General features: G+C 27.0%; 51 protein-coding genes, 1 riboswitch and 1 other annotated feature. Of the genes, 39 read left to right on the top strand and 12 right to left on the bottom strand.

The window, feature by feature from the left end; all coding sequences use genetic code 11:
* Window positions 1-324: 324 nt before the first annotated feature.
* The 12 genes from ABCM86_RS12630 to ABCM86_RS12575 all read left to right on the top strand — a co-directional run bounded on the left by ABCM86_RS12630 (window position 325) and on the right by ABCM86_RS12575 (window position 9,585).
* Window positions 325-1,518, top strand: a complete 1,194-nt coding sequence (locus tag ABCM86_RS12630; protein ID WP_295733641.1) for a pentapeptide repeat-containing protein — start codon at window positions 325-327, stop codon at window positions 1,516-1,518.
* Between the two features lie 157 nt (window positions 1,519-1,675).
* Window positions 1,676-2,362 (top strand): hypothetical protein, encoded by a 687-nt coding sequence (locus ABCM86_RS12625; protein WP_343004098.1) that lies wholly within the window; start codon window positions 1,676-1,678, stop codon window positions 2,360-2,362.
* A gap of 33 nt (window positions 2,363-2,395) precedes the next feature.
* Window positions 2,396-3,214, top strand: coding sequence for a hypothetical protein (locus ABCM86_RS12620; RefSeq protein ID WP_295675800.1), 819 nt, complete (start codon window positions 2,396-2,398; stop codon window positions 3,212-3,214).
* Between the two features lie 103 nt (window positions 3,215-3,317).
* Entirely contained in the window at window positions 3,318-3,989 is a 672-nt protein-coding gene (locus tag ABCM86_RS12615; RefSeq protein ID WP_195931088.1) for a response regulator transcription factor, read from the top strand.
* Complete coding sequence (locus tag ABCM86_RS12610; RefSeq protein WP_295675824.1) at window positions 3,979-5,235, top strand: HAMP domain-containing sensor histidine kinase; 1,257 nt, start codon at window positions 3,979-3,981, stop codon at window positions 5,233-5,235. Before ABCM86_RS12615 ends, ABCM86_RS12610 begins: the two co-directional genes overlap by 11 nt.
* Before the next feature lie 89 nt (window positions 5,236-5,324).
* Window positions 5,325-5,633 (top strand): thioredoxin, encoded by a 309-nt coding sequence (trxA, locus tag ABCM86_RS12605; RefSeq protein ID WP_195931087.1) that lies wholly within the window; start codon window positions 5,325-5,327, stop codon window positions 5,631-5,633.
* Between the two features lie 12 nt (window positions 5,634-5,645).
* Entirely contained in the window at window positions 5,646-6,515 is an 870-nt protein-coding gene (locus tag ABCM86_RS12600) for an NAD(P)/FAD-dependent oxidoreductase (RefSeq protein ID WP_295733638.1), read from the top strand.
* 307 nt (window positions 6,516-6,822) lie between these two features.
* Complete coding sequence (locus ABCM86_RS12595) at window positions 6,823-7,389, top strand: TetR/AcrR family transcriptional regulator (protein WP_343004097.1); 567 nt, start codon at window positions 6,823-6,825, stop codon at window positions 7,387-7,389.
* The gene (locus ABCM86_RS12590) at window positions 7,389-7,541 is read left to right on the top strand and encodes a flavodoxin family protein (protein ID WP_195931084.1); all 153 of its coding nucleotides are present in this window, start codon (window positions 7,389-7,391) and stop codon (window positions 7,539-7,541) included. Before ABCM86_RS12595 ends, ABCM86_RS12590 begins: the two co-directional genes overlap by 1 nt.
* 148 nt (window positions 7,542-7,689) lie before the next feature.
* Entirely contained in the window at window positions 7,690-8,058 is a 369-nt protein-coding gene (locus ABCM86_RS12585) for a metalloregulator ArsR/SmtB family transcription factor (protein ID WP_195931083.1), read from the top strand.
* Between the two features lie 2 nt (window positions 8,059-8,060).
* On the top strand, window positions 8,061-8,465 hold the full coding sequence (locus tag ABCM86_RS12580) for a NifB/NifX family molybdenum-iron cluster-binding protein (RefSeq protein WP_195931082.1): 405 nt from the start codon (window positions 8,061-8,063) through the stop codon (window positions 8,463-8,465).
* Window positions 8,466-8,721: 256 nt separating this feature from the next.
* On the top strand, window positions 8,722-9,585 hold the full coding sequence (locus ABCM86_RS12575) for a cation diffusion facilitator family transporter (protein WP_195931176.1): 864 nt from the start codon (window positions 8,722-8,724) through the stop codon (window positions 9,583-9,585).
* Window positions 9,586-9,692: 107 nt separating this feature from the next.
* Here ABCM86_RS12575 and ABCM86_RS12570 read toward each other — a convergent pair whose 3' ends face one another.
* Both ABCM86_RS12570 and ABCM86_RS12565 read right to left on the bottom strand, forming a co-directional pair.
* Window positions 9,693-10,175 (bottom strand): hypothetical protein, encoded by a 483-nt coding sequence (locus ABCM86_RS12570; protein ID WP_195931174.1) that lies wholly within the window; start codon window positions 10,173-10,175, stop codon window positions 9,693-9,695.
* 107 nt (window positions 10,176-10,282) lie between these two features.
* The gene (locus ABCM86_RS12565; protein ID WP_295733632.1) at window positions 10,283-11,554 is read right to left on the bottom strand and encodes an ArsB/NhaD family transporter; all 1,272 of its coding nucleotides are present in this window, start codon (window positions 11,552-11,554) and stop codon (window positions 10,283-10,285) included.
* A gap of 291 nt (window positions 11,555-11,845) precedes the next feature.
* On the opposite strand from ABCM86_RS12565, the gene ABCM86_RS12560 reads away from it, so the two are divergent.
* The 4 genes from ABCM86_RS12560 (at window position 11,846) to ABCM86_RS12545 (ending at window position 16,909) form a co-directional block, all read left to right on the top strand.
* Entirely contained in the window at window positions 11,846-12,088 is a 243-nt protein-coding gene (locus tag ABCM86_RS12560; RefSeq protein ID WP_195931170.1) for a hypothetical protein, read from the top strand.
* A 125-nt stretch (window positions 12,089-12,213) separates the two neighbouring features.
* A complete protein-coding gene (locus ABCM86_RS12555; RefSeq protein ID WP_343004096.1) occupies window positions 12,214-13,158 on the top strand; it encodes a radical SAM protein in 945 nt (314 codons plus the stop codon).
* Between the two features lie 110 nt (window positions 13,159-13,268).
* The gene (locus ABCM86_RS12550) at window positions 13,269-15,371 is read left to right on the top strand and encodes an SNF2-related protein (RefSeq protein WP_343004095.1); all 2,103 of its coding nucleotides are present in this window, start codon (window positions 13,269-13,271) and stop codon (window positions 15,369-15,371) included.
* Between the two features lie 152 nt (window positions 15,372-15,523).
* Complete coding sequence (locus tag ABCM86_RS12545; protein ID WP_295675783.1) at window positions 15,524-16,909, top strand: MATE family efflux transporter; 1,386 nt, start codon at window positions 15,524-15,526, stop codon at window positions 16,907-16,909.
* Between the two features lie 66 nt (window positions 16,910-16,975).
* On the opposite strand, the gene ABCM86_RS12540 is transcribed toward ABCM86_RS12545, so the two are convergent.
* Window positions 16,976-17,167, bottom strand: coding sequence for a hypothetical protein (locus ABCM86_RS12540; RefSeq protein WP_195931162.1), 192 nt, complete (start codon window positions 17,165-17,167; stop codon window positions 16,976-16,978).
* An 89-nt stretch (window positions 17,168-17,256) separates the two neighbouring features.
* Entirely contained in the window at window positions 17,257-17,508 is a 252-nt protein-coding gene (locus ABCM86_RS12535) for a hypothetical protein (protein WP_295777600.1), read from the bottom strand.
* Window positions 17,509-17,652: 144 nt separating this feature from the next.
* On the opposite strand from ABCM86_RS12535, the gene ABCM86_RS12530 reads away from it, so the two are divergent.
* Window positions 17,653-18,423, top strand: coding sequence for a lysophospholipid acyltransferase family protein (locus tag ABCM86_RS12530; RefSeq protein ID WP_195931160.1), 771 nt, complete (start codon window positions 17,653-17,655; stop codon window positions 18,421-18,423).
* A gap of 33 nt (window positions 18,424-18,456) precedes the next feature.
* On the opposite strand, the gene ABCM86_RS12525 is transcribed toward ABCM86_RS12530, so the two are convergent.
* The gene (locus tag ABCM86_RS12525; RefSeq protein ID WP_243269605.1) at window positions 18,457-18,765 is read right to left on the bottom strand and encodes a DUF1540 domain-containing protein; all 309 of its coding nucleotides are present in this window, start codon (window positions 18,763-18,765) and stop codon (window positions 18,457-18,459) included.
* Between the two features lie 182 nt (window positions 18,766-18,947).
* Window positions 18,948-20,159, bottom strand: coding sequence for a sodium/glutamate symporter (locus ABCM86_RS12520; protein WP_343004094.1), 1,212 nt, complete (start codon window positions 20,157-20,159; stop codon window positions 18,948-18,950).
* A 90-nt stretch (window positions 20,160-20,249) separates the two neighbouring features.
* Between ABCM86_RS12520 and ABCM86_RS12515 the strand changes: the two genes are divergently transcribed.
* The 17 genes from ABCM86_RS12515 to ABCM86_RS12435 all read left to right on the top strand — a co-directional run bounded on the left by ABCM86_RS12515 (window position 20,250) and on the right by ABCM86_RS12435 (window position 34,965).
* Entirely contained in the window at window positions 20,250-22,247 is a 1,998-nt protein-coding gene (locus tag ABCM86_RS12515) for a translation factor GTPase family protein (RefSeq protein ID WP_343004093.1), read from the top strand.
* 29 nt (window positions 22,248-22,276) lie between these two features.
* Window positions 22,277-23,209 carry a DMT family transporter gene (locus ABCM86_RS12510; protein WP_343004092.1) on the top strand — a complete coding sequence of 311 codons (933 nt, stop codon included), beginning with the start codon at window positions 22,277-22,279 and terminating at the stop codon, window positions 23,207-23,209.
* The gene (locus ABCM86_RS12505; RefSeq protein WP_343004091.1) at window positions 23,210-24,211 is read left to right on the top strand and encodes a GIY-YIG nuclease family protein; all 1,002 of its coding nucleotides are present in this window, start codon (window positions 23,210-23,212) and stop codon (window positions 24,209-24,211) included.
* 27 nt (window positions 24,212-24,238) lie between these two features.
* Window positions 24,239-24,847, top strand: coding sequence for an NUDIX hydrolase (locus ABCM86_RS12500; RefSeq protein ID WP_330643955.1), 609 nt, complete (start codon window positions 24,239-24,241; stop codon window positions 24,845-24,847).
* Between the two features lie 89 nt (window positions 24,848-24,936).
* The gene (locus tag ABCM86_RS12495) at window positions 24,937-25,446 is read left to right on the top strand and encodes a flavodoxin domain-containing protein (protein WP_195931403.1); all 510 of its coding nucleotides are present in this window, start codon (window positions 24,937-24,939) and stop codon (window positions 25,444-25,446) included.
* Between the two features lie 187 nt (window positions 25,447-25,633).
* Window positions 25,634-26,530: a cysteine synthase A gene (cysK, locus tag ABCM86_RS12490; RefSeq protein WP_195931404.1), complete on the top strand. Its 897-nt coding sequence runs from the start codon at window positions 25,634-25,636 to the stop codon at window positions 26,528-26,530.
* A gap of 27 nt (window positions 26,531-26,557) precedes the next feature.
* On the top strand, window positions 26,558-27,127 hold the full coding sequence (epsC, locus tag ABCM86_RS12485) for a serine O-acetyltransferase EpsC (RefSeq protein WP_195931405.1): 570 nt from the start codon (window positions 26,558-26,560) through the stop codon (window positions 27,125-27,127).
* Window positions 27,128-27,211: 84 nt separating this feature from the next.
* Window positions 27,212-27,403 carry a ferredoxin gene (locus ABCM86_RS12480; protein ID WP_295572384.1) on the top strand — a complete coding sequence of 64 codons (192 nt, stop codon included), beginning with the start codon at window positions 27,212-27,214 and terminating at the stop codon, window positions 27,401-27,403.
* Between the two features lie 161 nt (window positions 27,404-27,564).
* Window positions 27,565-27,870, top strand: a complete 306-nt coding sequence (locus ABCM86_RS12475; protein WP_295677263.1) for a GIY-YIG nuclease family protein — start codon at window positions 27,565-27,567, stop codon at window positions 27,868-27,870.
* 115 nt (window positions 27,871-27,985) lie between these two features.
* Window positions 27,986-29,032 carry an IS1595-like element ISCpe8 family transposase gene (locus ABCM86_RS12470; RefSeq protein ID WP_022071787.1) on the top strand — a complete coding sequence of 349 codons (1,047 nt, stop codon included), beginning with the start codon at window positions 27,986-27,988 and terminating at the stop codon, window positions 29,030-29,032.
* 155 nt (window positions 29,033-29,187) lie between these two features.
* A complete protein-coding gene (gene lnu(P), locus ABCM86_RS12465; protein ID WP_022071788.1) occupies window positions 29,188-29,688 on the top strand; it encodes a lincosamide nucleotidyltransferase Lnu(P) in 501 nt (166 codons plus the stop codon).
* Between the two features lie 256 nt (window positions 29,689-29,944).
* A riboswitch (TPP riboswitch) is annotated at window positions 29,945-30,038 on the top strand.
* 239 nt (window positions 30,039-30,277) lie between these two features.
* Window positions 30,278-31,081, top strand: a complete 804-nt coding sequence (gene thiD, locus ABCM86_RS12460) for a bifunctional hydroxymethylpyrimidine kinase/phosphomethylpyrimidine kinase (protein WP_343004090.1) — start codon at window positions 30,278-30,280, stop codon at window positions 31,079-31,081.
* 69 nt (window positions 31,082-31,150) lie between these two features.
* A complete protein-coding gene (thiM, locus tag ABCM86_RS12455) occupies window positions 31,151-31,933 on the top strand; it encodes a hydroxyethylthiazole kinase (protein WP_295733612.1) in 783 nt (260 codons plus the stop codon).
* 68 nt (window positions 31,934-32,001) lie between these two features.
* Window positions 32,002-32,664 carry a thiaminase II gene (gene tenA / locus ABCM86_RS12450; RefSeq protein ID WP_295572372.1) on the top strand — a complete coding sequence of 221 codons (663 nt, stop codon included), beginning with the start codon at window positions 32,002-32,004 and terminating at the stop codon, window positions 32,662-32,664.
* A gap of 13 nt (window positions 32,665-32,677) precedes the next feature.
* The gene (gene thiT, locus ABCM86_RS12445; protein ID WP_295733609.1) at window positions 32,678-33,292 is read left to right on the top strand and encodes an energy-coupled thiamine transporter ThiT; all 615 of its coding nucleotides are present in this window, start codon (window positions 32,678-32,680) and stop codon (window positions 33,290-33,292) included.
* A gap of 92 nt (window positions 33,293-33,384) precedes the next feature.
* A complete protein-coding gene (thiE, locus tag ABCM86_RS12440; RefSeq protein WP_343004089.1) occupies window positions 33,385-34,011 on the top strand; it encodes a thiamine phosphate synthase in 627 nt (208 codons plus the stop codon).
* A gap of 243 nt (window positions 34,012-34,254) precedes the next feature.
* Entirely contained in the window at window positions 34,255-34,965 is a 711-nt protein-coding gene (locus tag ABCM86_RS12435) for a hypothetical protein (RefSeq protein WP_295734324.1), read from the top strand.
* Between the two features lie 249 nt (window positions 34,966-35,214).
* On the opposite strand, the gene ABCM86_RS12430 is transcribed toward ABCM86_RS12435, so the two are convergent.
* Entirely contained in the window at window positions 35,215-35,700 is a 486-nt protein-coding gene (locus ABCM86_RS12430; RefSeq protein WP_195930358.1) for a hypothetical protein, read from the bottom strand.
* Window positions 35,701-36,027: 327 nt separating this feature from the next.
* Between ABCM86_RS12430 and ABCM86_RS12425 the strand changes: the two genes are divergently transcribed.
* The 3 genes from ABCM86_RS12425 to ABCM86_RS12415 all read left to right on the top strand — a co-directional run bounded on the left by ABCM86_RS12425 (window position 36,028) and on the right by ABCM86_RS12415 (window position 37,673).
* The gene (locus tag ABCM86_RS12425; RefSeq protein ID WP_343004088.1) at window positions 36,028-36,777 is read left to right on the top strand and encodes a carboxymuconolactone decarboxylase family protein; all 750 of its coding nucleotides are present in this window, start codon (window positions 36,028-36,030) and stop codon (window positions 36,775-36,777) included.
* 79 nt (window positions 36,778-36,856) lie between these two features.
* Window positions 36,857-37,378, top strand: coding sequence for a flavodoxin (locus ABCM86_RS12420; protein ID WP_295779137.1), 522 nt, complete (start codon window positions 36,857-36,859; stop codon window positions 37,376-37,378).
* Window positions 37,379-37,526: 148 nt separating this feature from the next.
* Entirely contained in the window at window positions 37,527-37,673 is a 147-nt protein-coding gene (locus ABCM86_RS12415; RefSeq protein WP_195930364.1) for a hypothetical protein, read from the top strand.
* Window positions 37,674-37,764: 91 nt separating this feature from the next.
* Here the strand turns inward: ABCM86_RS12415 and ABCM86_RS12410 are convergent, their stop codons facing one another.
* A complete protein-coding gene (locus ABCM86_RS12410) occupies window positions 37,765-37,986 on the bottom strand; it encodes a hypothetical protein (protein WP_195930366.1) in 222 nt (73 codons plus the stop codon).
* A 155-nt stretch (window positions 37,987-38,141) separates the two neighbouring features.
* On the opposite strand from ABCM86_RS12410, the gene ABCM86_RS12405 reads away from it, so the two are divergent.
* Window positions 38,142-39,269: a DUF3810 domain-containing protein gene (locus ABCM86_RS12405; protein WP_330593246.1), complete on the top strand. Its 1,128-nt coding sequence runs from the start codon at window positions 38,142-38,144 to the stop codon at window positions 39,267-39,269.
* Window positions 39,270-39,398: 129 nt separating this feature from the next.
* Window positions 39,399-41,273 (top strand): tetratricopeptide repeat protein, encoded by a 1,875-nt coding sequence (locus ABCM86_RS12400; protein ID WP_295677241.1) that lies wholly within the window; start codon window positions 39,399-39,401, stop codon window positions 41,271-41,273.
* Window positions 41,274-41,311: 38 nt separating this feature from the next.
* Here the strand turns inward: ABCM86_RS12400 and ABCM86_RS12395 are convergent, their stop codons facing one another.
* From ABCM86_RS12395 to thrC, 4 genes are all read right to left on the bottom strand, one after another.
* Window positions 41,312-42,247, bottom strand: coding sequence for a magnesium transporter CorA family protein (locus ABCM86_RS12395; RefSeq protein ID WP_195930372.1), 936 nt, complete (start codon window positions 42,245-42,247; stop codon window positions 41,312-41,314).
* Between the two features lie 281 nt (window positions 42,248-42,528).
* Window positions 42,529-43,479 (bottom strand): DMT family transporter, encoded by a 951-nt coding sequence (locus ABCM86_RS12390; protein ID WP_295677239.1) that lies wholly within the window; start codon window positions 43,477-43,479, stop codon window positions 42,529-42,531.
* 146 nt (window positions 43,480-43,625) lie between these two features.
* The gene (gene thrB / locus ABCM86_RS12385; protein WP_295677236.1) at window positions 43,626-44,519 is read right to left on the bottom strand and encodes a homoserine kinase; all 894 of its coding nucleotides are present in this window, start codon (window positions 44,517-44,519) and stop codon (window positions 43,626-43,628) included.
* 8 nt (window positions 44,520-44,527) lie between these two features.
* On the bottom strand, window positions 44,528-46,009 hold the full coding sequence (thrC, locus tag ABCM86_RS12380; RefSeq protein WP_295677234.1) for a threonine synthase: 1,482 nt from the start codon (window positions 46,007-46,009) through the stop codon (window positions 44,528-44,530).
* A gap of 235 nt (window positions 46,010-46,244) precedes the next feature.
* Window positions 46,245-46,474, bottom strand: a binding site (T-box leader).
* Window positions 46,475-46,556: the final 82 nt, after the last annotated feature.

Below are 46,556 nucleotides of genomic sequence, written 5' to 3'. Positions count from 1 at the left end.
ACTGTAACATGAACATAAACTTATGAGCTATTTTTTTATCCATTTTTAAGTGTTGCACTTAATATGATAATTCATCAAATTAAAAATAAATTAAAACTGCTAAGTATAAAACCTTAGCAGTTTTTTTATTATAGACTTTATTATTGAGTATGTTTATATACTAAATAATAAACTACCATCTATATTGGAAGGAATAACCTTGCACAGAGTAATTTCAGTTAAGTATAAGGCTTTATAATAAAACAAATATACGTAGTATTAAAACAAATATTATGGTAATAATATTTAAAAATGATATATTTTATATATTAAAGGAGTATTTTTATGCCTTATGTAAACTTTAAAGAAGAAAATTACAAACTAGAAAAACAAATATCAAAAAGAAAAGAAAACAATAAAAAAATTAGGTCTCAAATAAAAAATGACAAGAGTTTAATAAGCGGATATAGCCTTACAGGAGAGTACAGTTTTAAAAATACAAAAAAACAGCTTATAGGAATTAGTGGAGTTTTAAAAGAAGAAGATTTCCAAATTATAAATGGAGAGGATTTTATATGTGCTAATTTTTTTAACTGTAAATTTCAAAATATTAAATTTATAGATTGTTTCTTTATTGGATGTAATTTTAAAAAGTGCAGCTTCGGTGGAGGAGGAATTATATTTGAAAATTGCACATTTATAAAGGAAGACTCGATAAAGACTCCATCTCTAAATATAAAAGATAATTTTTCGTGTTATTTTGAAGACTGTTATATATATTCACAGTTTAAAGGAAGTAATTTATCTTATGCTTTATTTGAAAAATGCACATTTGAAAATACAAATTTTGAACTTACAGATATGCAAGGTGTCATTATAAAAGATAGCGACTTATTTAAAATTTTAGTCTGCGATTGTGGTATGCAAAATTTAAAAACTAGAAAATGCTATATAAGTGATTTTGAATTTGACGATAAATATATGACAACTTTTGATACCAAGACCTTCTTTGATAAGCTCCTACATAGAAAAAACGACAGAGATGAATACGAAGGCTTTTATATGATATATCAAAATATCGCATTTCAATATGAACAAAACAACTTAAAAAGCAATTTTGGAGAGTACTACTACCTAGGAAAAAGAGAAGAACATAAAACTCTGGATTTTCTATCTAAAATTAAGTCCTACTTATATTGGTTTTCGTGTGGATATGGAGAACGACCAATTTACAGTATTTATTTTAGCTTTGCTATAATACTAATATTTACATTTTTATTTTTGATAGTAGGAGTAAATATAGACGGAAGAATAGTTAAATACAACAGTATAATCGCCATAGAAACTTTATCCTTTGGAAAATTCTTTGAAGAATTTTTAAATGCATTTTCACTTAGTACAGGTTTATTTACAGGAGTTGGCAATGAAATATGCGACCCTATATTTGAATCAGCTATATTGGCTGATATAGAGATGGTCTTAGGTGTTATTTGTATGGGAATAGGTATAGGTACACTAACTAGAAAAATTATAAGATAGATATAATAATTAAGGTTTAATAAAGGTAGATATGTTAATATAGCTAATCAAATAAAATATATAATTTTATCTGATTAGCTTCTTTTATATTAAAGAAAAGTGTAAAAATAATGGTTTTATGGTACAATTAATAAAAAGAAATAAATGGAGGAGAACAATGGCTTCTAATCAAAGAATAGACGAATTTTTAAGACTGCAAGACAAGGGCATTTCTTTGGATGAGATTGCTTCTACCTTGGGTGTAAAACCACAAACATTAAGAAGAAATTTAAATAAAAATGGATATAAAAGTGTAAATGGTAAATATATAAAAGATAATAAAGAATCTATAAATACATCTGTACAGGTATCTTTTGTAGATAATACATTAATTAAAAATGAACAAAACAAAAAAGAAAACAAACCAAAATCAGCAAAGAAATCTTCTATAGAGAAAAAACTTAAATCAAAAGAAGATAAAGTTGAAAAATCACCTGAGAAAATAAACAATAAAAAAAATAAAGCTAAAGAAGATACAAAAGATGTAACTAAAAATAAACAAAAATCTACAAAAGTTAAAAAAGATAGAAAAATAAATTTAACTCAAGAAGATTTAGATAAACTATGTGAAGTTTATGATTGGTACTTAGAGGTTAGAGATTGTAAATCTTTAAAACCAAAAAAACAAAAGAAATCCATAGCTATAGACTTTGAAGAAACTAGTGACAAAACAGTAAATTTAAAAGTAGATAAAGGAGTATGGGATGATTTCTTGCGTCTATGTAGCAATTCATCATACGATAGAAAAACATTAGTCACACAAGCGCTTTATGATTTTATGAAAAACCACAAAGATCTACTTTAAATGACAAAATGATTTTGATAGGGGAATTTATATATGAATAATAAAAAATTAATATTTACATCATTATTAACTGTAATTGCTATAGTAATATTAATTGTAGTTTTTAGACTTAATGAATCAGAAAAAGAAATAGGGTATGAAGTTGCAAAGAGCGAGGCAAAAGTATTAGAAATAGAAAATACTAAGATAACTGGTATTTCTCATAATACGACAAAAAATAATGTGAGTACAAAGATAAAAAATAAATCAAATAAAATACTTAAAAATATAAGTATAAATTATGTTGAATTAGATGAAAATCAAAATAAAATATCTACAAAACAAGTTCCTGTAGAAATTTCGCTTAAAAGAGATGAAAAAGCTCTTATAAAAATTATCCCTCAAAATTACACTTATACTATAGATATAATAGGATATAGTTATGAAACAGAAGATTATAATGTAAATGTAGATTTAAATGAGAATACAGCAAATATAGAAAAGCTATCTAATTTAGAAGAGAAACAAAAAGAATTAGAAGACATGCTTAAATACGATATTTTAGAAATATACGACTTTAAAGGGATTGATGATACTAGCTACAAAGTAAAAATTAAAAATAATTCACAAAAAAACTTAGGAAATATAATATTAAAAGTAGCTGAAAAAAATTCAGATGGTGAATATATAAGTGTCAGCAATATATCTAATAATTCAACATTAAAAGCAAAAGATTTTAGTGCATTAATGCTAAATAGTACTGATAAAGAAAATACTTTAGAGATTATAGGATATACTTATGATGATATAGAAAATAAATCAAATATAGATATCGATTTAAAGACTAATACTGCAAGTATTGTAAGAAATTAATACACAAACAAATCAAGCTTCTATAATATTTATAGAAGCTTAATTTAATATAAATACAAATTGATTATAAACAATTGATTAATGACATTGTTGGGAGGTATATATGAAAGTTTTAGTCGTTGAAGACAATATAAAATTATTAAAAAGCATTTTAGATGAATTAAATACTCATTTTGAAACAGAGTCATGCAGCGATGGTGAGGAAGCACTTTATATGATAGAGCAAAATATATATGATTTAATTGTTTTAGATCTTATGCTTCCTAATTTATCTGGAATAGAGATATTAAAGTCTATGAGAGAAAAGTTTATAGATACACCAGTATTAATATTAACAGCTAAAGAATCGCTAAATGATAAAGTAAAGGCTTTTGAGATAGGGGCAAATGATTATCTTACAAAACCATTTTATATGGAGGAGTTAGTTGCTAGAATATATGCTATTTTGAGGACTAATGGAAAGATGCAAGATAGAAACAGCATAGACTTTAGAGATTTACATTTAGACTTAAATAAAAGAAGGGTTTTTGTAAAAGATGAAGAAATAGAGCTTCAAAATAAACAATTTAATTTGCTTGAATACCTTCTTTTAAATAAAGGTTCTATATTATTAAAGGAGCAGATTTATGATAGAGTTTGGGGTATTGACTCTGATGTTACAATAGAAATTGTCGAAGTTTATATAAGTCATTTAAGAAAAAAACTTAGCAAATATGGATATGATAAATGTATAAAAACAAAAAGAAAAGTAGGTTATATGTTTGATGATAAATAAAGAAGTCATTACAAAAACTCAAAAAAGGCTTATCAGAATAAATATGCTTGTAGTTTCAGGTTTTTTAATTTTACTTTGTATGTTTACATATGTTTATTTTGGATATACAAATAACAACAATATAAATAAGCAAATGGAAAATGAACTAAACTCTATAATAAGTCAGCTAGAGAATTTAGATTCTAGATACGGGCTTATGTTAGGTTTAAAGGCTGAAGGTATAAAATTACAAAACCCTAAAGATATGGTGTATATGTACATAGACAACACCCTAATAAAAGTAAATACTAACCCGTATTTTGGAGATAATGAACCAAAGTTTAAAAATCAAGGTGATGGATTTTATACATATTCAACAAAAGAAGGATATCAACTAAGAGAGTGTAATTATACATATAAAAATTGCACAATAAGAATATTTAGAGAGATAAGCAGTGAGATAAGTTCTAGAAGACAACTATTGCTTACTATGATAAAAGTAGTAATAATATTTTGTATACTAACATACTTTATAGCTATTTATCTTACAAGAAATGCATTAAAACCAATAGAGGTAACTTGGAATAATCAAGCTAAGTTTATTCAAGATGCATCACATGAGCTTAGAACACCTATAACAATAGTATCATCTAAATTAGAGGGGCTTTTAAAGCACCCAAATAATACTATAAATGACGAGGTTGAAGGTATAGCTGATGCGATGAATGAAACTAGAAGACTTAAGAAAATGATAAATGACTTACTTACACTTACAAAAGAAGACTATGTGGATTTAGTTACAAAAGAAGAAGTCGATTTAGAAGCTTTAGTAAAAGATATATGCGATGATTTCTTTGATATAGCAATGATTCAAAATAAAACATTAAAGATTTCTTCACAATTAAAGCATAAAAATATATTAAGTGATAAAAATAAATTAAGACAGTTATTTATCATTTTTATAGACAACGCATTTAAATATACAGAAGAAGAGGACTATATAAAAATTTCTCTAAGTGAAAAAGATGAAAAAATATATATAAAAATCGAAGACAATGGACTTGGTATAAAAAAAGAAGAACTACCTCATCTCTTCGATAGATTCTTTAGAAGTGAAAATGTAAGAAATAAAGATATAGACGGCTCTGGAATAGGACTTTCAATAGCAAAAGTAATCTCAGAGAGTCTAAAATACAAATTAAAAGTAGACTCAGAATATGGTAAGTGGACAAAGTTTGAAATAATTATACCTATAGATGAAGATTAGAAAAAATTAACAGAATAAAAAAATGGTACTCTTCCAAAAACATGGGTATAATTGTTAATATAGTAGATATAATTTAGGAGGATATATAAATGGCTAAAATAATAAACTCAAATGAATTCAATAATACAGTAGAAAGTGGAGTTGTAGTAGTAGACTTTTTCGCAACTTGGTGTGGACCTTGTAAAATGCTTGCTCCAGTATTTGAAGAATTAAGCGAAGAATTAACTGATGTAAACTTTGTAAAAGTAGATATAGACCAAAGTATGGATTTAGCTCAAAAATTCAGAATAGTATCAGTTCCAACAATGAAAATATTCAAAAATGGAGAAGAAGTAGATACTTTAATGGGATTCATGCCAAAAGACGTGTTAAAATCAAAAGTTGAAGCACACTTATAAAAAGGTGATATTATGAGATATGATATAGCGATAATCGGAAGCGGACCAGCAGGTCTTAGTGCTGCAGTTAATGCAAAAATAAGAAATAAAAGTTTTATAATATTTGGAAATAAATCGCTTAGTACTAAGATTGAAAAAGCTCCATCAATAGACAACTATCTTGGTCTTTACAATATATCAGGAGCTAACCTTAAACAACATTTTATGGATCATATAGAATCTATGGATATACAAATTGACGAACATAAAATAACAAATGTATACTCTATGGGTGATTACTTTGCACTTGCAAGTGGATCTGAAATGTTTGAAGCGACTACTGTAATAATTGCAATAGGTCTAGATAGTGCTAAATCAATAGAAGGAGAAGACACTTTCCTAGGAAGAGGTGTAAGTTACTGTGCAACATGCGATGCACCGCTTTACAAAGGAAAAGATGTATGCGTACTTGGATATAACGAAGAAGCGATACATGAAGCTAACTTCTTAAACGAAATAGCAAATAAAACATATTTTGTACCTATGAGAAATAACATCAAAAAAGATTTATCATTAATAGATTCAGGAGTTGAAATACTAGATAAAAAACCTACAGAAATACAAGGTGAAATGTTAGTAAATAAATTAAACTTCCAAGATGAATCACTTGATATAGATGGCGTATTCATAATAAAAGACAGTATGTCACCTAAAAATTTAGTTCCAGGATTAGAGTTAAACGGTGAACATATAAAAGTAGATGCAAATATGAAGACAAATATAGATGGATTATTTGCTTGTGGAGATTGTGTCGGAAGACCATACTCATACTTAAAATCTGCAGGTCAAGGTTTAACAGCTGCATTAAATGCAGTAGAATATATAGCAAAAAAATCTAAATAATATAAAAGATTTTGATAGATATTTAGAAAAGACGGCTTATGCCGTCTTTTTTTTAGTATTTGAGTATATTTTATATTCAATGATGATTGTTTTGAATTTATTATTATAAATATAGACAAAAATATAAATATGTCTATATTTAGACATATAACTACTACTGAAGATTTATATAAAAAATATTTTGAGATATATTTACAGATGTCTAAAGACTTTATAAAATCTAAATGATTATGTTTATTTAAATATAATTATCTTAAATATATTTTGAAAGTATTTAGAATACAGATTTTTTATAAAGGAGAAATTTATGAAAAAAGTAAATAAAACGAGATTTGCTAAAAGGGCTTTGGAAGACTTTAGTCGTACAATGATTGAATTGCTTTCAAAGAAACCATTTGAAAATATAATGGTCAGCGAAATTTGTGAGATAAGCAATTATCCAAGGGCTACTTTTTATAATTATTTTGAAGATAAGTATGATCTTCTCAATTATTGTTGGGATTGTTTTGGAGAAAAAATAGATTTTCAAAATGACTATGATTATATGGATACTGATGAAAAAATGTATGATTTATTTAACAGCCTTTACGATTTTTTTGAAAAAAATATAGAAATACTCAGAAGGATAACAAAACAAAATAATCCAAATGGAGAGTTTATGCAAATTTTTAAAATATATATGAAAAATCAAATAAATATAAAAATAAAAGGTTGCAGTTGTATTGAGAAAAAGAAGGTACCACATGAAATGCTTTTAGAACACTACAGCAATACAGTTGTTTTAGTATTAGAGTGGGGATTTTTAAAAGAAAATATTTTATCAAAGGAAGACGCAAAAATATACTTAAAGTATTTATTAGAAGGAGGAATATAATGATTTTTTATTTTTCAGCAACAGGAAACAGTAAATATGTAGCAGAGAAAATATCGGGACAAACAGGAGAGAAAATAATCTCTATTGTGGATTGTTTAAAAAATAATAATTTTGACTTTGAAGTAGATAAAGATGTCCTAAATTTTCAATAAATTATAAAGAAAAAACTAAAGCGCACGGTCAATATTTAAATCCTAATACAAAAATATAAGCATATAAAAGTGGTAAATAAGTTGACTTTTTCAATTAAGAGTACTATTATTTAATTAAGTAAATACTTAATTAAATAAGGAGTTAATTATGAAGGATTTAGTAAAAGTTTTTAAAGCGTTGAGCGATGAAACAAGGCTAAAGATATTGTTAATTATCTCTAAAAAGACAATTTGCCAAAAGGGTATTTCAAAACATCTTGGAATTTCAGATTCAGCAGTTTCTCAGCATATAAAAGTGCTAAAAGAAGCCGGGATTGTCACAGGAATAAAACAGGGATATACAGTTATGTATATTATAAATGATGATTGTTTTCATGAGGCTATGTTGTTTTTAAAGATGATAAACGATATTGAAGACGACACATTTATAAACAAAGAAAAATTAAATGAAATACAACTTAATTGTTGTGCAAATTGTAAGTTAAATAAAAAGTGTTGTAAAAATAGGGGGATGTAGATATGAAAGTATGTATACCAGTTTCAGAAAATAAAGGAATGGAAAGTTTGCCATATGGTCATTTTGGTTCTGCACCAGAATTTATTATATGCGACTTAGATTCAAAAGAAATAAAAAGTATAAATAACGGTGACTTAGGTCATGAACACGGCAAATGCCAACCACTAAAAGCACTAAAAGGTCAAGAAGTAGATGCTATAATAGTGTGTGGAATAGGCGCTGGAGCTATAATGAAATTAAATGAAATGGGAACTAAAGTTTATAGAGGTATAAATGACACTATAGAATCTAACTTAAAATTATTAAAAGAAAATAAGTTACAAGAGTTCTCAGTAAACGACGCATGTTCTCATAACCACTCAAAAGGAAATGGATGTGGCCATGATCATGGACACAATATAAAATAATAAAATATATTTAACATATAAAAAAAGCTACTGATTTTTGGTAGCTTTTTTTATTATATAGTAAGTATTATAAAAACACAGAGTATTAATATTTGATATTATTTTGCATATTTAATAATTTAGTATTTATATACAAAATATTATAAATTTTAAATTAAACTAAAAATAAAATCACAAAAAAAAATTACAACAATATACTATTATTATATAAAAAAATAATTATGTAAAATTTCTCACAGATATTAGGAGGAAGGTTATGGACAAATATAAGAAAGTAAAAAATATCTTATTATTCATCCTTGTGGCGAATTTAGCTGTAACAGTTATGAAGATAGTTGTTGGAAGCTTGACAAATAGCTCAAGTGTCTTGGCCGATGGTTTTCACTCACTTTCTGATTCTGCTTCAAATATTGTAGGCATTGTGGGAATTTCGATAGCTGCAAGACCAAAGGACAAAACACATCCTTATGGTCATACTAAATTTGAGATGCTATCTAGTTTATTTATTGGAATGATGATGGTATTTATTGCATTAAAAATTGTAGCCGAGGCTATTTTACAAATTAAAAATCCAGAAAGCTTAAATATGACTACGATTAGTTTTGTAATTTTAATAATTACCTTGATAATAAATATAATTGTAACTAAATATGAATATAGCGTTGGTAAAAAGGTCAACAGCTACATTTTAGTTTCAGATTCTCTTCACACAAAAAGTGATGTTTATGTATCTCTAGGTGTTTTGATAACTTTAATATGTATAAAGCTAGGTTTTCCAGTAATAATAGATAAGTTAGTATCGTTTGTTGTTGGAATATTTATTTTGCACGGTGCATATGAAATTTTCAAATCGACTATTAGTATTTTAGTAGATAGTGCTGTAATAGATGAAAATATAATAAGAGAAATTGTTGTAGAATTTAGCGAGATAAAATATATTAAAAATATTAGAAGTAGAGGATGTGAAAATAATATATATATAGATATGGATATTATGGTTGAGCCGGATATGACCGTTGAAAAATCACATGAGCTAACTCACAATATTGAAAATACTATGAGAGAAAAGTTAAATAAAAATATACAAGTAGCGACTCATATTGAGCCGTTTCACAAATAAAGAATTAAGAAAATTAAAACGTAAGAAATAAATTTATATAAACTAAAAGAAAATTAAAAGGCTACCTATATAAATATGATAGCCTTTTTAGCGTATTTATTTAGACTTTAATCGATTTTTTTAGAGTGATTTATTAAACTTTCAAGACGTTTATTTAAATTGTCTATAGTAGTATTTATTTGACCTAGTGAATCGCTTACTAAGCTATCTTCTTCTACTTGATAATTTAAATAAAAATCATCTAATTGTCTTACAAATTTATTTGCTTGAGCTGTAGCCTCTAAGAAATCGTCAAAATGTTCGCTTTTAATTCCTTTTCTAAACTTAGCTATATCTTTTTTTATAAAATCAACTATCTTTACTTCAGTTGAGAATGTACCATTAGGTATTGGATATGGCTCTATCCTCTGTAAGAAATATTTATTCTTTGCATTTATATTGTATGTATACATAACCTCAAAGTCATCATCAAGTATAAATTTTATAAAATAAAGGCAGCCCTGCACTTTTTGGATTTTGCTAGCACCTAACTGTCTAAGTCTTATTTCAATTGAGTCACCATTGACTGAATCAATTCTGTTAAATGACATAAAACTTTACCTCCCTTTTGAAAATACTTTATTAAAGTATATGTAAATATGGATAAAAAATATTTTTTAAATTTATGCAAAAATAGTTTTTATATAAATTTAAATATCTATATCGCAAATTTTATTGTTAAATAAATTGTTGAAATAATTACTGTAAATATCATTATAGGAAAACCTACCTTTAAGAAACTTTTAAAGGTGATAGGATATCCATGCTTTTGACCTACACTAGCTAAGACTACATTAGCAGATGCACCGATTAGTGTACCATTTCCACCAAGACATGCACCTAGTGAAGTAGCCCACCATAGTGGTGTTACATCCATACCTTGAGTATGCATTGTAAGTATTAGTGGGATAAGTGTAGCTACAAAAGGTATATTGTCTAAGAATGATGAAACTATTGCAGAAATCCAAAGAAGTAAAAACATTGTAAGAATTACATCACCATGAGTTTTTTCAACTAATAATTTAGCAAGCATTGAGATTACACCGGTATTTGAAAGACCACCTACAACTATAAATAATCCAGCAAAAAAGGCTATAGTAGGCCATTCAACGCTGTATATTATCTCGTGAGGGTCTTGTTTTCCGATTAATAATAATATACAAGCTCCAGTTATTGCGACTACAGAAGATTCAATACCCAATTTACTATGAGTCATAAATCCTACTAATATAAGTGCAAGAACAAATAAACTCTTTATTAATAATGTCTTGTCTTGGATAGCTTTTTTTTCATCTAAGTTTGAGATTAATTCTTCGGCTTGTGGACTTTTTACTAATTCTTTTCTATAAATAAATTTAAATATAAATATTAATAGTAAAAGAATTATTAAAATTACTGGTCCTAGATTTACTACGAAATCACCAAAACTAAGCCCAGCAGCACTACCGATCATAATATTAGGTGGGTCACCGATTAATGTTGAAGTACCTCCGACATTAGATGCGATAATTTGTGTCATTAAAAACGGAATAGGATTAATAGAAAGAATATCGCTAATTACAAGTGTCATAGGTCCTATTAATAATACAGTTGTCACGTTATCAAGTATTGCAGATAAAACGGCTGTTATTATCATAAAATAAACCATGATTTTAGACGGATCTCCTTTTGAGATTTTGGCTGTTAATATTGCGACGTATTCAAATAATCCTGATTTTTTTACGATTGCGACTACAATCATCATGCCAATTAGTACAAATAATGTGTTAAAGTCTATATGGCTAATTCCTTCTTCAAATGTAACTATTTTAAATAGAAACATCAAGGCAGCACCAGATAATGCTACAACAGTTCTATCTATTTTTTCACTTATTATAAGTATCATTACAATAGCGAAAATAGAGATAGCTATTATTTGTTGTGTATTCATGTTATTTTCCTCCAATTCCATAAAATATAAACTACTTTATGATAGTACTTTTTGGATTAAATTTCCACATAAAAAAAGTAAAAAATATATAAAAGTTTTTTATTATATGTCACATTTTTAAACATAGTGTAGAGAGAAAACATTTATTCCAATGTATATTGAAATAAATTATATAATATGTAGATTTTTATAAATTTAAGATATAAGTTAGAAAAAATAATTATAAATTGTACAATAAAAAAGGATAATATATTTTTTTATCGAAATATAATACTAAAGGAGGGGTTACATATGGAGAGATGGCAAAAGATGAATGTATATTTTAGTTTAGTAGGACTTATAATATTTATTGTGTGCATAATATTTATAAAAAAACTGCCAATATTATTATTAGCAGCAGCTTTTGCATTAGGAATAACATTTAATTGTTTTAAAACTATATATAAAAAGATACCGCCTCCAGGATATGAAGAAGTTGAAAATAAAAACAAAAATATTTCTAAAAATAAAAAGAAAAAAGCTAAAAAAAGATAGAAAAAATCCATCTTCTAAATATAGAGGGTGGATTTTTGTATATTTATATAAAAAATATATAAATGCACAATATATAAATTAAATTATGATATAATAGTATAAAAAATGATATTGAGGTTGAATAAATGAAGGATGGATTTAATAGAGATATAGATTATTTGAATATATCTTTAACAAATATATGTGATTTAAATTGTACGTATTGCATGCCATATAATGACGTAGCTACATATAATAAAGGTAGATATTTGAGTGTGGATGATTATAAATTTATAATAAAGTCAATGTCAGAATTAGGGATAAGAAAAATTGAATTTACGGGCGGCGAACCACTTCTAAATCCTAATTTAGTTGACCTTATTTATTATGCAAAAAATTACTGTAATATAGAAGAAGTTAGTTTAACTACTAATGGAATTAAATTTTCAGAACAAGGTCTAAAATTAAAAAATGCAGGCTTAGACAAAGTCAATATACAGATTAATTCATTAAAAGAATACAAATACGAATCTTTAACTAGAGGAGGAAATTTAGGGCTTGTATTAAAATCATTTTCTACAGCACTTAATTTAGGGATAGAAACGACTATAGATACACTTATCATAAAGAATTTTAACGATGATGAGATGGATGATTTTATACAACTTGCAAATAATTTTCCAATAACTTTGAGGTTCTTTGAAATGATGTATGTAGGGAAGTTAGATGGTTTATTTAACGAAGGTTATTTAAATGTAGCTGATATAATAAATAATATGGACAACATGACTAAAATAAAATCATATGACAAAGTATGTAGATATTATTACAAAAACCCTAATTCAAGAGGTAAAATAGGTATAGTATCTAGGTTTTATGATACAAACTGCTGGAGTTGTGACAAGATAACACTTAGTTATGATGGTAAGATAAGGCTTTGTAGATATGAAAATAAAGAGTACGATATTTTTAATTTTATAAATAAACCACTTACTTTTTCAGAAGTGATGAAAGATATTATTAAATATAAACCTAAAGATTTTAATGAAATAAAAAACAATATTACATATAGGAATATAAACGAATTATAAAAATTAATTTTATATCAAAAAGAGCATAGAACGCTCTTTTTTTAATTTGTAATAAATATATACGTTATAATATTTTAAATTTATAGGATAATAAGATATGAGGTGAAAATATGGAAATTTCAAATATAAGTGAGATACTTAGACGAAATACACAAAGAGAAAAATACAATAGTGGTTTTGTCTTTTATAAAAACAATTATGTAAGCAATAATTACACTAACTTAAATGGATCTAATGCAAATTTTTATGGAAGTGTATATGATGAGTACCATAGAAGAACTTATACAGCTATGATAAGTATAGATTATAATACGAGGATAATATCAAATATAAGTTGTGATTGCCAAGATAGCGTATTTACTACAGGTGAGATGAGAATATGTCCACATATGGTAGCCGTAGTACTAAAAGGTGTAAAATATCTTCAAGATAAAAATAAAGAGACTTTAGATGAAAAAGACGTCGTCATAAATCCAAAAGTTATTTTTGATATAACTCAGTCTAGAAATTCAAACTTAGGTGCAAACTTAGAAATAGAGGGAGTAGATAAAAGTGAATACGATAGAATTTTTAAATCGTATAAAGACAACTATAAATACCACCTTATGCCTAATGGAAGTTATATCGATTTAAGAGATAATGATTTAGAAAAAGTATTTAAGATAATAGATATTTTGGGGTTATTTGACGATTTAGAAAAGATAAAAATACCAAATAATAAATCTATGTTTTTAGAAAATATACTACAAGATGAAGAAATGAGTTTTATAAATGGCAAAAAATATGTAGATAATGTAATTAAAAAATACGATAAATTAAATAAGGATATAGAAGTTCCTCAAAATCTAAATGCAAGTCTTAGAGATTATCAAATTGAGGGATTTGAATTTTTAAAGACATTATCAAATTACAACTTTGGTGGGATACTTGCAGATGAGATGGGTCTTGGAAAGACTATACAGACAATAGCATTTTTACTTTCAGCAAAAAATAAGCAAAGTATTGTTATTACTCCGACAGCGCTTATATACAACTGGAAAAGCGAATTTGAGAAATTTGCACCAGATTTAAAAGTAGGAGTTGTATACTCAAATAAAGAAAAAAGACTAAAAACACTGCAAAAATATAAAGACTACGACGTTATACTTACGACTTATACTACATATAAAAACGACATGGAAGAATATAAAAACTTAAAGTTCGACTATTTAATAATAGATGAAGCTCAAAATATAAAAAATCCAGATTCAGTTATAACACATGCTATAAAAAATATAAATGCAAAATCAAAATTTGCACTTACAGGAACTCCAATTGAAAACAATCTTTTAGAGCTTTGGTCTATATTTGATTTTATAATGCCTGGATATTTATACAGCAAATTAAGATTTGAAAAGATATTTGTAAGAGACGATAAAAATTCAGATCTTTTAAAGAAGATGATAAAGCCTTTTATATTGAGAAGGAGAAAAAAAGACGTTATAGACGAACTTCCAGACAAAATAGAACAGAAATTTTATGTTGAACTAGATAAAGAGCATAAAAAAGTCTACAATACTTTTTTAAATATGCTAAAAAAACAAATAATAGATACAAATAGCGACAACATAACTTTATTTTCATACTTAACTAAATTGAGAATGCTTAGTATATCGCCTGAACTAGTAGTTAAAAACTATAAAGGCAAAAACTCTAAGTTAGAGATGCTTATGAGGATAATAAAATATAGCAAAGATAGAAAGATATTAGTCTTTTCACAATTTACACAAGTATTATCGCTTATAGCAGATAAACTAGAAAAAGAAAACATAGAATTTAATTATCTAGATGGAAAGACAAATGCTAAAGATAGATTAGAATTAGTAGAAGATTTTAATACTAATAAATCTAAAAAAGTATTTTTAATATCATTAAAAGCTGGCGGTACAGGTCTTAATTTAACTAGTGCATCTATGGTTGTTCACTTTGACCCTTGGTTTAATCCAGCTGTTGAAGATCAAGCAAGCGATAGAGCACATAGAATAGGACAAAAGAATATAGTCGATGTCGTAAAACTAATATCTAAAGATACTGTAGAAGAAAAGGTAGACGCTATAAAGGAATATAAAAAAGAATTAGCAGATGAAATAATAAATTTAAATCTAAAAGAAAATAAATCTATAAAGACATTGTCGAGAGATGAAATAATAGATTTATTTGAAGTTATGGAGTAAATATAATTAATTTATAATAAATACAAACAATTTACAATTTGTTTTATATAAATAAAATATTTTTTGTATAAAATAAAAAAGTTTTCTTATTTACAAATGATATGGTATAATTTTCTTATTGCAAAAAATGTATTAATAAAAAGGAGATTGAGATGAGTAAGAAAAAAAACGCAGACTTAGAAAATGGGAGTATTGGAAAACTTTTAGTTACTTTGGCAGTTCCATCTATAATAGCTCAAATAGTGAATTTACTTTATAACATGGTAGATAGAATCTTTATTGGTAGAATGCCAAGTGGAGATTTAGCTATGGCAGGAATTGGTATAGTAACTCCGATAGTACTTTTAGTAACAGCATTTAGTTCACTTGTGGGATTTGGCGGGAGTCCACGAGTTGCTATAAAAATGGGGCAAAAAGACAAAGAAGGTGCAGAAGAGATTTTAGGAAACAGCTTCTCACTAATTATTATAATTGGTTTAATTTTAACAACAGTATTCTTTATATTTAAAGAACAAATTGTAATGGCATTTGGAGGAAGTTCAAATACAGCACAATATGCTATCGATTATTTATCTATATATCTTATAGGAACAGTATTTGTTCAAATAGCTGTGGGAATGAATCCATACATAAATACTCAAGGGTTTACAAAAATAGGGATGATAACAGTTGCAATAGGGGCAGGTCTTAATATAATACTAGATCCAATATTTATATTTGGATTAAATCTAGGTGTAAAAGGTGCAGCTCTTGCGACTATAATTTCACAATTTGTATCTGCTATGTTTGTACTTAAATTCTTATTTGGAAATAAAACATTATTAAAAATAAGAAAAGAACATCTAAAACTAAAAAAAGATGTAGTATTAGCAACATTGGCTTTAGGTATTGCACCATTTATAATGCAATCTACAGAAAGTATAGTTTTAATAAGTTTAAACAATCAGCTACTTAAATACGGCGGTGATATAGCAGTAAGTGCTATGACTATAATGAGTAGTATGATGCAGATGATAATGTTACCTATGACAGGTCTTACACAAGGTGCTCAACCTATATTAAGTTATAATTATGGTGCACAAAGATACGACAGAGTTAAACAAGCATTTAAATTACTATTTATCTCTAGTTTAACTTTTACAATGTGTGCAGTTTCACTACTTATGATATTCCCTGAATTCTTTGTAAAAATATTTAGTGGCGATATAGCTCTTGTAGAGATGACTTCATGGAGTATGAGAATATACTTTGCTGGAATGGGAATATTCGGTATGCAATTATCATGCCAACAAACTTTCTTATCATTAGGTCAAGCTAAAATATCTTTATTCTTAGCTTTACTTAGAAAGATGATACTATTAGTTCCGCTAATATTTATACTACCAATGTTTATAAGTGACGGACTTACAGCTGTATTACTTGCAGAGCCAATAGCAGATATAATTGCTTGTTTAACAACAACTACTATGTTTGTTATATTCTTTAAGAAAAACTTCCCAAAAGATGCTCAAAATAAAGTTACAGCAAAAGCTCAATAAAATTAAGTGAAAATAAAAAGGGATAATTGTAAATTTGATTTACACTTATCCCTTTTATAATTTAATCTACATTGCTTTATAGCAAACAATATGTTCTTCAATTTTGCCGTTATTATTTATAGTAACTAAAAATTCCTTGTAATGAGCATTATGTGGTCTATAATATTCACATGAAATTACATTTTCATTATCTTCTAATTCTAAAAACTCACTGTCTTTTAAAAACTTTCTATTTATTAATTCTAATAATCTATCCATAATGACCTCCTGGCATAATATATAAAATCAATACTCTATATCTAATATATACCCAGAAAATCCCATATAAATCGTATATGAGTAAAAATCTACTCTATCATAAGCTCAATATGGTTGTTGTCTACAGTTTTAATTTCGCCTATATAACCTGTCAACTCGTAATTAAAGGCATCTTTTACAAGTTTAAGAAACTTTTCGCAGTCTATAGCATCTTCTCTATAATAGAAAAAATCAAAGCAATTATTGTTTATCAGTCTTTTTACAAATTCAACAGGTAAATTTAAATTTATGTATTCTCCTGTGAAAGTATTAATATTTATTATAAGTGTTCTATCATCCATACACAAAACCCCCTTTATAAAGTTTATATATTAAAAAAAAAATTAGAATAAACTTTTTGTAATTAGTAAAAATATTTACGAAAGGAGTAGTTTTGTGATACAATGATTTATTGGAAAAATATATAAGATGAGGAGCTGTGAGAAGTGTTTAATTATTTGAAGTTCGCAATATTTCAGATTATAGGGTTTATTTCCTCTTTGCCACTTGTTAGAAAATTCACTAAAAGTCCGCAAAAATACTCTAATGAGGAAAAATTCGAGTTTTTACAAAGTCAAGCTACTAAATCTCTGGATTTAGTAAATATTAAGCTAAATATTTTAGGTAAGGAAAGAGTTCCAAAAGAACCCGTACTATTTGTAATTAATCACTCTAGTATGCTTGATAGTTTTATACTTATATCTAGTATACCAAAACCAGTTGGTGTAGTAATTGCAGATGTCCCTACTTGGAGAAATATCCCAATTGTAAAACATTGGATAGATATTACAAAATCTGTATACATTAACAGAGAAAATAATAGAGAAGGTATAAAAAGCATTAATAAATGTGCAGAAAATATAAAAGAAGGTCAAAGTATGGCTATCTTTCCAGAAGGAGATTTAACTTGGGTAAAAGACCCTAAATCTTTAGTATCTGACTTTAAGGCAGGTGCCTTAAAAATTGCATATAAAGCAAAATGTCCAATAGTTCCTATGGTAATAAAAAACTCTCTAAATACATATGAAGGATATGAACCAATAGGAAAGATAAATTCTAAAGATGTAGAAGTTGAATTTTTAGATCCTATATATGAACATTTAGAAAATCCACGACTTAAAACTGTGGAACTTGCAAAAACTATAAAAGAAAAAATGATTGATGAAATGCAAAAATATCAATCAAAAAATCCAGTAATGAAACAAGAAATAATATAAATAAAAAAGGAATCTCGCCTGAGATTCCTTTTATTAGTTTTTGACTCTAAAAGTATCGCAATTTCCGTTTTCTTTAGATATTAAAACATGGGCTGCATTACAACCTCCATAAAAGTTATATGTACAGTTTTTAGCAGAGCAACTAATATTTTGGCTATTTGTGATACTGTCGTCTTGTTTTGAACTTAAAGACTCAAATGAGCCTTTTACATACGTGTCGCAATTTGTATCTTTAAAATCTGTAGCATCGTAACCGCTTACTTTTATATGAGATGCATAACAATATCCGTCGTGATTGTATGCACAGCTAGATACTATACAGTTTAAATTACTTTTCATCATAGATATCACAACTTTCTAATAAATTTTATTTATAATATATAGGAAATAAACTTCCTTTTATATTGTGGATAAGTATAATTTACGTAAATATTATTAAAGAAATCTATATAAAAAATTAAAATAAAGATTTCTTTATTTTTTATTATGATAAAATTTATGTTTTTTAATACAGCTTTATGTATTTATTTTAGAAAATTTATAAAAAACAATATGCAAGGCATTGAAAATGCATCAAGTAAAAATGCACCTACCATAGGCACTACTAAAAATGCAGTTTCACTTTTGCCGTATTTGTTTGTAAGTGTCGACATATTTGCAAGTGCATTAGGTGTAGCGCCTAATGTGTGTCCAATAAGACCGCTTACCATAATAGCAGCGTCATAATTTTTACCTAAGACTCTAAAGCATACAAATACTCCATAAACAAGTACAAATAAAACTTGGAAAAGAACTATGCATACTATTGGACCTAATAAGCTAGATAATGCATATAAATCTATACTCATAAGCGCCATAGTTAAAAACACATCTAATGCTACATTTTGCACAAATTCAAATAAATCCTGATAAAAATCAAAAAACTTAACTTTGATATTTATATTTGAAATTATTACAGATAAAAGCATACCTATTACTATATTTGGAATTAAGATATTTGTTTTTAAATTTATTATGTTCGATATAAAAAACGATATATTCATAATCAAAAGCAACATTAAGACATTTTCTAAAAAGATCATAGGAGTCAAATTTGCTTTATTTTTAGGTATATTATTTTTAGTCTTAGAAATATTAGATAAATTACTACTTCTTGTAAGTGGCTTTAGATTGTATTTTTGTATTAGAGCTTTTCCAACAGGGCCACCTAGTAATCCTCCGCTTATAAGACCTAATGTAGCAGCGGCAATTCCTATTGCTACGGCGTTTTCTATGCCGATACTCTCTATAGTAGTTCCAAATGCCAGCGAATATCCATGTCCACCTTCCATAGATACAGCGCCACACATAAAGCCAAGCAGAGGTGTAATATGTAAAAACTTAGATAAAAAAAATGCTATTAGATTTTGACAAAGTCCTAAAAATGCACATAAAAGCCAATATAGAAATAATAATTTTCCGCCGCCCTTTGCACTAAATATATTTATACAAAAACCAATACTTATGAAAAATGCAGAAAGAAAATAAGGCATAAGCGACGTATCCATAGTTATCTCCAGTAGATTAAATTTTTTTAAAAAGAAAATCAGTATAGAAAAAAATAGACCTCCTATAACAGGTGTCGGGATACAAAGTGTATTAAAAATCTTTAATTTATCTTTGATAAAATTTGCAAATAAATATAATATAATGGACAAAATCAAGGTAGATACTATATTTAAATTTAAATTAATCATCAAAAGACCTCCTTTGTGTGATAATATAGTTTTAAGTATTATTTACTAAAAAAAGTATTATTATAAGTTTATTAAAGAAAGAGGTATAAAATGATTAAAACAATCGGAATACTAGCGCACGTCGATGCAGGAAAGACATCTTTATCAGAGCAAATTTTATATCATACAAAGGCGATAAGAAACAGAGGTAGGGTAGATCATAAAAATACTTTTTTAGATAATTATGAAATCGAAAGAAAAAGGGGCATAACGGTATTTTCTAAAATTGCTAGATTTTTTTATAATGAAAATGAATATTTTCTTGTAGATACTCCAGGTCATATCGATTTTAGTGGTCAGATGGAGAGAAGTCTAGACTTTTTAGATTATGCTATACTTGTAGTTAGTGGTGTGCAAAAAGTGCAGTCACATACATCTACAGTTTTTAAATTACTTAAAAAGAAAAACATACCTACTTTTATTTTTATAAATAAAATAGACAGCGAAAACTATTTTTTAGAAGAAGTTTTAGAAGATATAAAGCAAAAATTAGATGAAAATATAATTGATTTAACAGATGAATTTAAAAATGAAGATTTTAGTGAAGATGTTATAGATTTTATAGCAGAAAGAGATGAAAATCTAATGGATATATATTTTGACTCTGGATACAATAGAGAGCTTTGGAATAAAAATCTAATAAAACAAATAAAATCTTGTAATATATATCCAATATTTAGAGGTTCAGCATTAAATGATATAGGAATTGAAAGCTTTATAAAAGCATTTGACTACCTTACTACGACTTCTTACAACGAAGATGAAAAATTTTTAGCAAAGGTATGTAATATAAAATACGAAGATAAAAATAAAGAAGTGTACATAAAGGTTTTAAGTGGAAGCTTAAATGTAAAAGACGAGATAAAATATTTTTATAAAGATAAAATACTAGAAGAAAAAGTAAACTCTATATTTATAAAAAATGGAGAAAAAAAGCAGATAAATAATAATATATCAGCGGGCCAAATAGGAGCCATAATAGGACCTACAAACCTTGAAATAGGTCAGTATATAACTTTAAAATCAAATGACAATATAGATTTTTTAAAACAAACTAGAAAAGACACTATAATTCCAACTCTTAGAACAAAGGTAGTATTTGATGAGAATCTAAATATAAAAGATGTATTAGATATATTTAAGATTTTAGAAGCTGAAGAGCCGAGTTTAAACGTAGTTTATAGTGAAAAATTAAAAGAAATAAGCATAAGTATAATGGGAAAAGTTCAATTAGAAATACTAAAAGAATTTATATTAAATAGATTTGATATTGAAGTTGATTTTGGAAAATGTGAAATTTTATATAAAGAAAGTATAAAAACACCTTGTATAGGAAGTGGACATTACGAGCCTCTAAAACACTATGCAGAAGTTCACCTAAAAATAGAGCCAAATGACAGAGGAAGTGGGATAATATTTGAAAGCAAGGCCCATGTAGACAACTTAGATATAGGCTCACAAAATCTAGTAAAAACACATGTACTTGAAAGAAAACACCATGGAGTATTATGTGGGTTTGATTTAGACGACTTAAAAATAACTTTAATAGATGGAAGAGACCATAAAAAACATACAAGCGGTGGCGATTTTAGGCAGGCAACTTATAGAGCTATAAGACAGGGGATTGAGCAATGTGAAAGTATAATACTAGAGCCTTTTTATAATTTTGAAATAGAAGTAGATGATAATTATTTTGGAAGGGTTATATCTGATATTCAAAGATTAAATGGAACTTTCGAAATAAAAAATATAAACAATAAATCAATAATAAGCGGAAGAGGACCAGTTTCTACTTTTATGGACTACCAATTAGAACTTATTTCTTTTACAAAGGGAAGCGGAAGAATTTCACTAAACTACGATGGATATGACAATTGCCACAATCAAGACGAAATAATAGAATTAAAAAATTACAATAAAGATGCTGATGAAGATTTTACATCAAATTCAATATTTTGCTCAAAAGGAACTTCTTACTCTGTAAAGGGGAGTGAAGTAAAAGAGTATATGCACTGTGATTTAGAAGAGATAATTAATAAATGGTTATAATAAATAAGTCTATATTAAGGGGGAATATTATGAATAAGGCGACAATAAAAGTATTAATTGCTATGTTACTTTGGGGGAGCCTCGGAGTATTTGTAAAAAATATTTCTTTAGAATCTGTAGAGATATCTTTTTTTAGGGGAATAATAGGAAGTATATTTCTTGGTATTGTTTTACTAATTAAAATGAGAAGTAAGAAAAAATCAGATGAAGATATTTATTTAGAAACTTCAAAAAATGAATATAAAAAGAAAGATAAAAAAAGCATAATAGTGCTTATAATATCAGGCATGGCGATAGGATTTAACTGGGTATTTTTATTTAATTCATATAACTATATAACAGTTGCAAATGCAACTATTGTATATTACTTGGCCCCAGTTATCGTCATATTTGTATCACCTATATTTTTAAAAGAAAAATTAACATCAAAAAAGGTTGTAGCTGTAATATGTGCTATGTGTGGGCTTATATTAATCGTTAAAACCAACACATCTAATGTGAATATAGACTTAACTTCAGGCATAATAAATGCATTTATGGCGGCATGTTTATATGCGAGTGTAATTATATTAAATAAGTTTATAAAAAACGTAGACGACTACAAAAAGACATTTATACAGATTTTTATGGCATCTATGGTGCTTTTGCCTTGGGTTATATACAGAGATAAAATTGTATTTAATTCTATAAAATCTATAATCTTAATACTTGTATTAGGAATAGCACATACAGGAATAGCGTATTGTCTATATTTTTCAGCTATGAAAGACTTAAAAGCGCAGTCTATAGCTATTTTAGGTTATATAGACCCCGTATCATCTGTAGTATTTAGCATATTTTTGCTTAGAGAACCTTTTTCGATATATCAACTTATAGGTGGAGTTATAATTTTATTATCTGCAATAATATCTGAGAAAAAGCCAAAACCTAAAATTATAGAAAGTGAAGAGAAAAATTTATAAATGGAAATTGATTATGAAAAATTTACTTATAAATTAGACGAACTAAAAAATATACCTCAGTCATCAGGAGTATATTTTATGAAAGATAAAGACAATAGGCTGTTGTATATTGGAAAATCAAAAAATCTAAACAAGCGAATAAAAAGCTATTTTCTAAATTCAAGAGATCGCTCTAATAAAATTGAGATAATGATAAAAAATATTTCTCATATAGAGATTATAAAAACAGACACAGAGTTTGATGCACTTTTTTTAGAATGTAAAAATATACACAAATTAAAACCTATGTACAACACACTTCTCAAAAATTACGATAAATACAAATATATATGTTTAGATGAAAAAGATCACAATATAATTAAAATAAAAAATGAAATAGAAGATGACGGAATTTATTTTGGACCGTATTCATTTAAAAAAAAGCTTGAAACTATAAAAGAAATAATTATAAAAATATACAAACTTCCAATATGTAAAAAACAAAATAAATGTATACGCTATGATTTAAATAAGTGTATAGGAGTATGTAGGGGAAATATAGAAAATGATAAAAGATTAGATATAGTAGAAAATATAAAAGACAATTTAAATGGAAAAAGTAATTTTGTAATAGAGAAATTAAATGAAGAGATGAATATAAAAATTCAAAATCTGAAATTTGAAGAAGCAGCAAAAATAAAAGAAGAAATCGATTTATTTTCAGCTATTGTAAAAAAACAAAAACATCTTTTAAATTTAAACAGGGATATAGTATTTTGGATAAAGATAAAAGACTATAAATATAAGATTTACTATATAACATCTTTTGAGATAAATTATGAAAAGATAATCGATGCGAGATATCCAAGTCAGATAAAAAATGTAGCAGATGAAATAAAAGACATTATTTCACAAAAAAAAGTCGAAAAAAGCGCTCTTGAAAAAGAGAAAATAGATTATATAAATATAATAAATCAATATATAAAAAATACAAAAGATAGGGGATATATAATAGTTAAATAATTGTATATCTATGAAAGGGTGAGTAATTTGAACAACAAAATTAAAAATATAAAGGAACTTCACAAAGGGGATTTTATAAGTTTATACGACTTAGAATATAAAAATAAGTTAAATCAAGATAAGCACTGGAGTGTGGCTACTAGAAAAGATAAAGAAGCTTTAGAAGAGTTTTATTTAAAAAATAAAGAAGACAAAGTTGATGCTGTTTGTATAGTTGCATATCATATAAAATATAAAAAATTAGTTATAATAAAACAATTTAGAGTCCCTATAAATGACTACTTATACGAACTTCCAGCAGGTCTTGTAGATAAAGAAGATAAAGATATAATTCAAGCCGTAAAAAGAGAATTAAAAGAAGAGACAGGTTTAAATTTACTTGATATAAACGAAAATTATACAATGGAAAAAGCATATCTTTCACCGGGAATGACAGATGAATCTATTGCATTAGTTTTTTGTACATGTGATGGAGAGTTAAATAAAGACAACTTAGAAGATGATGAAGATATAGAAGCTATGCTAATATCACAAGATAGAGCAAATGATATATTAAAATCAAAAGAAAAAATGGATGTAAAGGCGTTTTTAATGTTACAAAACTTTGCATTATTAGGCGAAAAACTGTTTTTATAAATTAGAAAAAGTTAAAAAAACAAAATAATAAAGGAAAGTCAAAAGATACCTCTAATTATTAATTATTATAAATAATTGGAGGTTTTATTATGTCTAAAACAGTAATCATTTATACAACAAAATACAATACAACAAAAAAATATGCAGGATGGCTTGCGATAAAGATAGATGCTGATTTATATGAACTTTCTGATATAAGGGGATCTGATTTAAAAAACTACGACACTATAATATTTGGCGCACCTATAGAAAATGGATATATAAGAGGTGTTGAGTTTATAAAAGATAATATTCAAAAAATAAAAGATAAACAAATTATTATATTTTATGTGGGCCTAGGCTTATATACATTAGATGAAATCATGCTTTTTAATTTCTTGCCTACATATAAATATAAAAATATAAAATTTTTTGAACTTATGGGAGATTTTAATTATAAAAGATTGAATTTTATGGATAAAATTAGAGTGAAATACGGCTCAGGAAAAATTACTTCTGATTTAGTCGATTTAAAAAAGGATATAAAAAACGCCAAAAAAGAAAATATAAATCCAATCTTAAAATTTTTAGAAGGAAATAAAGATAACAGTTTGATATAAAATAAGTATTTTATATCAACTATTTATAAAATACTTGATAATAATTATCGATATCTAGTAAAAATAATTATTATCAAAATGATAATTTTTTATACCTAAATCCTGGAATTTGGTTGACATATCAAAATGATAATAATATAATATAATTATCAAAATGATAAATGGTAAATAATGGGAGGGTTAGCAAATGATATATTACAACGCTTTAGATTTGATAGGGAATACACCCATTTTAAATTTAAAACAAATAGGATATCCGAACTTATTTGTTAAGCTAGAAAAAACAAATCCAGGTGGCAGTATAAAAGATAGAGCAGCGTTATATATGATTAATGGAGCAGAAGAAAAAGGAATATTAAATAAAGATAGTGTTTTAGTTGAAGCTACAAGTGGCAATACGGGTATTGCTCTTGCAATGGCAGGCAAACTAAAAGGATACAAGGTAATAATTATAATGCCTGAGACTATGAGTATTGAAAGAAGACAATTAGTAAAAGCATTTGGAGCAGAATTAATACTTACAGATGGCTCAAAGGGTATGGCAGGTTCAATAGATAAAGCAAATGAATTATTAGATAAAAACTCAAATTATGTATGTCTAGGGCAATTTGATAATGAAGATAATCCAAAAGCACATTATGAAACCACAGGTCCAGAAATACTAAAAGAAGTAAAAAATGTATCTACAGTTGTTGCAGGAATTGGTTCTGCAGGAACTATAGTAGGAGTAGGAAAATATTTAAAAGAAAAAAATAAAGACATAAAAGTTATTGGTATAGAGCCAAAATCATCACCACTTATAACACAACATCAAGCAGGTCCACATAAAATCCAAGGAATAGGAGCAAATTTTATACCAAAAATATACGACGAAAATATAGTAGATAAAGTTATAACAGTATCTGATGAAGATGCTTATAAAATAGTTAAGCTTATGGCAAATAAACTTGGAATATTAGTAGGAATATCATCTGGTGCTAATATATTTGGCGCTATGAAATTATGTGATGAAAATCCAGATGAGGTTGTAGTTACAGTAGCTCCCGACGGTGTAGACAAATATATGTCTATGGGAATATTTTAAAATTTATAAAGGAAGGTCGTATACAGTATGTTTTATCATGTTAGAAAAGATTTACAATTTATAGTGGACTCAGATCCAGCAGCTAGAAATAAAATAGAATTATTTTTACTTTATCCATCGATTCACGCGATGATTATGTATAGAATATCGCATTTTTTTTATACTAAAAAGAGATTTTTTATAGCTAGATTAATCTCTCAAATATCAAGATTTTTTACACAAATTGAAATACATCCAGGTGCGCAAATCGGCGAAGGAATATTAATAGATCACGGAAGTGGAGTAGTTATAGGAGAAACAGCTATAATAGGAGACAGAGTTACGATTTATCAAGGCGCTACAATTGGGGCAACTGGAAATGAAAATACCTTTAAAAGACATCCGACTATAGGCTCAGATGTAGTAATAGGCTCGGGTGCAAAAATATTAGGTCCAGTTACAATTGGAAATAATGTCAAAGTTGGTGCTAATAGCGTAGTTTTAGAAGATGTACCAGATAACTGTACAGCAGTTGGAATTCCAGCTCAAATAAAAACACGTCGCAAATTTGATGTAGTGGAAAATAATGGAGAATATGTAGCTGATTATGTAATTTAAAAAAATTAAAAACTTTATGAATTAATATTTATATTCTGTAAATAATAAGATAGAAGTTTATAAAATATTCATGGAGGTTTTAATATGAAAGCTAGTGTTGATAAAGATACATGTATAGGATGTGGACTATGTGAATCAATTTGTTCTGAAGTTTTTACACTTGCAGATGATGGATATGCAGAAGCTATTACTTCAGACGTTCCAGAAGATTGCAAAGATGCTACAGTTGAAGCTAGAGACAGCTGTCCAGTTAATGCAATCGACGTAGAAGAATAACAAAGTAAGAAATTAAGTAGTGTCAGTATAATTTTACTGGCACTATTTTTAATTAATAATTAAAAATTAAAAGTACATCAATTTGTATAAATAAATATTTTAAAACTTTAAAAAAAGTTATATATTTATATATAGCTTATAAAATTTATATTGGAGGAAAGATGTACTATACATATATAATAAGATGCAAGGATAATTCTCTATACACTGGTTACACAACTGATGTAAAGAGGCGAATGAGAGAACACCAAACTGGTATAAACAGTAAGTATACCAAATCTAGAGGATTTTCAAATTTAGAGATATATTTTTCATGTAAAACAAAGAGTGAAGCTATGAAATTAGAATATAAAATAAAACAAAAAAGTAGATATCAAAAATTAAATATAATAGAAAATCCAAATGATTTTATAGAAAATTTAAAAAAAGAAGGCTTTATAATTTTAGATTATAGCAAAGATATATAGCTAATTTTAATTTTAGGCTATGTTAGCTAACTTTGTGATTAATTATATCTAAAATAGGCTATAATATAGGTATAAACTATATTTCAACTAATTTGCAGAAAGGATACCTAATATTATGTCAAAAATAGATATAAAAGCTATGATAAAAGATTTAAAAAAGAATGAACTTACAGAGTTAATTTCAGTAGCACAAGAAGTATTAAGTACTTTATTTAATTCTTCTGAAATTAGAGATAATGTTAAAGAAAGTAGATTTTCTAAAGGATACGAATGCCCCAAATGTCAATGTAAAGATGTAAATAAAAATGGGAAATCTAACGGAAGACAAAGATATATATGTAAACGTTGTCGTACAAGTTTTGATGAGTTTACTATGTCTCCATTTTCTAATACAAAATTAGGCTTAGATAAATGGCTAAAATACTGTGAATTAATGATATTAGGACTTTCTATAAGAAAATGTGCTGAAGAAGTCGGAGTAGGTGTTAAAACGTCTTTTTACATGCGTCATAGGATACTTGATGTAATCAATCTATCATTAAAAAATGATAAAGTTGAAGGTATAGTTGAAGTAGATGAATGCTTTATTAAGGAGTCTTTTAAAGGGAATCATTCTAAAAGTACTAAATTTGTAATGCCTAGAAACCCTAGAAAAAGAGGTAAAGGTAAAAATGATAAGAAGAAAAGAGGAATATCAAAAGAGCAGATTTGTATAGAGACAGCAATTGATAGAAAAGGAAATATCCTTATGGGTGCTGTTTGTAATGGCAGAATTACAACAAATCAAATAATTAACTTCTTTGACAATAAAATATGTGAAGATGCTACTTTTTGCGTAGATTCACATAAATCATATATGGCAATAAAGGATAAGTTGAATATAGAGTTAAAGCAAGTTCCTAGGGGAAAATCAATGATAGATAGTGTTTATCATTTACAGCATATAAATGCTCTTCACAGTAGCTTTAAGAGATGGTTAATGACTTTTAATGGTGTATCCACAAAATATATCAATAATTATTTGGCTTGGTTTAAATTTCTACAACTAAGTAAGAAGAATAAAAAGAATGACCGAATTAAAGATATGCTAGTGAATGTAGCTACTAAGGATACATATGTAACTAGAGCCACTATTAGAAATAGATTCATTGAGTTAATATAAAATAAGGAACTTTACTTAGAATTAATGAAACCATTTTATAATTGTAAAATAATTGAATACTTTGTATAATATAATTAAGTTCACAATTGTTATATAATGTGAAGTGAAGATATTATTAATATTATATATAAATAGAAATTTTTAGAGGTGATAAAGTGATTGGAATAAATGATGCTTGTGAAATATTGAGTTGGGCATATAATAATAATATAGAAATATGGTTAGATGGTGGTTGGGGTGTAGATGCTTTACTTGGAAAAGAAACACGTCAGCATAATGACATTGATTTATTTGTAGAAGAAAAAAACTATAATAAATTTATTGAAATAATTAAAAATAAAGGATTTAATGAAATTGTAGTGGAGTATACAAGTGAAGTACATACTATTTGGTCTGATAATAAATTACGAATTATTGATTTACATATGTTTAAAGATAACTGTGATGGAACCATATGTTATGAAGGCGAAGTTTTTCAAAAAAATATATTCGATGGTGTTGGAAAAATAGGAAATATTATGGTTTCTTGTATAAATGCTAAAAATCAAGTCTTATTTCACTTAGGGTATGAATTTGGAGAAAGTGATATTCATGATGTAAAATTATTATGTAAAGAATTTAACATTCCAATACCTAAAGAATATGAAAATTTTTAAATTAGCGATAAATTATAATCTGTAGATTTAATAATATTACTATATCACGAAGAATTTATAATAAGTCATAAAAACAACCACATCTTATAATTCAATGTATTGAAAAGTCTAAGGCGTGGTTGTTTTTATGTCATATCTATCACGAAGATGGCTAACATAGCCTAATTTTAAAACAAATATATATTTTTATATATCTAAAAAATTTTATTGACAAATAAAAAAATAAATACTAATCTAGTATTAGATACAACAAAAATATAAGTGCTAGGGGAGCCATGTGCTGAGAAGTTTTACTGACCCTCAAACCTGATCTGGATAATGCCAGCGTAGGAAAGCATACGGAAAAAGTTATTTATTTAGAATTTATTTAGATATACTCAATTTTAGTATATTTAAAAATTATAATTAAAAAATAGAAAGTATGCTGTACCTATCGGTACAGCTTTTTTTATTTTCAGGAAATTATACATTATTTGGTTTTTAGATGATTTATAATTTCCAACTTATTAATTTAAGCAAGGCAATCTACGATTCGTTGGCGCCATGAACGTAGTGAATTTTTTTATGAAATTTAGTTAGGAGGTAGGATATGAGAAATTATAAAATTCCAACACTTACAATAGCTGGGTCTGACTGTTCAGGAGGAGCTGGGATTCAAGCTGATTTAAAGACATTTAGTGCTATTGGGACTTATGGAATGAGTGTTATAACCGCTATAACAGCTCAAAATACAGAAGGTGTGTTTGATGTAGAAGAGCTTTCAAAGGATATAATAAAGGGACAATTAAAGGCTGTATTTGAAGATATTTATCCAAAAGGTGTAAAAATTGGTATGGTGTCAAGCCCTGAGATTATTTTGGAAATAGCTGAAAATTTAAAAAAATATAATCCAGAAATTGTAGTAGTAGACCCTGTTATGATATCTAAAAGTGGATACTCACTTTTGAGACCAGAAGCTAAAGAAAATCTAATTAAATACTTAATACCTATGGCGTATTTAGTTACTCCAAATGTTCCAGAAGCAGAAGAAATTACTGGAATAAAGATAGAAAATGTTGAAGATATGAAAAAAGCGGGTAAAGAAATATTAAACCTAGGACCTAAATATGTGCTTATGAAGGGTGGACATTTAGATGGTGATGCTGTAGATATTCTTATGGGTGAAAACTTATTTGAAGTATTTTCATCAGAGAGAATAAATAAAAAAAATACACATGGAACAGGTTGCACATTATCTTCTGCAATAACTTCACACATAGCGCTTGGATATGATGTAATTGAAGCTGTTAGACTTAGTAAGATATACATAACAGAAGCTATAAGACATAGTTTTGAAATAGGTCATGGAGTAGGACCTGTAAATCACTTTTATAAATTTGAAAAAGTAGATTAATTGAATTTATAAAAAGTTTTATAGTATTTAAAAAATAATATAACTAAATAAAAATAGGGGAGATTTAAAATGTATAAATTAATAGATAAAGTAAAAGAATTAAATCCATTAGTATTACATTACACAAATAATGTAACGATAACAGATTGTGCAAATATGACTTTAGCAATAGGAGCTAGTCCTTTAATGAGCTTTTCATATGAAGAAGTAGAAGATATGGTTTCAATTGCAAGTGCTGTTGTTATAAATATAGGAACTATGAATTCATCATACTTAGATTTATTTATAAAAGCAGGAAAAGCAGCAAACAAATACAATAAGCCAGTAGTTTTAGATCCAGTTGGTGTTTTTGCAAGCAAAGCTAGAGGTGAGCTTACTAATAAATTATTAAACGAAGTAAACTTCACTGTAGTTCGCGGAAATATATCAGAAATTAAATTTATAGGTGGACTTGACGTTGCTGGAAAAGGTGTAGACTCATTTGATGATGGTTCTGATGCATCAGAAATTGTAAAATCAGTAGCTAAAAAATTAAACTGCACAGTAGTAGCATCTGGTATAACAGATTTAGTAAGTGATGGTGAAAAAGTATATAAAATATTTAACGGAACTTATAAACTTAAAAAAATAACAGGAACAGGTTGTATGTCTTCAAGTTTAATTGCTAGTTTCTTGCCTTGTACTGATAAGCCTATAGAAGCTGCATTTATGGGTACTTTAGCTATGAGTTTAAGTGGAGAACTAGCAGATGTTACAAATCCTGGTGTTGGAACTTTCAAAACTTATTTATTCGACAATATAGATTCATTAGACGTAAATACTTTTGAAAAATATGCAAAAGTAGAATTATAAAAACTTAAAATACAAGATATTTCAAAAATACAGATATATTTAAGTTGTTTAGTTTTGAGGAGAAAGATATGTTATTTACAGATTATTTATATGAAAGCAGTAAAGAAATATGGGATAAATATTTAGAGCATCCTTTTTTAGTAGAACTTGGTGAAGGGACATTAGATAAAGAGAAATTTAGAAAATATCTAATTCAAGATTACCTATATCTAATAGAATACGCAAAAGTATACGCTATGGCCTGTGTGAAAAGCAGAAATATGAAAGAGCTTAAAAAGTTTTACAGTGGTATTGGAGGAAGTATTGAGACAGAAACAGCAAACCATATAATGTATTTAAAAGACTTTGGCGAAAACATAGAAGATATGGAATTTAAGTATAAATTAAATATGACAAATGAAAGTTATACAAGCTATATGAAGTCTATATCAATTACAGGGACTATAGAAGAAATAGTGGCAGCTGTACTTCCATGCACATGGAGCTACAATTATATAGGTTTAAAATTAAAAGAAAAATATAAAGATAAATTAGAAGGAAACTTTTTTGAAAGTTGGATAGAAACTTATGCAAGCGACGAATATGTTGCTTTTAAAAATGAATGGCTAGATTTTACAAACGAGATTTGTCAAAATCTTTCAGATAAAACAAAAGAAAAATTAAAAGATATATTTATAAGAGCCAGTATATACGAATTAGAATTTTGGGATATGGCTTACAAAGGAGAATAAGGAGGAAATTATTATGAATATGAATTATATATACGTAGCACTTTGTTTTATACCTCTAGTTTTATATATAATAAAACTTAGAAACTTTGAATTAACTGTTAAGAAAATGGTAGTTATAGCGATGTTTTCTGGATTATCATTTATACTTAGCAAAATAGTATTTATACAATATCCACAAGGTGGAAGTATTAACTTATTATCATCACTACCTATACTTTTAATCGGTCTTATATACGGGCCAATTGAAGGTATGACAACAGGTCTTATAACTGGTGTTTTAGGATTATTTGGAGGATATATAATTCACCCAGTACAATTATTCTTAGATTTTATAATACCACCTATGATTTTAGGTCTTAGCGGAATGTTTGGATCTAACTCAAGAGTAAAAGTATTTTTCGGGTGCTTAATCGTAGTATTTTTAAAATGCTGTGTACACGTAGTATCAGGAGTTGTGTTCTTTGCATCATATGCAGAGCAATTTAATATGGGACCATGGTTATATTCAATAGTATATAACTTCTCTTGTGCAGGTGTAGAAGGCTTTTTAAGCTTAATAGTAGCGACTATATTACCGCTTGAAAAAATTAAAAGAGAAGCTAATAAAGGTCATAAAGCAAGTGCATAAGAAAATATTAATTAAAAAATATAGTACAAATTAAAAAATAGAAATTTATACAATAAGAAATAAATTAGTTGTAAGTTTAATCGGAGGGAAGTATGAAGGAAAATTTAAGAGATGACTTAAAAATGTATTTGATAACTGATTCAGATATATTAAAAGGTCGTGATTTTTATAAATGTATAGAAGATGGGCTAAAAGCTGGGGTTACTATGCTTCAACTTCGTGAAAAAAACGCAGACGGCGGCGAATTTTTAGAAAAAGCACTTAAATTAAGAGAGCTTACTAAAAAATACAACGCAAAATTTATAATAGACGACAGAATAGATATAGCACTACTTTGTGATGCAGACGGAGTACACGTTGGACAAAGCGATATAGATGCTAAAAGTGCTAGAAAACTAATAGGGGAAGATAAAATCCTAGGCGTATCAGCAAGAACTATTGAGGAAGCAAAACGTGCAAAAGAAGACGGAGCAGATTACATTGGAATAGGAGCAATGTTTAGCACAAGCACAAAATTAGATGCAAAGAGCGTATCTTTTGAAACATTAAAAGAAATAAAAGACAATGTCGATATTCCATTTGTATTAATCGGCGGAATTAATTTAGACAATGTAGGTCAGTTAAAACAATTTAACCCAGATGGATATGCGATAATATCTGCAATATTAAAAGAAGAAGATATATATGCAGAGGTTAAAAAATGGCTTGATGTAATTTAATATTTAAATTTTGAAAATACCGTAGACCAAATTTATAAGATGGTTTGCGGTATTTTTTTAATTAAATATAATATATAGTATTTTAGATACTGTAATTTTAAAAAATTTGTAAAAATTCGTAATCAAAAAAGGAATTTTTATATGTAATGTAAAATTAATAAGATATATAGAAAAGTATTTAGATGGCATTAAAAGTTTGTATTTCATAAAATATAGAAAAAACTTTTAAAAGGAGGGAGTTGTATGAACATAAATGAATATAATAACCTTTTAAATAAATACATTAAATTATTATTTGAGAAAAATAAATTGATAATGAGAGATGCGCCTTATACAGAATCAAAATTTTTATTTCATTTTGGGGACTTGATGATAGAAGAATTAAAACATAATAAAAATATAAAAGAACTTAGAATAAAACAAAATATTTATGAAAATTACTTTGGTTTAAAAAGGGAAAAAGAAATAAAAAATATACAACAAGAAATAGATAGACAAACTGGAATTTTATCTAAACAAATTTGTGAATTAGAAGTAAAATGTGAAAAATCAAAAGAAGTGTTGAGTCTTAGAGAAAAAAATAAAGGTAAAAAAGACTTGCTAGATTCATTATTTTTAGATGTGATATCTGTTATGCATCCATCGATATACAGTCTAAAAAGCAATAATTTATGGGAGAGAGCTAAAAATGCTTATCTAAATTACGATGATACAACTCTTATGTTGCTTAAAAACTTAAAAGTCAATAAGAGAAAAGATTTAAACATAGCTGACTTAAAAAACGATATATTTTTACTACAAAATGAGATAATATGCATGAAAAGAAGATATCCTTATTATTTAGAAAACAACCTTTTAAGTAGTGAATGGGTAGAATCATATAATAAAGAGATAAATACAAGAATAAAAAAATTACAAGTTGAAGAAAAACAAATTTTTGAAAAGCTTGTTTAAATTACATGAAAACGTTTTATGTTAAAGGGTGCATCCTAAGTAATTTATAAAGTAGAGCGTTATCAAGGACGCTAAAAAGGTTACAAAGACATATTAAAAGTTGATTTCTGAATTAAAAAGGAATCAACATCATACAGAGTTTCTTTCAGAGAAAGAAATAATTATAAATAAACCCTATACATATAGGCACTTTTTCTAGTGTCTTGTGTATAGGGTTTATTTATAATAAATCGGTTATAATCAATTTAATTATTTTCTATATGCAACTTTTATTATGCATAGGTATCCTGCTATACCACCGCATATAGCACATATAGTTCCTTTGAATATCATCATTTGCATAACTGTAAGTGGAGCTATGTTAAATAAGAATACTATTATTGATGATAATATTATTGTTAAAGCACAAGTAACAAGTCCTATTATTATAGAGAACACAAATAAGTGATTTGGAAGATATTTTTCAAATTTGTGTACACCTTCTTGTGAGCTAAATTTACCTTTTTCTAAATCTTTAGCAGTTAAAGGCATAACTATAAGTGCTAAAAGGAATCCTAATAAGAATGTAGTAAATGTAAGGTCTTTTATTATATCAGCACTACCAAACATAGCGTCTGGATGAGATTTCTCCATAAGATAGAATATTCCTGCATTTATTAAACCATTTATAATACCATATCCGATAGTACATTTTGATAAAAGATAACTTTTAAAATTGTTTTCTGTATTTGACATGACTTTCTCCTTTTAAATTTCTTTTTTTTTATTTTTCCTAATTTATAAAATAATATTACTTTAAATTAAACTTTTAAAATCTTTTGTTGACATGAAGTTAACTCTAAGTGCTACACTGTAAATAAGTGATTTATTTTACATTAAAAATTGATATTATGGATCCTTGTAATAAAAATTTCTTGTAAAATAATTAGAATTAATTCAGAGCATAAATGCTATTATAGCACAATGAATTAGAATTTGTTTCTTGAAAAAATTGGATGAGTTCAATTCCCATAAATGGAATAATTATTTAAATTAGGTGTAAAATGTTAAGTAGGTATAATTATGGCAATATCAGATTTTGCAAAGGAGTATAATGATAAAATGTTTCCAGGGTATAAATCAAAACTATATGATACAGACCCAGAATTTTTAGAGTTATTTGATAATTTTACTTTTGATGAGGTTACAAATCAAAATGACTTAGACGACCATACTAAGTTTATGGCTATATTAGCTACACTTCTAGGCTGTGGGGGAATTGATGAGTTTAAGATGATGCTTCCAGCAGCTTATAATTTTGAGGTTAGTCCTGTAGAGATAAAAGAAATTGTATATCAGTCGGTTGCGTATTTAGGAATCGGTAGAGTACGCCCATTTTTAGATGCAGTAAATGAATTTTTAACTAAAAAAGGTATAAAATTACCATTAGAAGGACAAGCTACAACAAATAGGGAAAATAGAGTAGAAAAAGGAAATGAAGCTCAAGTAGCTATATTCGGGGAAAATATGAGAAACTTCCAAAATATTGGAGATGAAGATACTCGCCATATAAATAAATGGCTAGCAGGTAATTGTTTTGGGGATTACTATACAAGAAATGGACTTAACTTAAAACAAAGAGAGATGATAACTATGTGCTTTCTTCTAGCTCAAGTAGGATGCGAAATGCAACTTAAATCTCATATCCAAGGAAATCTAAATATAGGAAATGATAAAGACTTCTTAATAAAAGTAGTATCACAATGTATGCCGTTTATAGGATATCCTAGAACATTAAATGCACTTAATATAATAAAAGAAGTTGCAAAATAATAAAAAAAGGTATACATTTACTATATATACTAAATGTATACAGTATAGTTTATAATTAAAATTTATAGGAGATGTTAATATGGCAAATATTTTAACAGTATACTACTCTAAAAAAGGTGAAAACTATTTTGATGGAAAAATAAAAAGTATATCAAAGGGAAACACAGAAATAATAGCAGAAATGATTCAAAAAAATGTTGGAGGAGATATATTCGAAATAGACAGAGCTATACCATACCCAAATAACTATAAAGAATGTGTCAAAGAGTCTGTAAAAGAAATGAAAGAAAATGCAAGACCAAAGTTAAAAGAGTATCTAGATAATTTAGATAAGTACGATACAATATTTGTAGGTTATCCAAGTTGGTGTGGAACTATGCCTATGGTTTTATTTAGTTTCTTAGAAAATTACGATTTAGAATCCAAAACTATAATTCCTTTTTGCACAAATGAAGGCAGTGGAATGGGAAGTAGTGAAGCAGACCTTAGAAGAATTTGTAAAGGAGCTAAAGTATTAGATGGCTTATCTATAAAAGGATCTGAAGCCTCAAAATCTGAAGAAATAGTGAGCAAATGGGCAAAACAAAGAGCTTCATTATAATTAAATAAAATAAAAACTTATAAATTGTAATAAAAATTTAGGAATTTGTTAATTTTATTTAAATCTAAGTACATAAATTTTCTGTATTATACTTTTAAGAGTTATGTTAATATAATGTATAAAGACTTATTTGTATGGAGGGAAAGATATGACTATAGATTTATTATTTAGAATAGCGCTTTTAATTGTAGTAGCGGGAATAGCGATAAAATTATTGAAGTTTGTATCAGGAGTAGTATTTAAAGTAGCACTAGTAATGGTGGTTGTACTATTCTTTATTCAACTTATAAAATAAAGGTCTTGTTACAGTTGAAAGTATCGATATATAATTTAAAAAGGTGTAGTTTTATAGAAATATAATTTCTGTAAAGCTACACCTTTTAAACTTATCTTAAATCAATATAAGCATCTATTTGAGGAATAAATATCATATTATCTTTTATATGTGTATTTCCAAATTCTTTTAATTCACTTCCGGCTTCATCTTTAGTTATTTTATATCTAACTGTATTGTCGTCTTTTATTTCACAGTGAAAATACATCCCTTCGTATTGTTTAAATCTAAAGTTGTACTTGTCTCTTGTCAGTTTTATTTTTATGTTGTTCATATATTCACCTACTGTATTTTATTATAATTATTAGTATATATTTATAGTATTCTAATATATACAAATTTTATTATACCTTATAATAACACGAAGTTTTTAACTTATCTATAGAATAAATTAAAACTTTCGTGCTATTATTATTTTAAAAGTTAAAAATGGAGGGAAAAATGAAGAAATTTAGGATAAGCGCGTATATACTCTTTATTATATCGCTTTTTATAAAGTATATATCGTCAAAGTACAGCTATTTAGTAGAAAATTACTATTCTAAAAAACTAGACATATATATAGTGAAATTTTTGAGCAAGATAAATTCTACATTTGATTTTTCGTATTTTGAGATACTTATATATATTTTTGTACTTTCGATATTAATTTCTATAATTTATTTGGCAGTTAAGCTATTTAAAGATAAAAAATCGTTTTTTAATAGTTTGAAAAATATACTTTTAAATTATTTGGCGTTTATATGTTTTATGTATTTTTTATTTATAGTATTATGGGGAATTAATTACAATAGAGTAGGATTAGAAGAAAGTATAAAAACAGAATATAAATCTAGTGTAAATAAAAAGGATATATCTAATATTGCATTTGACAAAAATGATTTAGAAGAATTATACAGTTATTTGATTGAAAAATGTAATGAAAGTAAAAAAATAGTGAATAATTCTAATAATGAATTAAATAAAGATATTAAAAGTATTAAAAATATGATTTCTACTTTACAAAGTGCATATGATAATGTAGAGCTTTTAAATCTAAATAAGCAAGGAAATTACTCAAAAGCTAAGATAATATTAAATTCAAACTTACTTTCATATACTAGTATAACGGGTATTTATTCACCATTTACAGGTGAAGCTAATATAAATATAAATCAGCCATTAACTAGTATGCCATTTACTATATTACATGAAATGGCACACCAAAGAGGGTATGCAAATGAAAGTGAAGCCAATTTTTTAGCTTATATAGCTTGTATAAATAACGAAGAGCCATATGTAAATTATTCGGGATATTTTATGGCGTTAAAATACACCGCTTCTGCACTTAGCAAAGTAGATTACGATAAATTTAAATCTATGACAGAAAAAATAGATAAAGATGTTAGATACGACTTAATAAGTTATTCATCATTTTGGGAAAAATACGAAGGTAAAGTGAACAAAGTATCAGAGAATATGAACAATGTCTATCTAAAGTCAAATAGAGTAAAAGAAGGAACTCAAAGCTATGGAAAAGTAGTAGATTTATTGCTTTTATATTACTATTTATATTGAAATAATTACATTTTTATTAAATTTTGGGTTTTGGAAATAAATAAAATATATTTTAGTATATAATATTTTATAGTATGAGTGTGTTATTATAATTATAAAATAGAAGTAAAATAGGAGAATGAAGTGAAAATGAATAAATTTTCAATGAAGAAAAAGGGTAAAGAAGTACCTACAGAAGCAGTCATAGCTTATAGCAAAGCTAATATGTTTGAGAAGATAGGGAAAAAAGATCAAGCTATACAATCTTACATAATCGCTGGAAATCAAAATCACGTAAAAGCACAATATAGATTAGGGGAGCTTTATTTAGAAAGAAAACAATATGTTGAAGCTGAAAAGTGGTTTTCTTTATCATATAAAAACGGAAAAGAAGACTCTGCTTTTGATTTGGGAAATATGTACTACAATATTGAGGGATATGAGTATGCACTTTATTGGTATGAAAAACAGGCTTTAAATGGAGATTTAAGATGCCAAAACAATTTAGGAATTGTCCACTTTAAACTTAGAGATTTTCATAATGCAGAAAAGTGGTTAAAAACTGCTGCACATGGAAATGATGGAGTGGCGTGTTTTAATATAGGGAATTTATATATGGCACTAGAAAGAGAAGAAGATGCTATAGAATTTTATAAAAAAGGTCATATATTAGGTAATAACGAATGTAAATACAATTTAGCTATCTTATATATGCAAAAGAACATGGAAAAAGAAGCAGTTAGCTTATATAAACAGCTTTATAAAAGTGGATATGAAAAAGGATGTTACAATTTAGGTTTATATATGGAAGCTAACGGAAACATCGACGACGCAATAAGATATTATAAAAAAAGTGCAGACAAAGGCCATGTTGAGTCACAGTATAGACTGGCGTATTTATATGATGAAAAAGATCTATATGAAGATGCTATAGATTACTATAAAGAAGCGATAGACTCTAATCACAGTATGGCTAAGTTGAGACTGGGGAATTTATATAATAGAAAAAACACAATTGAAAGTGCAAAATTGTATTATGATTTAGCGTCTAATGATTCATTAGTAGAAGCTAAAAATAATTTTGCTGGACTTTATTTTGAAGAAAAAAATTATGAAAAAGCTATAAAATACTATGAAGAAGCAATAATGGATGGTTGTAAAGTAGCTGTAGAGAACTTGGGAGACTTATATTATCAGACAAAAGATTATCAACAGGCTATATCATATTATTTGAGAAATTCAAATTTTGTAACTTGTCAAAAGAAATTAGCTGATATATATGTAGAAGCTGAAAATCTAGACGAGGCTATTTTATGGTATAAAAAAGCAGCAAACAATAACGACAAAGAATCTAGTTATAAAGTAGGTCTTATATACGAAGATTTAAATAATTTAGAAGAAGCTAAAAAATACTATCTAATGGCTACTGATGAAAATCATCTAAATGCCAAATTACATCTTGGAAGAATATATTACGAAGAAGGTAACTTAGAAGAATCTAAAAAGATGCTAGATGTATGTGCAAATGAAAAAAATGCATATGCAGAGCATATGGTTGGATTAATATACGAAAATTATTATAACGACCATACAAATGCTAAGTATTGGTATGAAAGATCAAAAAATCAAGGTCTAGTAGAATCTATATTTAACTTAGGTCAGATAAGTCTTAAATTAGAAGATGATGAAGTGGCTAAAAAATACTTCAAGCAAGGTGTAGAACTTGGAAATAGGGACTCTGAATATATGTTAGCTGGTCTTTATCTTAAAAAAGGCAGAACTATGTATAAAGAATTAGCAGATGAAGGTTTGTTTAACAGCAAGGATATATACGACAGTATACCAGAGTTTAAATTAAACACAGATAGCTTCTTAGTTCCTAAATTCGTCGAATTTATAGAGACTAAAATTGAAGAAGAGGAATATATTCCAAATTATATATTAGATATACAAGAAGATTTGAGCAATAAATATGAAAAGAGAATAGACAAGATGCTAGTCGAAAATAGACTAGGATATAAATAGTAAAAAAGGAGCGTTTTCGCTCCTTTTAATATATATAATTACAGTAATTTATTTTTTGATAATAATATCGTAAGAATTAAGCATATTACAGTCGTAATTAAAAGTATAATCCAAAATCCATAAGGGTCGGTTTCAAACGGAAGATTTGCAACATTCATTCCAAAGAATCCAGATACGATTGTTGGAATAGAAAAAATAAATGTAACGACTGTTAAAAACTGCATTACGTTATTTTGGTTATTGTTTATAATTGCGCTAAATGCATCCATGATTCTACTTAAGATATCTCCATATATAGTAGCCATTTCAACTGCCTGTTTGTTTTCGATTATTACATCTTCAAGTAGATCTTCATCTTCTGGATATTTTTTAATAGCTGAAGTTCTAAGCAGTTTTTGAAGAACTAATTCGATAGACTTTAGCGATGTTGAAAAGTAAATTAAAGATTTTTCTAATTCTAGAAGTTGTAGAAGTTCTTTATTCTTCATAGAATTATGGATTTCACGTTCTATTTCTATAGTTAATTTGTTTATTCTTCTTAGATATAATAAATAATATGTTGCATTTTTATATAAAATTTGAAGAATAAATCGTGTCTTTTTAAATGTGAAAAACTCCTTAATATGTCCAACTATAAAGTCATTTAAAAGTCTACTTTGAGCAGTACATACTGTCAAAATACATTCATCCATTAAAATAATACCTAAGGGAATTGTAGAATAGTGAGCTGAAGAAGAGTCACTTTCATCTATAGGTATATCAATAAGAATTAATGTATGATTGTCCTCAACTTCGATTCTTGAACGTTCTTCTTCGTCAAGGGCCGCATTAATACTATCTATATCTAAATCTAAAATATTAGATAATTCGCTTATTTCTTCATTAGTAGGTTCGACTAAATTCACCCAACATCCGTCTTCGTATGAATTTAGCTTTTCCAGTTTGCCTTCAATAGTTTTATAATATCTTATCACGATAACACTTCCTTATTCAGTTATATATTTAGTGCACTTATATATCTATAAATGACTAAAATTTATAACAAAATAAGTAGTCATTTATAGGTAGACAAGTGAAAAATTAATTGACGATATACTCAAGGGACTAGCGTCCATTTTCATCACTCTCCTATAAATCTAATTTTGATATTTTTCTACCTTAAAATAGGATAACCTGTTTAAGAAAATAAATCAAGTTAATTTTGATATAAAGCCTTCCTTATAATGTATAAAATTATAATTTTAAAGTAATTACTTTAAGTATTTTTTGTCTTTGGCTTATTTACAATATAAATTCCAAAGCAAACTAAGATAAGTGCAGATATATTTTTAAGATTAAAGACATCTTCTGATAAAATAAGTGCAGATAGTATAGTCCCAAAAATCGGTGTTAAAAAATTAAAAATAGACACTTTACTTACAGGGTTATATTTAAAAAGTGTAGTCCAAAGGCTAAATGCTATTGATGATAAAAGCGCAAGATATAAAAATAACATAAAAGCAGAAGTAGATGTGACCTGAAGTTTTCCGCCTCCAATAAGTCCAAATACTATAAGTATAAATCCTCCTATAAGAAGTTGATAACCAGTAACTATCATAGGATTAGATTCTATTTTGGTAGCTTCTTTGCTTATTATTGAGCCGATTGCAAAGGCAAGCGCCGAAATAATTAAGCAACCTTCACCTAAAAAGCTACTTTGGCTATTTACATCTCCACTTAGATTGACTATTATAATTCCTAAAAATCCTACAATACAACCAAGGGTTTTTCTAAAAGTAAGTTTGTCGTCTTTGTAGAAAAAGTGGGCTAATATAACCATCATAAAAGTAGATGTAGGGTTTAGTATAGCTCCTTTAAATCCAGACGCATACGAAAGCCCTATATAAAAGAATATATATTCTAATGTAGTTTGGATAAAGCCTAAAATAACAACTGATTTTATAGCTTCTTTTTTTAATTTTGGAAATTTCTTTTGAATACAAGCTGTTATTAATAAAACTATTATTCCCGCTAAGAAAAATCTCCAACCTGCAAATAATATTTTTGAAAAAATATCGTCTACAGAAATATTAAATAATTCGTATCCAAGTTTTACACAAGGAAAGGCACTTCCCCATAAAGCAGTACAAAAGATACAACATATAATTATGTTTATATTCTTTTGAAAAAAGTTTTTGTTTTGGTCAGTGTTTAGTATTTCTTCCATAAATCCTCCTCAAAATTTCCTAAATAAAAGCCTTCCAAAATAGGAAAGCTTTTATTAAACACATTTTATAAATAATATAATTATATATATGATGAGTATATATATTTATATTATAATGCAAAATTATAAATTTTAAAATTTCTAAATTAAACTTCTCTACAATAAGCTCCATTAGGGTCGCAGTGTAAGTCTAGTATTTGCCATTTATCTTTTAAAGTAGATAAATAAGAATTCATCTGATCTAGTATTTTATCGTCGCTATCTTTAGCTATAGTCATAATAGTTGGTCCAGCGCCACTTAAAAATGTACCAAGTGAATCTAATTTATTTGCATATTTAACGATATCGTCGTAATTATTTATTAAATGGCTTCTATAATCTTGATGGAATTTATCTTTGCATGCAACTTTGACTAAGTCTAAGTTGTTTTTAGTAAATGCAGCGATTAAAAGTGCACATCTAGATACATTAAATACACCGTCTTTATGTGGTATTTGTTTTGGAAGTACAGCTCTTGCTTTTTCTGTTGAAAGCTCAAAATCAGGAATCATAGCCAAAAATCTTATTCCTTTTGGAACTTCTATTGATTCATGATATAAATTATTATCTTCCATAAATGCTATTATCATATTTCCATATATAGCAGGAGCGACGTTATCTGGATGACCTTCAAGCTCTATAGCTAATTTAAGTATTTCATCTTTGCCTAAATTAGCTTCTGATAGGATATTTGCAGCCATAAGACCTGCAACTATACAAGTTGAGCTGCTTCCAAGACCTCTACATATTGGAATATTATTTTCAAATGTTATTTTTATACCTTTTGGTATTTTTTTAGGTTTGACTTTGTCGTAAAAGAAAAGCATAGTTTTATAAACTAAGTTGTCTTCGTTTGCAAACTCTTCTTCACATCCTTCAAAGAATAGCCCACTTTCTAATTCTTCAAAAGTAAATTTGTTAAATAAATCTAAACATAGTCCAAGGCAGTCGTATCCTGGACCTATGTTTGCGCTTGTAGCTGGTACATAAACTTCTAACATATAATCACCTATTTCCCTAAAAATTTTAATATCTCAGATTTAAGCTCATCTTTTTCACAAGTAGTATTGTGTTTTATTTCTAAGCTTTTTAGCTCTTTTATCGGTCCAGGTATTTGAGTGTGGCTCAAATCTGATAATTTATTTATTATATCAAAATCATCTAAATTACTATCTACATCAGATAGTGAACTAAGCACGTCTTTACTGAATTTATAAGGACTTGCTGTACTTACTATTACAGTTTTTGAAGAGTCATTTGTTTCTTTTATGTATTTTTCATAACAAGAATACGCAACAGCAGTGTGTGTATCTATTAAATATTTATATTTATCAAAGACATCTTTTATAGTTTTATCTACAGTATCTTCTAAAGCGTATTCTCCATAGAAAGAAGATAAGTTTGCTTTCATATTCTCATCTATTTTATAAACTCCTTTAGTATTTAAATCGTTTATTAATTTATTTACTTTTTTAGAATCTCTATCTGATATTTCAAATAATAATCTCTCTAAATTACTAGAGATAAGTATATCCATAGATGGAGAAGTTGTTAATATAAGATCTCTGTTTTTATCGTAAACACCCGTTTTGAAAAAATCATAAAGAACGTTGTTGTCGTTTGATGCACAGATAAATTTATTTACAGGAAGACCCATTTGTTTTGCATAATAACAAGCTAGTATATTTCCAAAGTTTCCTGTTGGGACTACAAAGTTTATCTTTTCTCCTAAAGTTATTTCATTTTCTTTTACAAGTTGTAAATATGAATAGAAGTAGTATACAACTTGTGGAGTTAGACGTCCTATATTTATTGAGTTTGCTGATGATAATATATATCCCTTTTGTCTTAAGTCATTATTAAACTCTTTATCTGAAAATATGTTTTTTACGCCAGTTTGTGCGTCGTCGAAGTTTCCGTTTATTCCGACTACAAAAGTATTTTTACCTTTTGTAGTTTTCATTTGAAGTTTTTGTATAGAGCTAACTCCGTTTTCTGGGAAAAATACTACGATTTTTATTTTATCTACATCGCTAAAGCCTTCAAGAGCAGCTTTTCCAGTATCTCCAGAAGTTGCAGTAAGAATAACTACTTCTTCTTGTAAGTTATTTTTTTTAATTGCAGTTTTTAAAAGATAAGGCATTATAGTGAGTGCCATATCTTTAAATGCACATGTAGGCCCATGATATAATTCTAATACGTAGTTTTCTCCTACTTTACTTATTGGTGCTATTTTTTCTGTATCAAATTTTTCGTCATAAGCGCTTTCGATACAGTATCTCAACTCTTTTTCAGAATAATCAGTTAAAAATTCTTTTAAAATAACATAAGCAAGTTCTTTATAATCTAAATCTACTAGTTTTTTTAATTCACTACTTAGATCTTTAAAGCTAGAAGGTACATAAAGTCCTTTGTCGCTTGATAACCCTTTTATTATCGCCTGAGATGCTGTTATTTTTTCGTTATTACCCCTTGTACTTAAAAAATACATTATTTTACCCCCTGTGTATTTCTTTATAATAAGAAAATCTATATTTTAATATATAATCTAGATTTTCTTATTATAGACAATAAATATAATTTTTTTATAACACATAGGAAATTATATTCCTTTAAAATTGTGGATAATTATAATTTCCGTACATGTGTTTCAAAGAAATCTACCTTATGAAAGGTATTTAGAATAAAGATTTCTTTATGCTTATTAAAAAACTCCCGTCCCTAAAAATAGGGACGAGAGTATAATTCCCGCGGTTCCACCCAAATTGATTTAATATAAATCCACTTGAACTTGTAACGTAAGCTAAACGTCAAATCTTACTAAAATCTATAAAGATAACTTCGGATAGAAGCTCATAGGTAGTCTTCAATTTCTCAAGTTAAGGAAATCTTTCAGCCTATGAATTTCCCTCTCTGATAACCGCACTAAATTTACTTTCCTAATCATTGCATTTTTAATATTTATTATGTATAAAATTTTAAAATATTAACTAAGTAAAGTCAAGAAAAAATTGGAAATATTCACATAAATTAATAAG

This window comes from Clostridium sp. 2218st1_F5_2218SCRN_220325 (assembly GCF_039062665.1).
In the GTDB taxonomy this organism is placed as follows: Bacteria; Bacillota; Clostridia; order Peptostreptococcales; family Peptostreptococcaceae; genus Intestinibacter.
Note: the sequence above shows the minus strand (reverse complement) of the source record. Positions and strands in the feature narration are given on the sequence as shown.

Bases quoted from the DNA above. Each gene is read 5' to 3' on its own strand.
- ABCM86_RS12600 (WP_295733638.1), top strand. From the start codon at position 5,646: ATGAGATATGATATAGCGATAATCGGAAGCGGACCAGCAGGTCTTAGT.
- ABCM86_RS12480 (WP_295572384.1), top strand. From the start codon at position 27,212: ATGAAAGCTAGTGTTGATAAAGATACATGTATAGGATGTGGACTATGT.
- ABCM86_RS12495 (WP_195931403.1), top strand. From the start codon at position 24,937: ATGTCTAAAACAGTAATCATTTATACAACAAAATACAATACAACAAAA.
- thiT (WP_295733609.1), top strand. From the start codon at position 32,678: ATGAATATGAATTATATATACGTAGCACTTTGTTTTATACCTCTAGTT.
- ABCM86_RS12390 (WP_295677239.1), bottom strand. From the start codon at position 43,479: ATGGAAGAAATACTAAACACTGACCAAAACAAAAACTTTTTTCAAAAG.
- ABCM86_RS12560 (WP_195931170.1), top strand. From the start codon at position 11,846: ATGGAGAGATGGCAAAAGATGAATGTATATTTTAGTTTAGTAGGACTT.
- ABCM86_RS12475 (WP_295677263.1), top strand. From the start codon at position 27,565: ATGTACTATACATATATAATAAGATGCAAGGATAATTCTCTATACACT.
- ABCM86_RS12565 (WP_295733632.1), bottom strand. From the start codon at position 11,554: ATGAATACACAACAAATAATAGCTATCTCTATTTTCGCTATTGTAATG.
- ABCM86_RS12535 (WP_295777600.1), bottom strand. From the start codon at position 17,508: ATGGATGATAGAACACTTATAATAAATATTAATACTTTCACAGGAGAA.
- tenA (WP_295572372.1), top strand. From the start codon at position 32,002: ATGTTATTTACAGATTATTTATATGAAAGCAGTAAAGAAATATGGGAT.
- ABCM86_RS12405 (WP_330593246.1), top strand. From the start codon at position 38,142: ATGGAGGGAAAAATGAAGAAATTTAGGATAAGCGCGTATATACTCTTT.
- ABCM86_RS12520 (WP_343004094.1), bottom strand. From the start codon at position 20,159: ATGATTAATTTAAATTTAAATATAGTATCTACCTTGATTTTGTCCATT.
- ABCM86_RS12400 (WP_295677241.1), top strand. From the start codon at position 39,399: ATGAATAAATTTTCAATGAAGAAAAAGGGTAAAGAAGTACCTACAGAA.
- ABCM86_RS12435 (WP_295734324.1), top strand. From the start codon at position 34,255: ATGAACATAAATGAATATAATAACCTTTTAAATAAATACATTAAATTA.
- ABCM86_RS12570 (WP_195931174.1), bottom strand. From the start codon at position 10,175: ATGTCATTTAACAGAATTGATTCAGTCAATGGTGACTCAATTGAAATA.
- thiD (WP_343004090.1), top strand. From the start codon at position 30,278: ATGAGAAATTATAAAATTCCAACACTTACAATAGCTGGGTCTGACTGT.
- ABCM86_RS12515 (WP_343004093.1), top strand. From the start codon at position 20,250: ATGATTAAAACAATCGGAATACTAGCGCACGTCGATGCAGGAAAGACA.
- ABCM86_RS12590 (WP_195931084.1), top strand. From the start codon at position 7,389: ATGATTTTTTATTTTTCAGCAACAGGAAACAGTAAATATGTAGCAGAG.
- thiM (WP_295733612.1), top strand. From the start codon at position 31,151: ATGTATAAATTAATAGATAAAGTAAAAGAATTAAATCCATTAGTATTA.
- ABCM86_RS12620 (WP_295675800.1), top strand. From the start codon at position 2,396: ATGAATAATAAAAAATTAATATTTACATCATTATTAACTGTAATTGCT.
- ABCM86_RS12470 (WP_022071787.1), top strand. From the start codon at position 27,986: ATGTCAAAAATAGATATAAAAGCTATGATAAAAGATTTAAAAAAGAAT.
- ABCM86_RS12550 (WP_343004095.1), top strand. From the start codon at position 13,269: ATGGAAATTTCAAATATAAGTGAGATACTTAGACGAAATACACAAAGA.
- ABCM86_RS12630 (WP_295733641.1), top strand. From the start codon at position 325: ATGCCTTATGTAAACTTTAAAGAAGAAAATTACAAACTAGAAAAACAA.
- ABCM86_RS12545 (WP_295675783.1), top strand. From the start codon at position 15,524: ATGAGTAAGAAAAAAAACGCAGACTTAGAAAATGGGAGTATTGGAAAA.
- ABCM86_RS12525 (WP_243269605.1), bottom strand. From the start codon at position 18,765: ATGATGAAAAGTAATTTAAACTGTATAGTATCTAGCTGTGCATACAAT.
- ABCM86_RS12510 (WP_343004092.1), top strand. From the start codon at position 22,277: ATGAATAAGGCGACAATAAAAGTATTAATTGCTATGTTACTTTGGGGG.
- thiE (WP_343004089.1), top strand. From the start codon at position 33,385: ATGAAGGAAAATTTAAGAGATGACTTAAAAATGTATTTGATAACTGAT.
- ABCM86_RS12540 (WP_195931162.1), bottom strand. From the start codon at position 17,167: ATGGATAGATTATTAGAATTAATAAATAGAAAGTTTTTAAAAGACAGT.
- ABCM86_RS12575 (WP_195931176.1), top strand. From the start codon at position 8,722: ATGGACAAATATAAGAAAGTAAAAAATATCTTATTATTCATCCTTGTG.
- ABCM86_RS12610 (WP_295675824.1), top strand. From the start codon at position 3,979: ATGATAAATAAAGAAGTCATTACAAAAACTCAAAAAAGGCTTATCAGA.
- ABCM86_RS12585 (WP_195931083.1), top strand. From the start codon at position 7,690: ATGAAGGATTTAGTAAAAGTTTTTAAAGCGTTGAGCGATGAAACAAGG.
- ABCM86_RS12415 (WP_195930364.1), top strand. From the start codon at position 37,527: ATGACTATAGATTTATTATTTAGAATAGCGCTTTTAATTGTAGTAGCG.
- ABCM86_RS12420 (WP_295779137.1), top strand. From the start codon at position 36,857: ATGGCAAATATTTTAACAGTATACTACTCTAAAAAAGGTGAAAACTAT.
- trxA (WP_195931087.1), top strand. From the start codon at position 5,325: ATGGCTAAAATAATAAACTCAAATGAATTCAATAATACAGTAGAAAGT.
- epsC (WP_195931405.1), top strand. From the start codon at position 26,558: ATGTTTTATCATGTTAGAAAAGATTTACAATTTATAGTGGACTCAGAT.
- cysK (WP_195931404.1), top strand. From the start codon at position 25,634: ATGATATATTACAACGCTTTAGATTTGATAGGGAATACACCCATTTTA.
- ABCM86_RS12430 (WP_195930358.1), bottom strand. From the start codon at position 35,700: ATGTCAAATACAGAAAACAATTTTAAAAGTTATCTTTTATCAAAATGT.
- thrC (WP_295677234.1), bottom strand. From the start codon at position 46,009: ATGTATTTTTTAAGTACAAGGGGTAATAACGAAAAAATAACAGCATCT.
- ABCM86_RS12425 (WP_343004088.1), top strand. From the start codon at position 36,028: ATGGCAATATCAGATTTTGCAAAGGAGTATAATGATAAAATGTTTCCA.
- ABCM86_RS12580 (WP_195931082.1), top strand. From the start codon at position 8,061: ATGAAAGTATGTATACCAGTTTCAGAAAATAAAGGAATGGAAAGTTTG.
- ABCM86_RS12615 (WP_195931088.1), top strand. From the start codon at position 3,318: ATGAAAGTTTTAGTCGTTGAAGACAATATAAAATTATTAAAAAGCATT.
- ABCM86_RS12410 (WP_195930366.1), bottom strand. From the start codon at position 37,986: ATGAACAACATAAAAATAAAACTGACAAGAGACAAGTACAACTTTAGA.
- ABCM86_RS12625 (WP_343004098.1), top strand. From the start codon at position 1,676: ATGGCTTCTAATCAAAGAATAGACGAATTTTTAAGACTGCAAGACAAG.
- ABCM86_RS12505 (WP_343004091.1), top strand. From the start codon at position 23,210: ATGGAAATTGATTATGAAAAATTTACTTATAAATTAGACGAACTAAAA.
- ABCM86_RS12555 (WP_343004096.1), top strand. From the start codon at position 12,214: ATGAAGGATGGATTTAATAGAGATATAGATTATTTGAATATATCTTTA.
- ABCM86_RS12595 (WP_343004097.1), top strand. From the start codon at position 6,823: ATGAAAAAAGTAAATAAAACGAGATTTGCTAAAAGGGCTTTGGAAGAC.
- thrB (WP_295677236.1), bottom strand. From the start codon at position 44,519: ATGTTAGAAGTTTATGTACCAGCTACAAGCGCAAACATAGGTCCAGGA.